The following is a 54,487-nucleotide window of genomic DNA, read 5'->3' on the forward strand; positions in this document are numbered from 1 at the left end:
GGACGCCGCCGAGGGCACGGCGCAGGGTCGCAACGAGTTCTTCGCCGGCTGAGCTCACCGCTCCCGGGCCTTTCGTCCCTGGTGCCGCGACCTGCGGAACGACATCGTGTGGAACCGCTGCGGCCCGGAAGGATCGCGGCCCGCCCCGGACGAGAGAAGGACCGCCCGTGACCCTGGTCGTCCCCCCGTTCCCCGGACCCGCCGCCGACGAGCCGGCCCGGCCCTCGGACGAGCTCGCCCCGGGCGGGCCGCACCGCACCTCGCCGTCCCCGCGCGACGGGGATCCCGGCGACGACGCCGTCACCGCCGCGGTCGGCCGGCTCAGCGGTGAGTTCTCCGGCCGCGTCGGTCCGCGGCGCGTGGTCCGGGTCGTGCGGGACTGCCGGCGTGAGCTGGGCGGGTCGCCCGTCGGCGCGCTGCCGGAGCTGGTCGAGCGGCTGGCGCGCTACCGGCTGGACCGGCAGATCGGCTGACCCGTCGAAAGCCGGTTGCCGGGCACGGGAGGATGACGGCGTGGGCTACGTCGACGTCAGTGCGGTCCGGCACACCCTCTCCGACGGGCGGGTGCTGCTCGACGACGTCTCGTTCCGGATCGGCGAGGGCGCCCGCGCCGCGCTGGTCGGCGAGAACGGCGCGGGGAAGACGACGCTGCTGCGGATCATCGCCGGCGACCTGGTGCCCGAGGCCGGTGCGATCGCGCGCACCGGTGGGCTCGGGGTCATGCGCCAGTTCATCGGTTCCGTGCGCGACGACACCACCGTGCAGCGCATGCTGGTCGACCTGTCGCCGCCGGCGGTGCGGGCCGCCTGGGACGCCGTCGAGTCGGCCGAGCTGGCGCTGATGGAGACCGACGACGAGCGGGCCCAGATGGCCTACGCCGGCGCGCTCGCCGAGTGGGGGGACGCCGGCGGCTATGACGCCGAGGTCACCTGGGACACGGTCACCGTCGCGGCACTCGGCGTGCCCTACGACCGGTGCAAGTACCGCGAGCTCAACACCCTCTCCGGCGGTGAGCAGAAGCGGCTGGCGCTGGAGGCGCTGCTGCGGGGACCCGACGAGGTCCTGCTGCTCGACGAGCCGGACAACTACCTCGACGTGCCGGGCAAGCGCTGGCTGGAGGAGCGGCTGCTCGAGACCCGCAAGACGGTGCTGTTCGTGAGCCACGACCGCGAGCTGCTGGCCCGCGTCGCCGACCGGGTGGTCACCGTGGAGGGCGGCGGCGCCTGGGTGCACGGCGGCGGTTTCGGCAGCTACCACGAGGCGCGGACCGCCCGGCACGAGCGGCTGGCCGAGCTGCGCCGTCGCTGGGACGAGGAGCACCAGCGGCTGATCGACCTGGTGCGCACCCTGCAGCAGCAGGCGGCGAACTCACCCGACATGGCCAACCGCTACCACGCGATGCAGACCCGGCTGGCCAAGTTCGAGGCGGCCGGCCCGCCGCCGGAGCGGCCGCCGGAGCAGAAGGTCGCGATGCGGCTGCGCGGCGGACGGACCGGCGTGCGTGCGGTCACGGCCGAGCAGCTGGAGCTCACCGGGCTGATGAAGCCGTTCGACGTCGAGATCTTCTACGGGGACCGGGTCGGGGTGCTCGGGGCCAACGGCGCGGGCAAGTCGCACTTCCTGCGGCTGCTGGCCGGCCAGTCGGTGGCGCACACCGGCGACTGGCGGCTGGGCGCGCGCGTCGTCCCCGGGTTCTTCGCCCAGACCCACGCGCACCCGGAGTGGCAGGACCGGACGCCGGTCGACCTGCTGTGGCACGGCGAGCCCGGGCGGCCGGGGGTCGACCGTGGCCGGGCGATGGCCGCGCTGCGCCGCTACGGGCTCATCGTCGCCGCCGACCAGCCGTTCCGGACGATGTCGGGTGGCCAGCAGGCGCGGTTCCAGATCCTGCTGCTCGAGCTGTCGGGCGCGACGCTGCTGCTGCTCGACGAGCCCACGGACAACCTCGACGTGCTCTCGGCCGAGGCGCTGGAGGAGGCGCTGGCCGCGTTCGACGGCACGGTCCTCGCCGTGACCCACGACCGCTGGTTCGCCCGGTCCTTCGACCGCTTCGTGGTCTTCGGCGCCGACGGCCGCGTGTACGAGTCCGCCGAGCCGGTGTTCGACGAGACCAGGGTGGTCCGCGCCCGCTGAGGCGCTAGCCGAACGCCCCGCCCTCGCCGCGGTAGGTCGGGAAGCGGCCGGGAACGGCGTCGCCGGCCAGCGCGTGGAGCTCGTCGACGTGCTCGCACACCTCGCCGGCCTTGGCGTGGCGGAACCAGACCCGGTCGCCCACGCGGAGGTCACCCGCGCCGCGCAGCGGGGTCTGCACCTCGCCGGTGCCCTCGGTGGGGAGCCAGCGGAGCCCCGCCGGGAAGGTCGGCGTGGGCAGCCGGTCGGCGCCCGGCGGTCCGGAGGCGATCCAGCCACCACCGGCCACGGTCACCACGCCGGCCGCGGGCGCACGGGTCACCGGGACGGCGTAGTAGGTCGCCGGCCTCGCGGTGAAGGCACGGTACCCGTCGAACAGCACGGGGGAGTAGAGCCCCGATCCGGCCGCGACCTCGGTGACGGCGTCCTCGATCGCGGTCCGCTCCAGGCTCCCGGTGCCGCCGCCGTTCACGAACTCCAGGGGCGCCACCTCCGACACCGCGGCGACGACCGCGGCGCGGCGGGCGGCGAGCTCGCGGGCGGAGACCGCCTGCAGCCCGCGCACGGCGAGTCCCCGCAGACGCCGGCCGGCCGGCGCGTCCTGCACCCCGGCGATCTGGGCCTCGTAGGCCATCAGCCCCACGAGCCGGACGCCGTCGCGCGCGGCCACCCGGCGGGCCAGGGCGACGGCGTCCTCCGGGGTGTGCACCGGCGAACGGCGGACGCCGATGTGCACCCGGCCTCCCGCGGTGCGCAGCGAGGCGTCGACGTCCAGGCAGACGCGCAGCTCCGGACGGCGGCCGGGCGGGACGACGTCGTCGATCAGGTCGAGGTGGTCGGCGGAGTCGACCATGAGCGTGATCCGGGCGGCGGCGGTCTCGTCCGCGGCGAGCGCGCGCAGCGCCGCGCGGTCCACCGAGGGGTAGCCCACGACGACGTCGTCGCTCACGGCATCGTCCCCGGAGGCGAGCCACAGGGCCTCGCGCAGCGAGTAGCCCAGCACGCCGGCGAAGCCCGGCCGGGCCAGCACCCGGCGCAGCACCGCGCGGCAGCGCACCGACTTGCTGGCGACGCGGATCGGCTTGCCGCCGGCCCGGGCGGTCAGATCGGCGGCGTTCGCGTCCAGCGCGTCGAGGTCCAGCACCGCGAACGGCGGGTCCAGGTCGGCGGTCGCGCGCTCCAGGCGCTCGTGCAGCCGGTCCGCGGTCATCCGCCGCAGCGTGCCCGGGCCGGCGCCGGGGGGCAAGGGCGCGCAGCCGGTTGACCGGGGCGGCCGGTGCCCAGCAGAGTGCGCGCTCGACGGAGGGAGACCGGTGATCGAGGTGGCCGAGCTGCCCGCGCCCACGCGCTGGCGGAACTGGGCGGGCAACCAGCGGGCCGACGTCCCGGTGGTGCACCCGGGGTCGGCGGAGGAGGTCGCCGAGCTGCTCGTCTCCGCCGCGGCGGCCGGGCGCCGGGTGCGACCGATCGGCAGCGGGCACTCCTTCAGCGCGGTGGGGCGGCCCGAGGACGTCCAGCTGGTCTGCGACCGGCTGGCCGGCATCCGGGCGGTCACCGAAGCCGGGCTGGTCACCGTCAGCGCCGGGACGACGCTGCACCGGCTCAACCTGGAGCTGCAGCGGCGCGGCTGGTCGCTGACCAACCTGGGCGACGTCGACCGGCAGACCGTCGCCGGAGCGCTGGCGACCGGCACGCACGGCACCGGCGCCCGGTTCGGAGGACTGGCCACGCAGGTGCGCGGGCTGGAGATCGTGCTGCCCTCCGGTGAGGTCGTCGAGTGCGACGCCGTGCGCCGGCCCGAGCTGTTCGCCGCGGCGCGGGTGGGGCTGGGCGCGCTGGGCGTGGTGACGGCGGTGACGCTGCAGGCCGAGCCCGCGTTCGCGCTGCGCGCCGTCGAGGGGCCCGGCACGCTCACCGCGGCGGTGGAGGGCTTCGACGAGCTGATGACCTCCACCGACCACGTCGAGTTCTACTGGTTCCCGCACACCGACGCGACGCTGCTGAAGTGCAACACCCGCGTGCCCGTGGACGGCCTGGCCCCGCTGCCGCGCTGGCGTGCGGTGTGGGACGACGAGCTGCTCGCCAACGCGGCGTTCGCCGGCGTCGTCGCGGCCGGCCGGCGGGTGCCTGCCCTGGTGCCGCCGCTGGCCCGGCTGTCGGCCCGGGCACTGGGGGCGCGGACGTGGACCGACCACTCCCACCGGGTCTTCGTGTCCCGGCGCCGGGTGCGCTTCCTGGAGATGGAGTACGCCGTGCCGCGGGAGACGGCGCCGCACGTGCTGGCCGAGCTCCGGCGGGTGCACGAGGCCAGCGACTGGCGCGCGGCGTTCCCCGTGGAGGTCCGGACGGCCGCCGCCGACGACATCCCGCTGTCGACCGCCTCGGGCCGCGACACCGCCTACATCGCGGCGCACGTGCCCGCGGGCAGCGATCCTGGCTGCTGGTTCGGCGCGCTGGAGCGGCTCGCCGGCGAGGTGGGCGGACGTCCGCACTGGGGCAAGCTGCACGGTCTGGACGCCGCCGTGCTGCGCGAGCGCTATCCGCGGTTCGACGAGGTCGTCGCGCTGCGCGACCGGCTCGACCCGGCCGGGGTGCTGGGCAACGCCTACCTCGACCGGGTGCTGGGCCCGGGAGCGCGCGGCTGACCCGCGCTCCCGGGGCGGGCTCAGCCCGCCGGGTCGGGCTCCCCGGTGCCGCCGATGCGGTCCAGCTCCGCGAGCTCCTCGGGGCCCAGCACGCGAGCGGCCGACTGCAGGTTCTCCTCCAGGTGCGCCACCGACGAGGTGCCCGGGATGAGCAGCAGGTTGGGGGAGCGGGCCAGGAGCCATGCGAGCGCCACCTGCATCGGCGTCGTCTCCAGTCGGCGGGCGACCGTCTCGAGCGCCGCGGACTGCAGCGGGCTGAAGCCGCCGAGCGGGAAGAACGGCGTGTAGGCGACGCCCTCCCGGGCGAGCGCGTCGATGAACGCGTCGTCCGCCCGGTGCACGAGGTTGTAGTGGTTCTGCACGCACACGACCGGCGCGATGGCGCGCGCCTCCGCGAACATCTGCGGCGTCACGTTGCTGATGCCCAGGTGCCGGACCAGCCCCTCCTGCTGCATCGCGGCCAGTGCCTCGAACGGCTCGGCCAGCGAGCGCTGCACGGGCTCGGCGAAGCCGGGCATCCGCAGGTTGACCACGTCCAGGGCCTCGACGCCGAGGTGCTCGATGTTCTCCGGCACGGCCCGGCGCAGGTCCTCGGGGTCGAGGGCCTCGGGCCAGCCGCCGTCGGCGTCCCGGCGGGCACCGACCTTGGTCACGACGACCAGGTCCTCGGGATAGGGGTGCAGCGCCTCGCGGATCAGCTCGTTGACGACGGTCGGGCCGTAGTAGTCGCTGGTGTCGATGTGGTTGACGCCGAGCTCGACCGCGCGACGGAGCACCGCGATCGCGGCGTCCCGGTCGCGCGGCGGGCCCATGACGTGCGGCCCGGCGAGCTGCATGGCGCCGTAGCCGAGGCGGCGGACCTCCCGGTCCCCGAGGAGCTGGCTGCCGGACTTCTCCGCGGTGGTGGTCGTCATGGCTGCGCAGGTACCCAGCCGCGACCGGGCATGCGCGTCCGCTCCGGCAGGCGCTCCCCGCCCTAGGCTGCGGCTCTCGCCGAGGGACAGGAGGCCGGGGTGGCCGGGACGACGCAGACCGGGACGACGGTGGACGAGGTGATGGCCGAGCTGGCCGCGCTCGAGGACCCGCGCTTCCGTGCGGTGAACGAGCAGCACGGCGACGACCACGGGGTGAACCTCGGCGCGCTCCGTGCGCTGGCGAAGCGGCTGAAGACCCAGCAGGACCTCGCCTGCGCGCTCTGGGAGACCGGGGACAGCGCGGCCCGGCTGCTGGCCCTGCTGATCTGCCGCCCCAAGGCGTTCGACCGGGACCAGCTCGACGTCATGCTGCGCGGGGCACGCCGGCCGAAGGTGCACGACTGGCTCGTGAACTACGTCGTGAAGAAGAGCCCGCACGCCGAGGAACTGCGCCTGCTCTGGTCCGCCGACCCCGACCCGGTGGTCGCCAGCGCCGGCTGGGCGCTGACCAGCGAGCGCGTCCGGAAGCGGCCGGAGGGCCTCGACCTGGCCGGGCTGCTCGACGTCGTCGAGGCGGAGATGGCCGGCGCGCCGGACCGCCTTCAGTGGGCGATGAACGAGTGCCTGGCCCACATCGGCATCGAGCACCCGGCGTACCGCGCTCGGGCCGTGGGCATCGGGGAGCGCCTGCGCGTGCTCGAGGACTACCCGACCTCCCCGGGCTGCACGTCGCCGTTCGCACCCACCTGGATCGCCGAGATGGTGCGCCGGCAGGAGGCCTGACCGGCTCCCGACGGCACGAGGCCCCGGCCGGCGGCGTGCCGGTCGGGGCCTCGTCGTCCCGGGATCAGGGCTGGATGAGCACCTTGACGGCGCCGTCCTTCTTCTCGCGGAAGTTCATGTAGGCCTGCGGGGCCTCCTCCAGCGAGACCCGGTGCGTGGCGAACTCGTCCACGCCCAGCGGGTCGCCGTCGAGCAGCAGCGGGAGGATGTCGGGCACCCAGCGCCACACGTTGGCCTGCCCCATGCGCAGCTGGATCTGCTTGTCGAACATGCGCATGAGGGGCAGCGGGTCGGTGGCGCCCCCGTACACACCGGACAGCGAGATGGTGCCGCCGCGGCGGACGGCCTCGATGGCGGTGTTCAGCGCGGCGAGCCGGTCGACACCGGCCACCTGCATGACCTTCTCCATGAGCGCGTCCGGGACGATCGCGGTCGCCTTCTGCAGGGCGGAGGCGACCGGGGACCCGTGCGCCTCCATGCCGACGGCGTCGATGACGGCGTCGGGGCCGCGGCCGTCGGTCAGGTCGCGCACCTGGGAGACCACGTCGGCCTGGGTGGTCGAGTCGATGACGGTGATCCCGTTGCGCCGGGCCCGCGCCAGCCGCTCGGGGACGACGTCGGAGGCGATGACCTGGCCGGCTCCCAGGTGCTTGGCGATGCGGGTGCACATGTCGCCGATGGGACCGAGCCCGAGGACCAGCACGCTGCCGCCGTCGGGGATGCCGGCGTACTGGACCGCCTGCCAGGCGGTGGGGAGCACGTCGGAGAGGTAGACGAAGCGGTCGTCGAGCGGTGCGTCGGGCACCTTGATCGGCAGCGTGTTGCCGAAGGGCACCCGGAGGTACTCGGCCTGGCCGCCCGGCACCTGCCCGTAGAGCTTCGTGTAGCCGAACAGCGAGGCGCCGAAGCCCTGCTCGCGGTTCTGCGTCGTCTCGCACTGGGAGTTCAGCCCCTGGGAGCACATCCAGCAGGTGTTGCACGAGATGTTGAACGGGACGACGACGCGGTCGCCGGGCTTCACGGCGGTCACCTCGCGGCCGACCTCGCGGACGATGCCCATCGGCTCGTGACCCATCACGTCGCCGACGGACATGAACGGCGCCATGACCTCGATGAGGTGCAGATCGGAGCCGCAGATCCCGCTCGAGGTGATCTCGACGATCACGTCCGTCGGGTCCTGGAGAACGGGGTCGGGAACCGTGTCCACCCGGACGTCTCCCCGGCCGTGCCAGGTCACTGCGCGCATGCGGAATCTCCCTCGATCGGACCGCGAATCGGGCCGTGAAAGCTCTTCGTGACCCGGATCGCGCAACTCTCAACCATCCGCGGCGCGCCCCTCACGATCTGTTACGCGAGTTCTACGGACTGTCGAACCACAGACGTGGAGCTTCGTGACCTGGTTCACATAACTCGAGGTCAGTACCCCCGTCTGCAGATCACGAATCCATCACGCCGTGTTTACATGGGCCCCGCTCCTCTCCCCGGGGGCCGCACTGCAATGTCCGCCGACGGAAGTCAGGTGCATGAGTTCGCTCCACCACGACCGCCTCCTCGCAGAGGGCGCGGTGCCGGTCGACCAGACCGTCACAGCCCTCGCTCCGGCCCGCACGACGAGCACCTCGTCCCGCGGATCCCGGAACGGGCAGGCCGGGTCCACGGTCCCCACGCAGCGCCAGGGGAAGGCGCCAGCAGGGACCCGTCGGACCGCCGACTCGACCACTCCTCCCACCCGGGCCGCCCGGGCAGCGGCTGCCGCCGGCACCCTCGCCGCCGGCGCCAAGGCCGCCCGCAGCGCGACGGCGAAGGCCGCCGGCTCCAAGGCCGTGACCGCCACCGCGGCCACCGCGCGGGCCGCCTCGGCGAAGGCCGCCACCGCGACCGCCGCCGCGACCCGCAAGGCCGCTGCCGCCGCACGCACCGCCGCGGCCGCGAAGCGAGCTCAGGCGAAGACCGCACCGGCTCCGGTGGTCACCGCCGGGAAGGCTGCAGCTGCTGAGCCGGCCGCCGTGAAGGCCGCCGCCGCGAAGCCGGCCGCTGCGAAGACTGCAACCGCCAGGGCTGCCGCTGCGAAGCCGGCCGCTGCGAAGACTGCAACCGCCAAGGCTGCCGCTGCGAAGCCCGCCGCCGCTGCGAAGCCTGCCGCCGCTGCGAAGCCGGCAGCAGCCAAGGCGGCCGCCGCCAAGCCGGCCGCTGCCAAGGCTGCAGCAACGCCGGCCGCTGCGAAGACTGCCGCCGCCGCGAAGCCCGCCGCTGCGAAGGCTGCCGCCACCAAGGCGGCGGTCACGCCGGCTGCCGCCAAGGCTGCCGTCACGAAGCCCGCCCCGGCGAAGCCCGCCACGAAGCCCGCCGTCGCGAAGCCCGCCACCAAGGCTGCCGCCGCGAAGCCTGCCGCCACCAAGGCGGCGGCCAGCAAGCCCGCGGCCACGAAGCCGGTCGTGGCCGACGTCGCCACGGTCAAGCCGACCACCGAGAAGGCCAGTGCGACCGGCACCGCTCCGGTGCCGGCCCCCGTCGCGAAGCCGGCGGCCGCGCAGACCGCCGCCGTGGCACGGGCCCGCGGCCGGCACCGCGCCGAGACGGCGAGCTCCGCCCGCATCACCGCGGCCCGCGCGGTCGTCGCGAAGGCCATCGCCGCCAAGGCCGCCGCGTCGGCGGAGACGGGTGCGCAGCGCCCCACTCCGTACAAGCGCACCCCGGTGGCCGTCGTCGAGACCGTGGCCGAGGTCGTGCCGCAGGCGTCTGCTGCCGAGACGGCCGTCGTCGTCGAGGTGGCCCGCGGCCGGCGTGGCCTGCTGACCCGGCGTCCGCCGACGAACCGGCGGCGCGCCTCGATGTACCTCGCCGCGGCCCTCGTGGGCGCGATGAGCATCAGCGGCGCGGCTGCCGGTCAGCCGACCGAGGTCGAGACCACGCCCGTCAGCCACTCGGTCAGCGTCGCCGAGCAGCTGGGCATCGAGGCTGCTGCTCCGGCGTTCGTCGCCAACGCCGAGGCGGCCTCCCGTCTGCAGGGCCTGGTCAGCAGCCGCAACGTCCGCGACGCCGAGCGCACGGCCGCCGCCGACGCCCAGGCCGAGGCCGACCGGCTCGCCGTGGAGGCAGCTGCCGAGGCCGCCCGCCCCAAGGTCGTGCACCCGGCGCCCGGCGCCCGCCTCACCAGCAGCTTCGGTCCCCGCTGGGGCACGCTGCACGCCGGCATCGACCTCGCCGCGCCGATGCGCACCCCTGAGTTCGCGGTCATGGACGGCGTCGTGCTCGAGGCCGGCCCGGCCAGCGGCTTCGGCCTCGCCGTGTACATCCAGCACGAGAACGGCGACGTCACCGTCTACGGCCACATGGACGAGATCCTCGTCGAGGCCGGCCAGGTGGTCCGTGCGGGCGACACCATCGCCCTGCTCGGCAACCGCGGCCAGTCGACCGGCCCGCACCTGCACTTCGAGGTGCACGCCGGCGGCCTCAACGGCACGAAGATCGACCCGCTGCCCTGGCTTCGGGAGCGCGGCGTCGACATCTGACCCGCCGCACCGTCTCGACGCCCCCGACCGGATCGTCCCGGTCGGGGGCGTCGTGCGTGGGGGAGACTGCGGTGCGGGTCCGCGAGCGGGGAGGAGGCAGCAGATGGGGCACGGGCACGCGCACGCGTCGGGCACCGCCGCCGGGCCGCAGCGCCGTCGTCTCGCCGTGGTCCTCGGGCTCACCGTGGGCGTGCTGGTCGCCGAGGTCGTCGGCGCCGTCGTCTCCGGCTCGCTGGCCCTGCTGGCCGACGCCGGCCACATGGCCACCGACGCCGCCGGCATCGCCATCGCGCTCGGCGCGGTCACCCTCGCGCAGCGGCCGGCCCGCGGGCGCCGCACCTTCGGCTGGCAGCGGGCCGAGATCCTCGCCGCCGTCGCCAACGCCCTGCTCCTGCTGGGCGTGGCCGGCTACGTGCTGGTGGAGGCCGTCCGCCGGATCGGGAACCCGCCCGAGGTGGGCGCGGGCCTGATGCTGGTCATCGCCGTCGTCGGCCTGGCGGTGAACCTGGCCGGGCTCGTGGTGCTGCACCGCGGCCGGGAGAAGTCCCTCGCCGTCCGCGGCGCCTACCTCGAGGTGCTCGCCGACGCACTGGGCTCGGTGGCGGTCATCGTCGCCGCCGTCGTCATCACGACCACCGGGTGGACGGCGGCGGACACGGTCGCGTCGCTGGTCATCGGCTTCCTCGTCCTGCCGCGCGCCTGGCACCTGCTCCGCGAGGCGCTCGACGTGCTGCTGGAGGCGGCGCCGCGCGGCGTGGACCTGGACGAGGTGCGGGCGCACATGCTGGGCGTCGACGGCGTCATGGGCGTGCACGACCTGCACGCGTGGACGATCACCTCGGGCCTGCCGGTGCTCTCGGCGCACGTCGTCGTCACCGACGAGGCGCTGGCCGCCGGTCACGGCGGCCGCGTGCTCGACGCGCTCTGCGCCTGCCTGGGCGACCACTTCGACGTCGAGCACTGCACGTTCCAGCTCGAGGCGGAGACGCACGCCGGCCACGAGGCCCCCGTCCACGACTGAGGAAGGACCACCCTTCCCCCCACGGCTCGCTCCGCTCGCCGCGGGTCCCTGAAGGGGGGCCGTTTCCAGGACGTCGCCGCGGTGGGACAGTGGGGGAAGGGCAGGCCGGCCGGCAGGAGGAGATCGCGGTGGAGCACGGGCACCACGGGGGGATGTGGGTCCCGGAGGACCCGCCGACGCTGGCTCGGCTGTTCCTGCCGCACCTCGACGCGTGGTCGGTCCTCGCCGTTCTGAGCGTCGTCGGCGTCGTCGCCTACCTGGCCGCGGTCGTCCGGCTGCGTCGCTCGGGCGTGGCCTGGCCGTGGTGGCGCACGGTCGCCTGGATCGCTGGCTCCGCGTCGCTCTTCGCCGTCACCGGCACCTGGTTCAACGGCTACAGCATGGTGATCTTCAGCGTGCACATGGCGCAGCACATGGTGCTGTCGCTGATCACCCCGCTGCTCCTGCTGCTGGCCGCCCCGGTGACCCTCGCCCTGCGGACGCTGCCCCGGGGGCAGGGTGTCGCCGGTACGCCCCGGGCGCTGCTGCTCAGCGGGCTGCACAGCAGGTTCGCCCAGTTCGTCGCGCACCCGCTGTTCAGCGTGCCGCTGTTCATCGCGAGCCTCTACGGCGTCTACTTCACCCCGCTGTTCGACGCGCTCATGACCAACCCGGTCGGGCACCAGTTCATGCTGGCGCACTTCGTCGTCACCGGGCTGCTCTTCTTCGGGCCGATCGTGGCGCAGGACCCGTGGCCGCGGACGCTGAGCCACCCGGGCCGGATGATCGAGCTCTTCCTGCCGGTGCCGTTCCACGCGTTCTTCGGCGTCGCGATCATGATGGCCGGGACGCTGGTGGTCGACAGCTTCGCCGAGCCGCCGGCCGGGTGGGGCATCGACCCGCTGGGCGACCAGGGCATCGCCGGCGCCATCGTCTGGTCGTTCGGGGAGCTGCCCACGGTGCTCGTGCTCGCCGTCGTCTTCTTCTCCTGGGTCGGTTCCGACGAGCGACGGGCCCGTTCGCTCGACCGCGCCGCCGACCGCAGCGGCGACGTGGAGCTGGCCGCGTACAACGCCCGCCTGCGCGCGCTGGCCGACCGGGGCTGAACGCACCGCGGCCCGCACCCCCGAGGGGGCACGGGCCGCAGTGCGGAGCAGTCATCCGACGTGGACGACGGCCTCGCCCTCGGCCGGCAGGTCGTCCTTGGTCGCCTTGATCAGGAAGGCCGAGACGACCGCACCCGCCACCAGCAGGACCGACGCCCAGGTGAAGGCGGTCGTGTAGCCCTCGACCTGCGCCGCGAGCCCGACGGCCGGGTCCTGCGGGTTCGCCCCGGAGGTGAGGGCGTCAGCGGTGTAGCTGCTGATCGCCGCCACCGACAGGGAGGCCAGGACGGCGGTGCCGATCGACGCGCCGATCTGCTGCGTGGCGTTGAGCATCGCGCTCGCCGCGCCGGCGTCGTGCACGCCCGCCCCGACCAGCGCCAGGTTCGACAGCGGGACGAAGGTGAAGCCCAGGCCCAGGCCCAGCAGGACCTGACCGGGGAAGGGCAGCTGCCAGAACCCGGTGTCGAGGCCGACGAAGGAGAGCGTGAACAGCCCGGCCGCGGCCAGCAGACCGCCCAGCACCATCAGCGGCTTCGGGCCGATCCGCGGCACGAGCGCGCTGGCCGCACCCGCGGAGACGAAGACGCCCAGCGTGACCGGGAGCGACGCGAGGCCGGCCTCGACCGGCTCGTAGCCCAGCACCTGCTGGAAGTACAGGCTCAGGAAGAAGAAGGCCCCGATGAGGCCGGCGCCGACCAGCGTCGAGGTCAGGTACGCTCCGCCGCGGTTGCGGTCGAGCACGATCCGCATCGGCAGCAGCGGGTTCCTGGTGCGCATCTCCACCACGACGAACACCGCGACCAGGACCAGGCCGGCCACGATGAACAGCCAGGCCGGGCCGTCGGTCCAGCTGCTCTCTGGGCTCACCAGCCGGGTCGCCCCCTGCGCGGCCGCCCGCGCGTTGGCCTCGGCGGCCTCGATCGAGTTGGTCTGCGAGGCCTCGGCGACGCGGGTGAAGCCGTAGACGATCGACGCCAGGCCCAGGGTGATCAGGACGGCGCCGGGGATGTCGTACCTCGTGTCACCGGGAGCCTTGCTCTCGGGAACGATCGGGATGGCCAGCACGATCGCGAGCAGGGCCACCGGCAGGTTGACCCAGAAGCACCAGCGCCAGTCGGCGTACTCGGTCAGCACGCCACCGAGCAGCAGGCCGATGGCCGAGCCACCGCCGGCGATGGCGCCGTAGACGCCGAAGGCCTTGGCGCGCTCCTTGGGGTCGGTGAAGAGCACGGTCAGCAGGGCCAGCGAGGCGGGGGCGAGCAGCGCGCCGAACACACCCTGCAGGGCGCGGGCGCCGAAGAGCATGGCCTCGTTCTGGGCGATGCCACCGAGCGCGGAGGCGACGGCGAAACCGGCGGCACCGACCAGGTAGGTCCGCTTCCGGCCCCAGAAGTCCGCGATGCGGCCGCCCAGCAGCAGGAAGCCGCCGAAGGTCAGCGTGTAGGCGGTGACGATCCACTGCTGGCTGGCGCTGCTGATGCCCAGGTCCTCGGTGACGGCGGGCAGCGCGATGTTGACGATGGTGGCGTCGAGGATGACCAGCAGCACGGTCATCGCGATGACGCCGAGCGCGAGCCAGCGGCGCTCGTACGGCTCGTCGGTGCCGGCGCCGCCGGGCGCGGCAGAGGTGGTCTCGGGATGGGTCACGTTCGTAGTCCTCGGGGTCGTGCGGGGATCGGCCGGGTTGCCGGCCGACGGGAGAACGTAGCGGGCTGGGACCATGTCGTCGTGCCCGTTTCGATGGTGGTGACCACCGACACGCACGTTCCGAAGCGGGCCCGTGACCTCCCTCATTCCCTGTGGCACCTGATCGAGGCAGCCGACCTCGTCGTGCACGCCGGCGACTGGGTGGACCTCGCCCTGCTCGACGAGTTCGAGCGCCGGTCCCGACGACTGGTCGCGGTGTACGGGAACAACGACCACGGGGCCTTCCGCGAGCGGCTGCCGGAGGTGGCCCGCTTCGAGGTGGAGGGGCTGCGGTTCGCCGTCGTGCACGAGACCGGTGACGCCAAGGGGCGCGAGGCGCGCTGCGCCGCACGGTTCCCCGACGTCGACGTGCTGGTGTTCGGGCACAGCCACATCCCGTGGGACACGACGGCGCCCTCGGGACTGCGTCTGCTCAACCCCGGCTCGCCCACCGACCGGCGCAGGCAGCCGCACGGCACCTACGTCACCGCCGTCGCCGACGCCGGCCGACTCCGGGACGTGACCTTCCACGCGGTCCCGCCCCGCCGGTGAGCGCCCCTCCGCTGGACCCGCGTGCCGTCGCCGCGCTCGCCTGCCCGGTGTGCGCCACCCCCTTCACCGTCGACGACGGCGGCGCGGGTCTGCGCTGCGCCGAGGGTCACCGGGTGGACCGCGCGCGGCAGGGGCACCTCACGCTGCTGCCGCCGGGCCGCCGACCGCCGACGGGGGACTCGGCCGAGATGGTCGCCGACCGGGTCGCGTTCCTCTCGGCCGGTCACTACGACCCGCTCACCGCGGTGCTCCGGGACGCCGTCCTCGACGGCGGACCGGCCCCGCGGACGCTGGTCGACCTCGGCGGCGGGACCGGGCACCACCTCGCGCACGTCCTCGACGACCTGCCCGACGCAACCGGGCTGGTGCTCGACGCGTCGCGCTACGCCGCCCGGCGCGCGGCGCGGGCCCACCGCCGCGCGATCGCCGTCGTCGCCGACGCGTGGGCGCGGCTGCCCCTGCTCGACGGCGCCGCCGACCGGGTGCTGGTCGTCTTCGCCCCGCGCAACGGCGCCGAGATCGCGCGGGTGCTGCGCCCGGGGGGACGGCTGGTCGTGGTGACCCCGTCACCGGACCACCTCACCGAGATCGTCGGGCCGCTCGGGCTGCTCCGCGTCGACCCCGACAAGGCCGAGCGGCTCGCCGCCACGCTCGAGCCGCACCTGTCGCCGGCCGGCTCCACCGCGCACCGCTGGACGGCCTCGCTGGACCGGTCCGCCGTCGCCACCCTGGTCGGGATGGGGCCGCACGCACGGCACCTGGCGCCGCAGGTCCTCGCCGCGTCGCTGGACCGTCTGGCCCCCTCCGTCCAGGTCACGATCGCGGTCGACCTGGGCATCTGGACGCGGTCGTCGTGACGCCTGCGGCGCGCCCGCACCGCCCGTCCTGAGCGCTCGGCCGGCACGGTCTAAGCTGCGACCCGTGACGATTGCACCGGCGCCAATCGTGAGCAGGCCCAGCCCGGCTCACGTGGTCGAGAAGGGCTCGCGGCTCTCGAACCTGCTGCGGACCACGGACCACAAGACCATCGGTCTGATGTACCTGGCCACCTCGTTCGCGTACTTCATCGCGGGCGGGCTGATGGCCATGCTGATGCGCGGTGAGCTCGGCCGACCCGGCCTCCAGCTGCTCTCTCCCGAGCAGTACAACCAGCTCGTGACCATGCACGGCACGGTCATGCTGCTGATGTTCGCGACGCCGCTGTTCTTCGCGTTCGCGAACCTGATCATGCCGCTGCAGATCGGCGCGCCGGACGTCGCGTTCCCGCGGCTGAACGCCTTCTCCTTCTGGCTGTTCTTCTTCGGCAGCCTGATCGCGGTCTCGGGCTTCCTGACGCCGGGCGGTGCCGCCGACTTCGGCTGGTACGCCTACGCGCCGCTCTCCGACGCGGTGAACAGCCCCGGCGCCGGCGCGAACCTGTGGTTCGCCGGCCTGGCCGTCTCGGGTCTGGGCACGATCCTCGGTGGCGTCAACTTCATCGCCACGATCGTCTGCCTCCGCGCCCCGGGCATGACGCTGTTCCGGATGCCGATCTTCACCTGGAACGCGCTCGTCACCAGCGTCCTGATCCTGCTGGCGTTCCCGATCCTCACCGCCGCGATCATGGCGATGCTGGCCGACCGCAACCTCGGTGCGCTGGTCTACTCGGCCGAGAACGGCGGCCCGATGCTGTGGCAGCACCTGTTCTGGTTCTTCGGCCACCCCGAGGTCTACATCATCGCGCTGCCGTTCTTCGGCATCGTGACCGAGGTGATCCCGGTCTTCGCCCGGAAGCCGCTGTTCGGCTACAAGGGCATGGTCTTCGCGACGCTGTCCATCGCGGCCCTCTCGGTCGCGGTGTGGGCGCACCACATGTTCGCGACCGGCGCGGTCCTGCTGCCCTTCTTCGCCTTCATGACCTACCTGATCGCGGTGCCGACCGGCATCAAGTTCTTCAACTGGCTCGGCACCATGTGGCGCGGTCAGATGACCTTCGAGACGCCGATGCTGTTCTCGATCGGCTTCATGGTGACCTTCCTCCTGGGCGGGCTCACCGGTGTGCTGCTGGCCAGCCCGCCGCTGGACTTCCACGTGAACGACAGCTACTTCGTCGTCGCGCACTTCCACTACGTGGTGTTCGGCACCGTCGTGTTCGCCGCCTACGCCGGCGTCTACTTCTGGTTCCCGAAGATGTGCGGCCGGATGATGGACGAGCGGCTGGGCAAGCTGCAGTTCTGGCTGACCTTCATCGGCTTCCACGGCACGTTCCTCGTGCAGCACTGGCTGGGCGCCGAGGGCATGCCGCGCCGCTACGTGGACTACCTGGAGACCGACGCGTTCACGACGCTGAACATGATCTCCACGGTCTTCTCGTTCGTGCTGGGCGCCTCGGTCATCCCGTTCGTCTACAACGTCGTGAAGTCCTGGAAGTACGGGAAGCTCGCCCTGCGCGACGACCCGTGGGGTCACGGCAACTCCCTGGAGTGGGCGACGTCGTCCCCGCCGCCGCGGCACAACTTCGTCGAGATCCCCAAGATCCGGTCGGAGCGTCCGGCGTTCGAGGCGCACTACCCGCACCTCCTGCAGCGGCTCCAGGACGAGGCGCACGTCGGCAAGCGGCACAAGCCCTACGCCGGGGTCAGCGAGCTGGGCGGCACCGCCGGCCCGCGTCAGGGTCCGAACGACCCCGACCCCACCTGAGGAAGGACCTCGTTCCCCCCACCGCTCGCAGGCTCGCGGCGGGTCCCTGAACGAGGCCACTCCAGCACGTCACCTGATGCCCCGTCGGCCTTCGGCCGACGGGGCGTCGGCGTCCCGGGGGCGGGCGGCGCGGGCCGGTGCGGCACGATGGCGCCGTGCCGCTCGCCCCCAGTCCCCGCCAGCAGCCGGTCGAGCCGGCTCCGGCGCGGGCGCTGCTCACCGTCACCGGAGCGGACCGCCCGGGGGTGACCGCCCGCCTCTTCGGCGGGCTCGCCGGCACCAGGGCGCCGGTGGAGGTCCTCGACGTCGAGCAGGTCGTGGTGCACGGTCACCTGGTGCTCGGCGTCCTCGTGGGTGCCGTGGCCGACGGCGGGGCGCCGCTGGGCGAGCAGGAGCTGCTCGACCAGCTGCGCGAGGTGGGCCGCGAGGTGGCGATCGCCATGGGGGTCCGCGTCGAGGTGGAGTCGGCCAGCGGCCCCGCGTCGTCGGGCGCGTCCGGTCGGCAGCACCACGTGATCGTGCTCGGCCGGCCCGTTCCCCCCGAGGCCGTGGCTGGCGCCGCCCAGGCGGTAGCCGGGATCGGCGGCAACATCGACGCCATCCGCCGGCTCTCGGACTACCCGGTCACCAGCTTCGAGCTGACCGTCTCCGGCGCCGAGGCCACCGCGCTGCGCACGGCGCTGGCCACGGTGGCCGCCACGACCGGCGCCGACATCGCGGTCGAGCAGGTGGGTCTGGCCCGGCGCAGCAAGCGGCTGATCGTGCTCGACGTCGACTCGACGCTGGTGCTCGGGGAGGTCATCGACGAGCTGGCCGCCCGCGCCGGCCGGGCCGCGGAGGTCGCCCGCATCACCGCGGCGGCCATGAACGGGGAGCTGGACTTCGCCGAGTCCCTGCGGGCCCGGGTGGCGGTCCTCGAGGGGCTGCCGGAGGAGGTGCTCGACGAGGTGCGGGAGCACCTGGTGCTGACGCCGGGGGCCCGCACGCTCATCCGCACGCTGCAGCGGCTGGGCTTCCGCTGCGGCATCGTCAGCGGCGGCTTCACCCAGATCACGGACCCGCTCGCCGAGAGCCTGGGGCTGGACTTCGCGGCGGCCAACACCCTGGAGGTCGTCGACGGCCGGCTCACCGGCGGGCTGGTGGGCGAGATCGTCGACCGGCCGGGCAAGGCGCGGGCGCTGATCCGGTTCGCCGAGCAGTACGGGATCCCGCTGGACCAGACGGTCGCGGTGGGCGACGGCGCCAACGACCTCGACATGCTCAACACCGCGGGGCTGGGCATCGCCTTCAACGCCAAGCCGTTCGTGCGGGAGCAGGCGCACACGGCGCTCAACCAGCCCTACCTCGACGCCGTCCTGCAGGTGCTCGGCTTCACGCGGGACGAGGTCCTCGACGCGGTCCCCTGATCCGTCCGCTCAGGGGCGGTGGACCGCGCCCTCCAGCTCGACGCCGGCGGTGCGCAGCTGGTCCAGGGCGGCCTCGACCGTGCCCTCGGCGACGCCCGCGGTGAGCGGCAGCAGCACCCGGGTGGCGAAGCCCGCCGCCACGGCGTCCAGGGCGGTGGCGCGCACGCAGTGGTCGGTGGCGATGCCCACGACGTCGACGGCATCGACCCCGCGGGCCCGCAGCCAGTCGACCAGCCCGGTGCCCTCGGCCGCGCCCTCGAAGCCGGAGTAGGCGGCGGCGTACTCGCCCTTGTCGAACACCGCCTCGATCGGGCCGCGGTCCAGCGCCGGGTGCAGCTCGACGCCGCCGGTGCCGACGACGCAGTGCGCCGGCCAGGTCTCGACGAAGTCGGGGGAGTCGGCGAAGTGGTGCCCCGGGTCGACGTGGTGGTCCCGGGTGGCGACGACGTGGTCGTACCCCGCCGTCCGGACGTGCTCGGTCACCGCGGCGGCGACGGCGGCCCCTCCGGCCACGGCCAGGCTGCCGCCCTCGCAGAAGTCGTTCTGCACGTCGACGACGATCAGTGCTCGGGTCACGGGTGCGGTCCCTTCGTCAGGCGGTGAGTGTCTCGAGGGCGGGCTCGCCGCGGGACAGCGCCCAGCCCTCGGCCGGCAGGGCCGCCCTCACGCGCTCGTGGTGCTCGCGGGCCAGGCGCAGCGCCTCGGCGGGGGAGACGTCGGCGCAGATCCGCCCCGCCCGCACGAGCGGGACCAGCAGGTCGCGGTCGCCGTCCCGGGGCTCGATCGGCGCGCTGCTGACCACCTCGGCGGTGGCGGTGCCGTCGGCGTCGTGGCGGCGGACGGCGTGCTTGCGGCCGCCGACGGAGTTCTTCCCCTCCGAGCGCTTGGCCACCGGCACGCCGTCGCGCTCGACGAGCTTGTAGACCATCCCGGCCGTGGGCGCACCCGACCCGGTGACCAGCGAGGTGCCGACGCCGTAGCCGTCGACCGGGCCGGCCATGAGACCGGCGATCGCGTACTCGTCCAGGTCGCTGGTGACGATCACCCGGGTCGAGGTGGCCCCGAGCTCGTCCAGCAGCTGGCGGGCGCGCGCGGCGAGCGTCGGCAGATCGCCGGAGTCCAGCCGGATGCCGCCGAGCTGCGGCCCGGCCACCTCGACGGCGGTGCGGATGCCCTGCTCGACGTCGTAGGTGTCGACGAGCAGCGTCGTCCCGACCCCCAGGGCATCGACCTGGGCCCGGAACGCCGACCGCTCGTCGTCGTGCAGCAGCGTGAAGGCGTGCGCGCTGGTGCCCGTGGTCGGGACGCCGTAGCGCCGGCCGGCCTCCAGGTTGGAGCTGGCGGTGAAGCCGACCAGGTGGGCCGCGCGGGCGGCCGCGACGGCGGCCTCCTCGTGGGTGCGCCGGGAGCCCATCTCGATGCACGGCCGCTCGCAGGCGGCGGCCACCATGCGCGCCGCGGCCGACGCGATCGCGGAGTCGTGGTTGAGGATCGACAGGGCGAGGGTCTCCAGCAGCACCCCCTCGGCGAAGGACGCCCGCACGGTGAGCACGGGGGAGCCCGGGAAGAAGAGCTCGCCCTCGGCGTAGCCGTCGACGTCGCCGGAGAAGCGGAAGCCGGCCAGCCAGTCCAGCAGCCGCTCGTCGGTCAGCCCCTGCTCCCGCAGGGTGGCCAGCTCGTCGTCGCCGAAGCGGAAGCCCGGGAGCGCCTCCAGCAGCCGCCCGGTGCCGGCCAGGACGCCGTAGCGCCGGCCGTGCGGCAGGCGGCGGGCGAAGACCTCGAAGACGCAGTCGCGGGCCGCGGTGCCGTCGGCGAGCGCCGCGGCCAGCATGGTCAGCTCGTAGCGGTCGGTGAACAGCGCGGTGGCCCTCGGCATGGCATCGGAGCCTAGGCGGCGAGGCGTGCGCGGGCAGCGTCGCGTTCTAAGGTGGACCCGTGGCCGGACCCCTCGCGCCGACATGGACGCCCGACACCTCCGTCGAGGAGGAGAGCGACCTCGACCGTCCCTGGGTGACCATCGTCTGGAACGACCCGGTCAACCTCATGAACTACGTGACCTTCGTGCTGCAGGAGCTCTTCGGCTACGACGAGGCGAAGGCGACCGAGCTCATGCTCCAGGTGCACCACGAGGGGCGCGCGATCGTCAGCTCCGGTCCGCGGGAGCGGATGGAGCACGACACCAGCCGTCTGCACGCCTACGGGCTGTGGGCCAGTTACCAGAAGGACTCGTGAAGCCGTTCCGTGCCCGGAAGGGCGAGATCGTCGCCCGGCTCGACCGTGCCGAGGCCGGCATCGTCGGGCTGCTCCTGGACCAGCTCGAGCAGCTGCTGGGCGCCGACGCCGACGACGTCGCGGGCGATCCCGTGCTCGAGCGGCTGTTCCCGCCGGGGCACCGCTCGGACCGGGAGATGGCCGAGGACTACCGGGAGCTAGCCGAGGAGTCGCTGCGCGGCGGCAAGGCCGACGACCTGGCCACCGTCCGTGCCACCCTGCCGGCCGACGGCGGGGAGGTCCGGCTGGACGCCGACCAGGCCGGCGCGTGGCTGCGCACGAGCAACGACCTGCGGCTGGCGCTGGGGACCCGGCTGGACATCACCGAGGACTCCGAGCCGCCGGAGGAGATCGCCGACGAGAGCGACCACCAGCTGGCGGTCTACTACTGGCTCACCGCCGTGCAGGGCTCGCTCGTCGACGCGCTGGTCGCCGGTCGCGCCGGCCGAAGGTGAGCAGCACGAGCGCCGCCACCAGCAGGTCGAGGGCGAACAGCACGTAGACCATGCCGTGCATCTCCACGTCGACCACCAGCACGCCGATGCTGGACACCAGCACCACCGCGGAGACGACGAACAGCAGCAGCAGGAGCAGGATCCGCAGCACCACGATCACGACGACCGAGGCGCGGTCGCCGGGCTCCGCGGCGCTGTAACCGCGGTGCCGGAACAGTCCCCGGGCGCCCAGGACGAAGGCGGGGATCGCCAGCAGCACGACACCGGCGACGAGCAGCGAGGGGACCAGCACGTCGGCGACCGTATCGGTCCCGCGCCGTCCGCTCCCGGGCGCCTGGCCGGGGGCACGCGGGATGTGGTGATCGTCCCGCCTAGACTGTGGCCGTGCTGCGCATCGCCCGCGCGACCTACGACGCCATCGTGGCCCACGCCCGGACCGACCACCCGGACGAGGCCTGCGGCGTCGTCGCCGGCCCCGAGGGGACCGATCGTCCCGAGCGCGTCGTCCCGATGCTGAACGCGGCGCGGTCGCCGACGTTCTACGAGTTCGACACCGCGGACCTGCTCACGTTGTACCGCGACCTCGACGACCGGGACGAGTGGGCCGTCGTCGTCTACCACTCGCACACCGCCACCGAGGCCTACCCGTCGCGCACCGACATCGGTTACGCCTCGGGCCCCGCGGCGGACCCGCGCACCCACTACGTCCTCGTGTCCACCCGGCACCACGGCCCGCAGACCGGGCTGGCCGACGACGAGGTCGAGTTCCGCAGCTACCGCATCGTCGACGGGGAGGTGTCGGAGGAGGAGGTCGAGATCGTCGAGACCCACCTGTTCGGGCACTCGCCGACGACCGTCGTCTACGACTGAAGCGGCTGAACGCCGCCGCCGTCCGGAATCGACGGCGGTTCCCGGGCGTTGCCCGGTCCAGACGCACGACTGCTGCCTCTCGCAGCGCCCCCTTTGCATCCACGTCCCGAGGAGAACCACGCCATGGCCATCGAGGTCCGGATCCCGACCATCCTGCGCACCCACACCGGCGGCAACAAGACCGTCGACGGCAGCGGGGACACCCTGGCCGCGCTGATCGACGACCTCGACAGCAAGCACTCGGGCCTGAAGAACCGCCTCGTCACCGAGGAGGGCAAGCTGCACCGCTTCGTCAACGTCTACGTCAACGACGAGGACGTGCGCTTCACCGGCGCCCTGGACACCCAGGTCAAGGACGGCGACTCGGTGACGATCCTCCCGGCGGTCGCGGGCGGCTGCTGAGCGGCTCCCCGCTCCCGTCCCCTCGTCCCCGTTCCCGGAAGAGTTCCTGATGGCCCGCTTCGCCTCTCTCGTCGACTCCCTCGGCGGCACCCCGCTGGTGGGGCTGCCGAACCTCTCGCCGACGCCTGACGTGCGTCTGTGGGCCAAGCTCGAGGACCACAACCCCACCGGCTCCATCAAGGACCGTGCCGCGATCACGATGATCGAGGCCGCCGAGAAGGAGGGGCTGCTGCAGCCGGGCTCGACGATCCTCGAGCCCACCAGCGGCAACACCGGCATCTCGCTGGCGATGGTGGCCCGGCAGCGCGGCTACAAGCTGATCTGCGTCATGCCCGAGAACACCTCGGTCGAGCGGCGCCAGCTGCTGGAGATGTACGGCGCGCAGATCATCCCGTCGCCGGCCGCGGGTGGGTCCAACCAGGCCGTGGCGATGGCCAAGGAGCTGGCCGCCGAGCACGACGACTGGGTGATGCTCTACCAGTACGGCAACCCCGGTAACGCGCTGGCGCACTACCAGGGCACGGCGCCGGAGATCCTCGCCGACCTGCCCTCGATCACCCACTTCGTGGCCGGTCTTGGGACGACGGGCACGCTCATGGGCTGCTCCCGCTACTTCCGCGAGCACAAGCCGGGCGTCCAGGTGATCGCCGCCGAGCCGCGCTACGGCGAGCTGGTCTACGGCCTGCGCAACATCGACGAGGGCTTCATCCCGGAGCTCTACGACGCCTCGCTGCTGGACTCGCGCTTCTCCGTGGGTCCGGACGACGCGATCCACCGCACCCGCCAGCTCGTCGAGCGCGAGGGCATCTTCGCCGGCATCTCGACCGGCGCGATCCTGCACGCCGCGCTCGGCATCGCCGACAAGGAGGTGGCGGCCGGACGCTCGGCCGACATCGTCTTCATCGTCTGCGACGGCGGCTGGAAGTACCTCTCCACCGGCGCCTACGCCGGCACGCTCGAGGAGGCGACCTCCGCGCTGGAGGGGCAGCTCTGGGCCTGATGACCGCGACGAACGCCCGCTGGGCGCCCTCTCCCGCTGCGGGAGAGGGCGCTCAGCGCGTTCTGGTCGGCCGTGAACTCGTCGGGTAGGAGCCCCCGGGACCGGGCAGTGCCGGGCAACCGTCGGACGTGCGGGCTAGCCTGACCGGCGACATGGGGACGCAGCCAGGAGCCGACGCGCCGATCGGCATCTTCGACTCGGGGGTCGGTGGGCTCACCGTCGCCCGGGCGGTGCTCGACCAGCTACCCGGCGAGTCGGTCCGCTACATCGGCGACACGGCGAACGGGCCCTACGGCCCGCTGCCGATCGCCGAGGTGCGCCGGCACTCCCTCGCCGTCATGGACGAGCTCGTCGACAGCGGCGTCAAGATGCTCGTGGTGGCCTGCAACTCCGCGAGCGCCGCCTCGCTGCGCGACGCCCGCGAGCGGTACGACGTCCCGGTCGTCGAGGTCGTGCTGCCCGCCGCGCGCCGGGCCATCTCGGCGACCCGCAACGGCCGGATCGGGGTCATCGGCACCCAGGCCACCGTCACCAGCGGCGCCTACGACGACGCGTTCGCCGCCGCTCCCGACGTCACGGTCACCTCCGCCGCCTGCCCCAGCTTCGTCGACTTCGTCGAGCGCGGCGTCACCAGCGGCCGGCAGCTCGTGGGCCTGGCGCAGTCCTACCTGGACCCGCTGCTGGCGGCCGACGTCGACACCGTCGTCCTGGGCTGCACGCACTACCCGCTGCTGACCGGCGTCATCTCGCTGGTCATGGGCGAGGACGTCACGCTGGTCTCCAGCGCGGAGGAGACCGCCAAGGACGTCTACCGGGTGCTCACCCGGGCCGATCTGCTCCGCGACGAGGACGCCGCGCCGCCACGGCACGCCTTCCTCGCCACCGGGGATCCCGAGCCGTTCGCCCGGCTGGGGCGCCGGTTCCTGGGGCCCGAGGTCGGCGCGGTGCTGCGCGCGGGAACGGTGGGTGCGGCGTGAAGCTGACCGTCATCGGCTGCTGCGGCAGCGGGCCGGGTCCGGACTCGCCGGCCTCCAGCTACCTGGTCGAGCACGACGGCTTCCGGCTGGTCCTCGATCTGGGCAGCGGTGCGTTCGGAGCGCTGCAGGGGCTGATCGATCCCGGCACGGTCGATGCGGTCTTCCTCTCGCACCTGCACGCCGACCACTGCCTCGACGTCGCGCCGTTCGTCGTGTGGGGCCGCTACTCGGGCCGGTCCACCGGTTCGCTCGTGCCGCTGTACGCACCGGTCGGCGCCGAGCGACGGCTGGCCCTGGCCTACGACATGGACGGCGAGGCGCTCACCGACGTCTTCGACTTCGTCCCGGTGGGGCCCGGAACCTTCCAGCTCGGTCCGTTCGAGGTCGAGCTGGCGCGCACCGCGCACCCCATCGAGTGCTACGCCATCCGGCTGACCGCCGGCGGACGGTCGCTGGTCTACACCGGTGACACCGGGCCGAGCGAGCAGGTGGTGGAGCTGGCCCGTGGCGCCGACGTGCTGCTCGCCGAGGCCGCGCACCCCGACAACGCCCGCGACCAGCCGCCGGGGCTGCACCTGACCGGGCGGCAGGCGGGCGAGCACGCGGCGGCGGCCGGGGTGCAGCGGTTGCTGCTGACCCACATCCCGCCGTGGGTGGACCACATCGGCCAGCTCTTCGCGGCGAGCTCGGTGTTCCCGGAGACCGAGCTGGTGCGCGCCAAGGCCACGTACGACATCTGAACGGGTGGCCCCGGTTGCCCGGCACAGGGCCGCCCGGCACGGTGGGCCGGGTGGACCCTGAACGCGACGGCGTGGCGCTGAGCAGCCTGGACTCCCCGCTCGGCGACGGGCTCGAGGTCGCCAAGCGTGCGCTGATCGACCACTTCGACGCGGTCGCGGACCGGCTCGTGCCGCTGCTGGCCGGCCGGCCGCTCTCGGTGAAGCGCGTGCGCCCGGGGCAGGCGCCGTTCATGCAGCGCAACGTCAGCAAGGGCGCCCCGGACTGGGTGCGGACGGCACCGGTCTGGTCCGAGGGCTCGCACCGGGAGATCCACCAGGTGCTCTGCGACGACCGGCGCACGCTGCTGTGGCTGGGCAACCAGCGGGCGGTCGAGCTGCACGTCCCGTTCCTGCGCGTCGGCTCGCCCGAGCCCACCGGCCTGGTGCTCGACCTCGACCCGCCCGAGGGCGCCGAGTTCCCGGTCGTCGTGGCCACCGCTCGGCTGGTGCGCCGCGCGCTGGAGGAGGCCGGGCTGGGCGGCGCGGTGAAGACCAGCGGCTCCAAGGGGCTGCACGTCGTCGTCCCGGTGCACGGGTCACCGCTGGAGGACGTCGCCGCCGCCACGCGGGCCCTCGCGGCGCGCACCGCGGCTCTCGACCCGGAGCTGGCCACCACCGCCTACCTGCTGGAGGACCGGGGCGGGCGGGTCTTCGTCGACTCCACGCGCTCGGGGCAGGGCACGATCGTGGCCGCCTACAGCCCGCGCATCCGCCCCGGCCTGCCCGTCTCCTTCCCGGTCGGTTGGGACTCCCTCGACGACGTCCGGCCCGGGGACTTCACGGTGACGACGGCGGCGGGACTGCTGGGCGACCGCGACCCGTGGGCCGAGGCGCTCCCGGAGCCGCAGCGGCTGCCCGCGGACCTGGTCACCGAGGGGCACACCATCCCGGTCGCCCGGGTGCAGGCCATGCACGAGGGCAAGCGCCGCAAGCGTGCTGCGGGATCCGCGGACGCCGGCTGAGCACCTGAGGCATCAGCCCGGGCGCAGCGCCGAGAGGACGAGCATGTCGCGGCGCCGTCCGCCGATCTCCAGATAGCCGCGCAGCAGCCCCTCGCGCTCGTAGCCGGCGTGCGCGGCGGTCCGCAGTGACGCGGTGTTCCAGGCCTCGATGTACAGCTCCACCCGGTGCAGACCCGGGATGGTCCAGGCGAAGCCGGTCAGGGCGGTGAGCGCGTCGGCCGCGCGCCCGTGCCCCCGGTCGCGGGGGGCGATGAAGTACCCCGCCGACGCGCGCCCGTGGTGCAGCTGGTCCAGCCACAGCCCGATCTGCCCGACGCCCCGGCCGCTCCCGGCGTCGGCGATCGCGAAGGAGAAGCCCCGCCCCGTCGCCCACCGCGCCCGGTTCCGCTCGACCCACTGCCGGGCCTGGTCTTCCGTGGCGTGCGGCGGCAGCGTGCTGACGAGCGGGACGTAGGGGTCGGTCGAGAGGTCGAGCCCGACGGCGAGGTCGGCGTCGACGAACTCCCGCAGCACCACGGAACCGTGCGCCGGCGGGATGGCGGGCCAGGGCGGGAGCGGCGACGGCGTCGACGGCTCGCTCACGCGGTCACGCTAGCGTCCCCAGGCCGGTGCCCTGTCCACAGGACCGCCGCTGCCCCGCGATGTGTCGGTGGTGCCCCCGAAGCTGTCCGCATGACGCAGGATCCGCAGACCATCGCCTGGCTCGACCAGGAGGACGCCCGGCTGGCCCAGGTGATCCGGCGGCACCGGGTGGCCGTCCAGCACGTCGCCGCCGGCGAGGGGAGCGGTGAACCGTCCTTCGGGTACACGGTCGGGCTCTTCGGCGTGGGGCATCCCGAGCTCGTCGTGGTCGCCGTGGAGCACGAGACGGCGTGCGGTCTCCTGAACACGGTCGCGGACATGGTGCTCGACGGTCGCGACCTCGTGCCGGGAGAGGTCCTCGCCGACGACGACGGCACCCCGGTGATCGTGGTCGAGGAGCTGCCCAACCCCGGGGAGGTCCTGTTCTCCGCCAACCGCTTCTACGGGCGGCCCGACGAGTTCTCCGTGCCCGCCTACCAGCTCACCTGGGCGCTTCCGGGCGGCCTGTTCCCGTGGGACGCCGGCTACCCGTGCGAGGAGGACTGCCAGCCGCGTCCCGGGACCTGGCGGGCGTAGGAGATGCCGAGCGTGGCTCGGGGGTCCTTCGTCAGTCCAGGCCGAGGTCGCGCCGCAGCTTGGCGACGTGGCCGGTGGCCTTGACGTTGTAGGAGGCCTTCTCGACGCGGCCCTCGGCGTCGATGACGAACGTCGAGCGGATGACGCCGACGACCTCCTTGCCGTACAGCTTCTTGGTGCCGTACGCGCCGTAGGCCTTCATCACCTGCTTGTCCGGGTCCGAGACGAGCGTGATGGCCAGCTGCTCCTTGTCCACGAATCGGAGGAGCTTCTCCACCGGGTCGGGCGAGATGCCGACGATGTCGAGCCCCGCCTCGGCCAGTTCGCCCGCAGCCGCGGTGAAGTCGACCGCCTGGGTGGTGCAGCCGGGGGTGAGGGCGGCGGGGTAGCAGTACACGATCACCCGGCGCCCGCGGTAGTCGCTCAGCGAGACCTGGTTGCCCTGGGCGTCGGGCAGCGTGAACTCCGGCGCGGGGTCGCCGGCGGTGAGGCGGACGGGCGCGGCGTCGGTCTCGGTCATGACCGGAATCCTGCCGTGTCCCCGCCCACCGTCCGCAAGGGGGCGGTGGAGATCAACCTCGGAGGAACGAGAACCGCACGTGCCGGGTGTGGTTGTCCCCGTTGGTGTCGACCAGGCAGATGCGCTGCCAGGTGCCCAGCTGCATCCGCCCCTCGAGCACGGGGACCGAGGCGTGCGGCGGCACGAACGCCGGGAGCACGTGGTCCCGCCCGTGCCCCGGGCTGCCGTGCCGGTGCCGCCAGCGGTCGTCGCGGGGGAGGAGCTCGTCCAGCTGCGCCAGCAGGTCGTCGTCGCTCCCGGACCCGGTCTCCAGGATGGCCAGGCCGGCGGTCGCGTGCGGCACGAACACGTGCAGCAGCCCGTCGGACTCCTGCCGGACGAACTCCGCGCACTCCTCGGTCAGATCCACGACGACGGGAGCCCCGCCGGTGCGGACGGCACGCAGCTCCGATCTCATGGGCCGATCCTCTCCACCGGCTGGGCGTCCCGTCGAGCGGGGGCGCACTACTGTCGGCACCCGTGACCCGCTCCGACGGCCGTTCGGCCGACCAGCTCCGTCCGGTGACCATCACGCGCAACTGGCTCGACCACGCCGAGGGCTCGGTGCTCGTCGAGTTCGGCCGCACCCGGGTGCTGTGCGCGGCGAGCGTGACCGAGGGCGTGCCGCGCTGGCGCAAGGGCTCGGGCCTGGGCTGGGTCACCGCCGAGTACTCGATGCTCCCGCGCGCCACCCACACCCGGAGCGACCGCGAGTCGGTGCGCGGCAAGATCGGTGGCCGCACGCACGAGATCAGCCGGCTCATCGGCCGCTCCCTGCGCGCCTCGATCGACCTGGGCGCGCTCGGGGAGAACAGCATCGCCATCGACTGCGACGTCCTGCAGGCCGACGGTGGCACCCGCACCGCCGCGATCACCGGCGCCTACGTGGCGCTGGCCGACGCCGTCTCCTGGCTGGGGGAGCGCAAGAAGCTGGCGAAGCCGGACCCGATGGTGCAGTCGGTCTCGGCGGTGAGCGTCGGCGTCATCGACGGGGAGCCGCGGCTGGACCTGCACTACGAGGAGGACGTGCGCGCCGGCACCGACATGAACGTGGTGTGCACCGGCGACGGCGGCTTCGTGGAGGTGCAGGGCACCGCCGAGGGCGCGGTGTTCGACCGGCCCACGCTGGACGCGCTGCTCGACCTCGCCGTCGCCGGGTGCGGCGAGCTCACCCGGCTGCAGGCCGAGGCGCTCGCCCGGTGAGCACCCGGCTGCTGCTCGCCACCCGGAACGCGGGCAAGCTCGCCGAGCTGCAGCGGCTGCTGGAGTCGGCCGTGCCGGGTGTCCAGGTGGTCGGGCTGCGCGACGTCGAGGAGTACCCGGAGGCGCCGGAGACCGGTGCGACGTTCGCGGACAACGCGCTGCTCAAGGCGCGCGAGGCGGTGCGCCACACGGGGCTGCCCGCGGTGGCCGACGACTCCGGGCTGGCCGTGGACGCGCTCAACGGCATGCCGGGGGTGCTGTCGGCGCGCTGGTCGGGCCGGCACGGTGACGACGACGCCAACACCGCGCTCCTGCTGGGTCAGCTGGGCGACGTCCCGGAGGAGCGGCGCGGGGCGGCGTTCGTGTGCGCGGCGGCCCTGGTGACGCCCGACGGCACCGAACGGGTGCTGGAGCGGCAGTGGCGCGGGCGCGTCATCGGGGAGAAGCGGGGGAGCAACGGCTTCGGCTACGACCCCGTCTTCGTGCCGGAGGGTTTGGAGCTCACCTCCGCGGAGCTGACGGCGGCCGAGAAGGACGCGCGCAGCCACCGGGGCCAGGCGTTCGCCGCGCTGGTGCCGGTGCTGGTGGAGGTGCTGGGCGCCCGCTGAGCGGACCCGGGGGTCAGCGGAAGCTGAAGCCCAGCCAGGCCAGCGAGTCCTCCTCCTCCGGCTCGGCGTGCCGGCCGGGGCGGACGAGCTCGTCGGCGGTGGCCGGCACGTCGGTGCCGAACTCCGGGGCGCGGTGCCGGCCACGGGCCGGCGCGGCAGCGGGAGAGTGGACGACGGCGGCGCGCACCATGGCAGCCGGGAGCCAGGTGGCGGTCGGGGATGCGCTGGAGGTCATGCCACCTGATCGGTCCGGCCGTGGCGGAACCGGAGGGGCGGCGACCCGAGCCCACCCGGCCGGGTGACCCGTTCCTGTGACGCGGCGCACCGCGACCCCGTCGCTAGCCTGCCGCCATGGAGCTCGTCCGCCTTCTCCTCGTCGTCGTCCACATCCTGGGGCTGGCCCTGATCATCGGGCCGTTCCTCTTCCAGGTGAGCCGCAAGGCCGGGTTCGAGCCGCGGCTCATGCAGATCGGGGCGCTGGTCCAGCTGGCCTCCGGCCTGGCCCTGGTCGGTGTGCGCGAGGCGGGCGACCTGCCCGTCGACCACACGAAGATCGGCGTGAAGCTCGTCGTCACCGTGCTCGCCGTGGTCACCGTGTTCCTCGCGGCGCGCAAGCAGCGCGCGGCGGCCGCCGGTCAGGCGGACCCGAAGTCGCCGCTGCCGTTCGTCCACGCGACCGGTGCTCTGGCGATCCTCAACGTGTTCATCGCCGTCCTCTGGACCTGATCGCACGCTAGCCTCCGGCGGCGTGACCATCCCCGCGCGCGTGCGCCCCGCCGGTGACGCCGACGAACGGACCCAGCTGCTGGGCTGGCTGGACCTGCAGCGCTCGATCGTCCACCAGAAGTGCGAGGGGCTGGACGACGTCGCCGCGCACCGGCCGCTGGTGCCGACCTCGCCGCTGATGACCGTCGCCGGCCTCGTCTCGCACCTGCGCTGGGTGGAGCACTGCTGGTTCCAGGTGCTGTTCCTGGACCGGGACATGGCGGCCAACCCGCAGTTCGGGGACGTCGAGGACGCGGACTTCCAGGTGGACGGCGTCCCGCTCGCGCAGCTGCTCGAGGAGTACGCGCGGGAGTGCGCCGCCTCCGACGCCGTCGTGGCCGACGCCTCCCTGGACGACCGCGGGCGGAACCGGGAGCACCGCGCCGACACGCTCACGCTGCGCTGGATCCTCGGCCACATGGTCGAGGAGGTGGCCCGGCACGTGGGCCACCTGGATCTGCTGCGCGAGATGCTCGACGGCGAGAAGGGCTACTACTGACCGCGTGAGCCGGTCGCGCGGCGGGCACTCCCGCCGCATGCAGGTGCATGTGGACGCGGTGCGGCAGCTCAGGTTCGACGACGGGACGCCGGTGACGGCGGCCTCCGGGGTGGCGCCCCTGCGGGAGGGGTGGCTGGTCGCCCAGGACGACTCGGTGATCGCCGCCTGGCGCCACGACGACCGCGTGCTGCCGGTGCGGGTGCTGCCGCCGGTGGAGGGCCACGACGTCTTCAGCTCCGCTGCCGGCACCAAGCACCTCAAGCCCGATCTCGAGGTGGCCTGCCCGGCCGAGGTCGACGGGGAGCCCGCCGTCCTGCTGCTCGGCTCGGGCTCCTCGCCCCGCCGGATGCGCGGCGTCCTGGTGCGCCTCGTCGACGGCGAGCCGGTGGTGCAGGCCGCCGAGCTGGGACCGGTGTACGCGCGGGTGGCCGACCGGCTCGGCCTGCCGATGCACCACCTGAACCTCGAGGGCGCGAGCCGCCACGGCGGCACGGTCCGCTGGTTCAACCGGGGCAACCTCATGGCCGGCGTCCGCTCGGCGAGCGTGGACGTGCCGCTGGAGGCCCTCGTGGCCGCCGTCCTCGGCCGGGGCGAGGCCGACGCGGTGCCGGTCGAGCGGCCCCTGGAGTACGAGCTCGGTGAGGTCGAGGGGGTGGGGCTGGCCGTCACCGACGCGATCGCCCTGCCCGACGGCCGGGTGCTGCTCAGCGCCGCGGCCGAGGACACCCCCAACGCCGTCGACGACGGGCCGGTGGTGGCCACCGCGATCGCCCTGCTGGACGGCGAGCGGGTGCTGGCGGTGGCGCCGATCCCGGAGGTCGACGGTCACGTGCACAAGGTCGAGGGACTGGCGCTGCGCGGCATCGACGGCAGCACGGTGCGCCTGCTCGCGGTGGTGGACGACGACGACCCGGCGACGCCCGCGGCGGAGCTCGATCTGCGGGTCGAGCTGGACTAGAGGGCCTTCGAGCAGAGCACGTCGGGGTAGGGCAGGTAGCCGCGCCGCTGCCAGAAGGCGAGGCCGGCGGCGTTGTCGGGCAGGACCAGGAGATTGATCCGCGGGGCACCGCGGTCGGCGAGCCGGCGCTCGACCTCGGCGACCAGCGCGGTGGCCAGCCCGGAACGCCGGTGCGCCGGGTCGACGGCGAGCCGGTGGATCCAGCCGCGCCGCCCGTCGAAGGTCCCCAGCACCACCCCGACGACGCCGGCCGGCTGCTCGGCGACGAGCAGCAGCCCGGGTCCGTGCGCGAGCGTCGTGCGCAGCTCGTCCTCGTCCAGCACGCCCTGGCCGGTGGCGCGCCAGATCGCGGCGACGGCGGCGTGGTCGGACCGGTCGAACTCGCGGATCACGCACACGACGCTAGGCCGCCCGATCGGGTGGTCCGGCAGCGGCACGGTCAGGACCCGGGCGTGGGTGGGTACGGTCACGGCCGCCGATCCGAGGAGCTGGAGCAGTGAGCGGTCAGGAGCAGCAGGCGCGGTCATGGGCGCCGCCGTCGACGTCCCGTCGATCGCGCTGGCTGACCATCGGCCTGCCGGTGGGGGTGCTGCTGCTCGCCGGCCTGGTGCTGGTCGGCGTGCTCGTGGTGCGGGGATTCACGCAGGACGTGCGTCCCGCGCAGCAGGCGGTCGACGCCTACGCCACCGCGCTGGTGGAGCAGCGCTGGGACGACGCGCACGGCCAGCTGTGCGAGAGCAGCGCGGCCGAGTTCACCGCCGAGGACCTCGCTGCGAGCTTCGGGCAGCCGCCGCTCGCCCGGTACACGGTGGAGAACGTGAGCGTGCGCTGGTCGAACGGGACGACCGCGGGGGACGCGACCGTCACCTTCGAGGCGGACGGCGGGGTGCGGGAGCGGGTGAGCCTGGCGCTGGTCGAGGAGGGCGACGACTGGCGGCCCTGCCCCTGAGCGCACACTCGGTGCATGCGTGCACCCCGTCCCGACCCGGTGGGCCCCGGCCAGGAATCCGTGTGGGACTACCCCCGGCCGCCGTCGGCCGAGGTGACCAGCCGCCGGGTGGAGGCGGTGCTCGGCGGCCGGGTCATCGCCAGCACCGACCGGGCTGTCCGGGTCTGCGAGACCAGCCACCCGCCGGTGTACTACGTGCCGGTCGATGACGTCGTCCCCGGGGTCCTGGAGCGGGGCGGGGGCACTTCGTGGTGCGAGTGGAAGGGGACGGCGACCTACTGGGACGCCGTGGTCGACGGCGTCCGGCACCCGTCGGTGGCCTGGTCGTACGAGCAGCCGACCGCGGGCTACGAGCACCTGCGCGGGGCGCTCGCCTTCTACCCCAGCCGGCTCGACCGGGCGACGGTCGACGGAGAACCGGTGCGCGCCCAGGCCGGTGACTTCTACGGCGGCTGGATCACCTCCGACGTCGTCGGCCCGTTCAAGGGGGAGGCGGGCACCCGCGGCTGGTGACCGGCGCGCCGGAGTGCGGGAGGCGGGAGTCGAACCCGCACGCCCGAAGGCACCAGATCCTAAGTCTGGCGTGGCTGCCGTTACACCACTCCCGCGTGGTCGCCGAGTCTAGGAGTACCCCGGCCGGGTGCTCCGGGGACGGTCGGCGCGCTGACCACGACGTCGTCTGGCAGGCTGTCGCCGTGCCTCGCGACCCACGACAGATTCAGCTGGAGATCGACTCGGCCCGGGAGTCGCTGGCCGCCACGCTGGACCAGATCGCCTTCCGGACCAGCCCGACCCGCCTCAAGACCAAGGGCAAGGACGCCGTCGCGCGGTTCCTGCAGACCCCGGCCGGTCAGGCGACGGTGGGCGCCGTCGGCCTGCTGGTCACGTTCGTCGTCGTCCAGAAGGTCCGGCACCGCAAGCGTTGACCGCCTGCCCCTGACACGACGAAGGCCGGTCCACCCCGCGGGGTGGACCGGCCTTCGTGCGTCGTGGTGCGCTGCGGTCAGGCGGAGGCCCTGATCAGCGGCAGGATGACGGTGTCGAGGACCTGGTCGGCGTAGTCGTCGTCGACCGTGCGGCCGGTGAGCAGCCAGCGCTGCACGAGCAGGGCGCTGACGCTCTCGGCGGCGACCGAGGCGCGGAAGGCGGGGGAGACCTCGCCCCGGGCCTCGGCTGCGTCGAACACGGCCTCGAACGACTGCTGCCAGACCGCGATCGGGCCGTTGTGGAAGGCCTCCGCCAGCGCCGGCTGGCGCGGCACGGTGGAGAGCAGCGACAGGGTCGCGGCACCGGTCGGGCCGTTCACGACGCCGACGAGCGTGCGCAGCAGCTCCCGGAGGTCGCCCTCGAGCGAGCCGGTGTCGGGGGTGTGGGCCTCGGCGCGGTTGAGGTCGGAGATCGTGTCGACGACGAGGTCCTGCTTCGTCCGCCAGCGCCGGTAGATCGTCGCCTTGCCGACTCCGGCCTCGGCGGCGACGGCGTCCATGGTCAGGGCGCCGTACCCCACGTCGGCGAGCAGCTGCAGGATCGCGGCGCGGATGACGCCGTCCCGGCTGGGGTCGCGCGGTCGGCCGCCGCGACTGGGTCGGGCTTCTTCGGTCGTGGGGAGTGCGGCCATGGTCAAACCATAGACATTCAAGTTGGAGGGATGGTGAAGATCCCCTGCGAGTACGCCCGGAAGTGGATCGGGTAGGGGCAGCGTGTCCGTGCCCGAACGTCCCGCGAGGTGGGTCACTCTCTCACTGTGGGAACCATCTGCGGCGCGGTCTGCCGCTGTCGGCAGAACTGGGCGGTGCCCGGCCTCGCCTCGCGCGCTGTGCTGGCCACGTCCATCGGCCACGTCCTGCCGCACATCGCCCGCATCGCGCAGTCGCTGGGCCTGGCCGTGGGCACGGCGCCGCAGGTGGTCGACCTCCTCGACGAGCGTGGCGGGCGCCTGCTGCACCGGCTCTTCCAGCGGCTGGCCCGGGACCTCACCGATGCCGAGATGGAGGCTGTGCGCGTGGTCACCGATCCGCCCCTGGACGGCGCCGCGATGACCGCTCGGCTGCTCACCGCACCGACGCTCGCCGTCGAGCTGGCCCGCCGCGGGATCACCGTGGAGATCGGGGTGCTCGCCGAGGCGGAGCTCTGGTCGGTCTACCAGCCGGTCGTCTCGCTCGCCGATCGGTCGGTGGTGGCGCACGAGGCGCTGCTGCGCGGCCTGGTGGACGGCCGCGAGGTGGGCGGCGGTGACCTCTTCTTCGTGGCGGAGTCCGCCGGCTGGCTGAACAGGCTGGACCGGATCGGCCGGGAGTCCGCCATCACCGGTGCGGCGCCGTGGCTGGGCAGCCAGGACCTGTTCGTCAACGTCGACCCGAGGTCGATCCACCGCCCCCAGGTCTGCCTGGCCAGCACCGAGCGTGCCGCTGACGAAGCCGGGATCGCTCCCGAGCAGCTGGTGTTCGAGATCGTGGAATCCCAGGTGATCGCCGACCGAGGGCACCTCGTGTCGATCCTCGAGCACTACCGATCGCTGGGCTGGCGCGTCGCTCTCGACGACGTGGGCGCCGGGTGGTCGAGCTTCTCGCTGGTGTCCGCGGTCCGCCCGGACGTGGTCAAGCTCGACAAGCGGCTCGTGCAGGAGCTGCCCGACGACGGTGCACGGGCGGTCGTGAGGGCGGTCACCGATCTGGCCCACCGGCTCGGCGCGGTCGTCGTCGCGGAGGGCGTCGAGAACGAGCAGCTGGCCGAGGAGGTGGCCGCCCTGGGCGCCGACATGGGTCAGGGCTGGCTGTTCGGCCGCCCGGTGAGCCACGAGCCGCCGGTCGAGGAGCCCGAGGGGCGCTGGCAGCCGGTCACCCGCTGACCGGCCCCGGTCAGCCCAGGGCCCAGCCGGTGAGGACCGGGCGGCCGTGCTCGTGGCCGAGGACGCCGTACCTCCCCGCGGGCAGCGCGAACAGCGAACCGGATTCCGGCTCCAGGCCCAGCCAGCGGGCGGTCAGCACCCGGAGCACGTGCCCGTGGGCGACCAGGGCGACGTCGCCGTCGTCCAGCCGCTCGCGGGCCCGCTCGAGCACCCGGTCGACGCGGACGCCGACGTCGGCCAGCGACTCACCGGGCACGTCGGCGTCGACGGTGCCGTCCCGCCAGATCGACCACTCGCGGCCGAGCTCGTCGCTGATCTCGGCCGTCGTCCGGCCCTCGTGACCGCCGTAGTCCAGCTCCACGAGATCGTGGTCGACGTCGGTGGCGACGAGCCCGGCGAGCTCCGCCGTGCGCCGGGCCCGCTGCAGGGGGCTGACCCGCACCTCGACGAACTCCCACCCGGCCATCGCCGCGCGCAGCGAGCGCGCCTGGTCCTCGCCCTCGGGCAGGAGCGGCAGGTCGGTCGTGCCGGTGTGCTGCCCACTCCGGCTCCACTCGGTCTGCCCGTGCCGCAGCACGACGATCTGGCCCATCCCGACATCGAACACGCAGCGGGGAACACACGCGCGCCGTCCCGTGCTGGCTCCTGGCATGACCACCGCACAGATCAGCGACACGTTCAGCATCGGCGGAGACCTCCCCGTCCACCGGCTCGGTTACGGCGCCATGCAGCTCCCCGGCCCGGGCGTCTGGGGCGAGCCGGCCGACCGCGCCGCCGCCGTCCGCGTGGTGAAGGCCGCGATCGAGCAGGGCGTCGACTTCATCGACACCGCCGACTCCTACGGCCCCGAGGTCAGCGAGCAGATCATCGCGGAGGCGCTGCACCCGTACCCGGAGAACCTGGTCATCGCGACCAAGGCCGGGCTGACGCGCCAGGGCCCCGGCATCTGGACGCCGGTCGGCCGCCCCGCCTACCTCAAGCAGCAGGTCGAGCTCTCCCTGCGGCACCTCAAGGTCGATCGCATCGACCTCATCCAGCTGCACCGCATCGACGCCGAGGTGCCCCTCGCCGACCAGCTGGGCGCCTTCGCCGAGCTCAAGGAGGAGGGCAAGGTCCGCCACATCGGCGTCTCGGAGGTCTCGGTCGACGAGCTGGCGGCCGCCCGGAAGATCACCGAGATCGTCAGCGTGCAGAACCTCTACAACCTGACCACCCGGCAGAGCCAGGACGTCCTGGACTACGCCACCGCCGAGGGCATCGCCTTCATCCCGTGGTTCCCGATCGCCACCGGTGACCTGGCCTCGCCCGAGAGCCCCGTGGCCGACATCGCCCGCGAGCTCGACGCGACGCCGTCCCAGGTCGCGCTGGCCTGGCTGCTGCAGAAGTCGCCGGTGATCCTGCCGATCCCGGGCACCAAGTCGGTCGACCACCTCACCGAGAACATGGGCGCGGCGGACCTGACCCTCTCCGACGAGGACATGGCCCGCCTGGACGCCCTCGCCTGAGCGGTCGCCTCCCGCACGAACCTCACGAACTCGTGGCCGTCGATCGCTGATGGCCACGAGTTCGTGTGGTTCGAGGGGAGGTCCCCTCAGTCCAGGCCCAGGGCCGCCCTGATCGTGGCCAGCACCTGTGCAGGGCGGCCGAGCAGGTCCGCGGAGGTGAACCGCAGGACGGTCCAACCGGCCAGCACCAGGCCGTTCTGCCGGCGCAGGTCCTCGACGAAGACGCGGCGGTCGCGATGCACGTTGCCGTCGAACTCCACGATCACCCTGCGCTCGGGCCAGGCCATGTCGACCTGGCCCAGGAAACGGCCGCCGTCCCGGACGACGTGCTGGAGCACGGGCGCAGGCAGCCCGGACTCGAGGATCGACCAGCGGAGCACCGACTCCATCGGGGAGCCGGCCAGCCGGTCCCCGAGTCCGGCGACGCGTCGCGCCGTCGCCACCCCTCGGCGACCCGCTGCCCGTCGCACGACGGCCGCGAACTCGTCCTGCGGATAGCCACGGGCCAGCATCTGGTCGGTCACCGCCAGGAGAGCAGCGGGCGGAACAGCGGCGGCCAGGTCGATCCACGTCCGGCTGAGCGAGGTGGTGACCACTCCGTTCCGGCGCCGGGTCTCCGGCGCGGGGACGTCGACGAAGTGCAACCGCCGGTCGCGGCGGTGACGGCGCCGGGCGTACCGCCCCACCGTCAGGTGCACCGGCCCGCCGTCGGGAACGAGGGGCACCTCGAACCCCCAGAGTCGAGCGGCGGTCAGGTGGCTGACCACTGCGCCGTCGGGAGCTCCCAGCAGGACGGCGCGGATCCGCTGCAGCTCGTCGCCGACGCGAGGGAGGTACGTGTCCCGCGAGGTGCGAAGGACTTCGGCGTGCCGGAGGTGCCAGTCGGTGATGCCCTCGGCGAGGGCACCGCGCCGGTCCAGCGGGCCGTGGACACGCGGGGGGACGGGCGGTGACGGCATGACGGGCAGCGTGCCGAACAGTGCGGTGCGCCGCCGACGCCGTCCACAGGACCGCACGAACTTCACGAACTCGTGGCCATCGATCGCTGATGGCCACGAGTTCGTGTGGTTCGGCCCGTCCCGACCCCGCCGCACCGTCGGTGTGCTGCGCACGTCACCATGTCGGCGTGGACGCCGAGGACTTCCGCCAGATCAAGGACGCCGTTCGCCAGCTGGTCCGCGAATCGGTCATCCCCCTCGAGGAGCAGATCGAGGACGAGGACCGCATCCCCGACGAGCTGCGGGCGCGGATCGCCGAGATGGGCCTGTTCGGCTACGCCCTGCCCGAGGAGTACGGCGGGCTCGGCGTCACCATGAGCGAGGACGTCGAGCTCGCGATGGAGTTCGGCTACACGACGCCGGCCTTCCGCTCGCTGTTCGGTACGAACAACGGCATCTCCGGCCAGGTCATCGCCCGGTTCGGCGACGAGGACCAGAAGAAGAAGTACCTGCCGGGGCTCTCCGCCGGTGAGCTGATCGGCTCCTTCGCGCTCACCGAGGCCGAGGCCGGCTCGGACCCCTCGGCCCTGCGCACCAGCGCCCGCCGCGACGGCGACTCGTGGGTGATCAACGGCAGCAAGCGCTACATCACCAACGCGCCCCTGGCCGACCTGTTCGTCGTCTTCGCCCGCACGAACCCGGAGGAGAAGGGCGGCCGAGGCATCTCCAGCTTCGTCGTCGAGACCTCGACGCCGGGCGTCACGGTCGGCCCCAAGGACAAGAAGATGGGGCAGGCCGGTGCTTGGACCGCCGAGGTGTACTTCGACGACGTCCGGGTGCCCGCCGAGGCGCTGATCGGCGAGGAGGGCCGCGGCTACTCCAAGGCCCTCACGGTGCTCTCCCGCGGCCGGCTGCACATCGCCGCTCTGTGCGTGGGCATGGCGCAACGGGTGCTCGACGAGTCGGTCGCCTACGCCGCCACCGCCAAGCAGGGCGGGGCGCCGATCGGCCGCTTCCAGCTGGTGCAGGCGATGCTCGCCGACATGCACGCCGAGCTGCTCGCAGGCCGCAGCATGGTCCGCGACGTCGCCGCCCGCTACGACTCCGGCGAGGACACCTCGGTCGGGCCCTCCTCGGCCAAGCTGTACTGCACCGAGATGGTCGGCCGCGCCGTCGACAACGCCGTCCAGGTGCACGGGGGCATGGGCTACCTGCGGACGACGCCGGTCGAGCGCTTCTACCGCGACGCGCGCCTCTACCGGCTCTACGAGGGCACCAGCGAGGTGCAGCGCGTGATCATCGGTGGCGCGCTGCTGCGCGAGGCCGGCATGCCGCGTGGCTAGCCGCGAGCTCGACCCGGAGGACCGGGCGGTCCGCCGCGACGCCGTCGGCGAGCTGGGGGAGGCGCTGCGCGACCTGGTCGACGCCGCCGTGCGCACCGAGGTGCCGCCGGCCCGGCTGGCCGAGGCGACGGCGGCGGCGCGCGAGCTCACCGCGCTGCTGTCGGAGGAACTCCGCGAGGTGCACGAGATCGCCTCGGTGGACGACCCCGACAGCGGCCAGCGCTGGTACAGCCCGGTCTACGGGCCGGGCAGCCCGGTCGCGCCGCCGATGGTCGTCGAGGACTTCCCGGACGACGGCCGCTGCGTCGGGCACGTGACCGTCGGCAAGAAGCTGGAGGGGCCGCCCGGGCTGGTGCACGGCGGCGTCGTCGCCACCCTGCTCGACCACGTGCTGGCCCGCTCCGCGCGAGGGGCCGGGCACGGCGGCCTCACCGCCACCCTCACGGTCACCTACCGCCGTCCGGTGCACCTCGGCGTGCCGCTGGTGGTCACCGGCCAGCTGGTCTCGGTCGAGGGACGGCGGGCCACCGCGACCGCTCGGCTCGTGGCCGAGGACGACCCGGACACCACGCTGGCCGAGGGCGAGGCCCTGCTGATCGCGCTCCGGGCCGAGCGGGCGAGCGAGGTCTTCGCGAGGACCGGCCGCGCCGTCGGCGCCTGGACGTCGAAAGGCGCGGACAGCTAGTTCGCGCGCGGGCCCGGTGCGTTCGCCCGGTCGCCGGCGGGGTCCAGGGACGGCCCGCCGGCCGGGCGGAACAGCGGGCCGGGGGCGCCGACACCGTTCCCGAGGGCGGCGACGAACTGCCGGAGCACGTCGTCGCCGCGGTGGAACGGCGCCCAGTCCAGCAGCGTGCGCGCCCGCTTCGTGTCGAGCGCCGGGACCTGCGTGCCGATGTCCAGCCACCCGGGCTCGGTCGGCACGACGTGCGCGGCGTGGGCGGCGGCGAGGCCGGCGCGCAGCACCACCGCCGGCGTGGGAACCCGGAACGTGCCGAGGGCCTTCGCCAGCGCGTCGGCATCCATCAGCGGCTCGGCGGCGAGGTTGAACGGGCCGGGGGCGGCGCGGTCGATCATCCGCTCGATGGCGTCGGCGACGTCGTCGGCGTGCACGAAGGAGATGGCCAGCGCGGGCAGGGGGAGGGGCAGCAGCTTCGCCACCGGCGCCGGCAGCATCCGCGCGGCGCCGAGGAGCAGCGGGCCGAGGAAGTAGCGGCCGATCTCGCTGCTGGCCTCCGGCTGCAGCACCAGCGTCGGGCGCACGACGGTGACCGTGGTGTCCGGGTGGCGGCCGAACACCTGGCGGACGACCCGCTCGGCGGCGGACTTGTCGCGGCTGTACTGGGCGCTCGGGATGCCGGTGGTCGGCCAGTCCTCCTGCACCCGGTGCCCGCGGGCACCGCCGGCGTAGGTGCCGATCGAGCTCATGTGCACGAACTGCCCGACGCCGGCGGCGGCGGCCGCGCGGGCCACCCGCCGGGTGCCCTCGACGTTCACCTCGTGCAGCAGCTCCGGATCGCGCCCCGGCTGCAGCGCCCACGCCAGGTGGACGACGACGTCGGCGCCCCCGACGAACTCCGCCACCTCCCGCTCGCTGGCCGCCTCGCCCAGGTCGGCGAGGTGCCAGTGCACTCCCTCGTAGGGCGCGATCGACGGCGGGCGGCGACGGGACAGCCCGCGCACCTCGGCCACCCCGGAGGAGGCGGCGGTCAGCCGGCGGAGCAGCGCGGTGCCCACGTTGCCGCTGGCTCCGGTGACGGCGACCGTCTTGCCGGCCAGGTGGCCCGGGGAGAGGTTCGGCATGATCTGCCGCTACCCGGTTGGCCCCCCGGCAACCGAGGTCAGGACGACGGGACCGGTCGAGCCCTCCGGCTGAGCACGACCGAGAGCACGGCGGCGACCACGGCGAGGACGAGCCACCCCGAGGTCTCGAAGATGTTGCCGCCGGTGCCCTGCTCGTCGGCGCGGACTCCCCCCTGGTAGCCGGTCACCAGCCATGCCGCGATCAGCAGCCACGCCGCCGCGTAGGCCGCCCGGGCGCCGGCGCGCGGCCCGCCCGCCCGCCACAGGAACGGTGCGAGCACGGTGAGGATCGCGGCCACCGGATGGGCCACTGCCAGCGCGACGAGAGCCACCTCGGTCATGGTGGGGAGTGTGGCACCCCCGCGGACGCCGTCAGAGCTTCCGCGCGGCGGGTGTCACCCCTTCGGGAGCGTCCTCGTCCAGCGACCTGCCGCGGAGCTCGGGCAGCCCGAGCGCGGCCAGCGAGCCCAGCACGAAGAAGGCGGCGAAGGCACCGAAGACCATGCCGGTGCCGCCGGCACCCAGCAGCGGGGGCACGCACAGGGGCGCGGCGATGGATGCCAGCCGGCCGAAGCCCGCCGCCGCGCCGGCGCCGGTCGCCCGGAGCGCGGTCGGGTAGATCTCCGGGGTCACGGCGTAGAGGGCACCCCAGGCGCCGAGGTTGAAGAACGACAGCACCATGCCGGTGAGCAGCACCGCGGTGTCGCCGTCGGCGGCGGAGAACATCGCCGCGCCGGCAGCTGATCCCAGCAGGAAGGTGACCAGCGTCGGGCGCCGTCCCCACTTCTCGATGAGAAAGGCGGCCGCGGCGTACCCGGGCAGCTGGGCGAGGGTGATGTAGAGCGTGTACTCGAACGACTTGACCAGCGAGAAGCCGTCGTTGAACAGCAGCGTGGGCAGCCAGATGAACGCGCCGTAGTAGGCGAAGTTGATGCTGAACCAGACGACCCACAGGGCCACCGTCCGGCTCCGCAGCCCGGCGGCCCACAGCGCCCGCGGTCCCGGGGACGGGACCGGCCGGGCGGGGGGCGAGTCGACCGGCGCCACGCCGGCCGCCGACTCGAAGCGGCGCACCGCGGCCTCGGCCTCCTCGGTCCGGCCACGGGCCTCCAGGAAGCGCACCGACTCCGGCAGCCCCCAGCGGACGACGACGGCGTACAGCGCCGGCGCCGCTCCGAGTGCCAGGGCGTACCGCCAGCCGTCGTCGCTGCCGGGGACGACGAAGTAGCCGATCAGCGCCGAAAGCGTCCAGCCCACGGCCCAGAACGCCTCGAGCAGCACCACGAGCCGACCGCGGATGCGGGCGGGGGCGAACTCGCTGACCAGGGTGGAGGCCACCGGCAGCTCGGCGCCCAGGCCCAGGCCGATGAGGAAGCGGAAGACCAGCAGCGCCCCCACCGACCACGAGAGCGCGGCCGCGCCGGTGGCCAGGCCGAAGACCAGCAGGGTGACGGCGAAGACCTGGCGCCGGCCGAACCGGTCGGCCAGCAGCCCGCCGAGCGTGGCGCCCAGGGCCATGCCCGCGAAGCCGATCGACCCGATCCAGGACAGCTCGGTGGGGGAGAGCCCCCACTGGACCGCGAGGGCCGCCATCACGAACGAGATGAGCCCGACGTCCATGGCGTCCAGGGCCCAGCCCACGCCCGAGCCGACGACCAGCCGGCCGTGCTCGCGCGTGTAGGGCAACCGGTCCAGGCGCTCGGCCCGGGTCAGCGGCGACGTCATGCGCGGCAGTCTCCCAAGCGCGGGGTCAGGCCCGCACGTGGGCGGTGACGAGCTCGGCGGTGCGCTCGGCGGCGAGCTCGGGGATCCAGTGGGTCACGTCGTCGAGCACCTCCAGCCGGTAGAAGGCGTCGACGAAGCGCTCGGTCTCCTCGGTGGCCTTCCGGCCGAGGAAGGCGTCGCCGGTGCTCCAGATGTGCAGGGTCGGCACGGCCACCTTCCCGACCGGGTCGCGGCCGGTCCACGGCAGCGCCCGGTACCAGCCCAGGGCGGACGAGAGGGCGCCCGGCTCGCGCATCCTCCGCACGTAGCGGTCGACGGCGTCGTCGGGCAGCCCGCCGTGCGCCAGCATCCGGCGCAGCACCGCGCCGTCGCCGCTGAGCAGCAGCCGCTCCGGCACGAGCGGCAGCTGGAACAGGCCCATGTAGTACGACCGCAGCCCCTGGTCGCTGGTCACCATCGCGCGGGCCATCGCTCCCGGGTGCGGCACGGAGATCGCGGTGAGGGTGCGCAGCCGGTCGGGGTGCCAGGCGCCGAGTGCCCAGCCCACGATGCCGCCCCAGTCGTGCCCGACCACGTGCGCGGACTCCAGGCCCGCGGCGTCGAGGAGGGCGATCACGTCGTCCGCCGTCTCCCGCAGCCGGTAGGCCGCCCGGCCGCGCGGCCGCGCCATGGGGGAGTAGCCGCGCTGGTCGGGGGCCAGCGTGCGCAGCCCGTGCTGGTGCAGTGCGGGAGCCACCCGGTCCCAGGCGGTCGAGTCCTGCGGGAACCCGTGCAGGAGGACGACGGGCTCGCCGTCGGTCGGCCCGGCGTCGCGGACGTCGAAGGTCATGCCGTCTCGGCGGAAGCTGTCCACCCCGGGACCATGCCCCGCCCCTGCACCGGTCACACGGGGACCCCCCGGGCACGGAGGCGCTCGATCGGGGACGATGGGCCGCGTGACCGCGTCCCCTGTCGAGTTGATCGTGCTGGTCGACGACGAGGGGCGGGCGATCGGCACGATGCCCAAGCCGGAGGTGCACCACGGCGAGACGCCGCTGCACCGGGCTTTCTCCGCCTACCTCTTCGACGACGCCGGTCGCCTCCTGGTCACCCGGCGCGCGAAGGACAAGCAGACCTTCCCCGGCATGTGGACCAACACGGTCTGCGGGCACCCCGGTCCGGACGAGGCCGACGGCGAGGCGATCGCCCGCCGCGCCGGTTTCGAGCTGGGCCTGGGCGTCACCGGGATCCGGCCCGCCCTGCCCGGCTACCGCTACCGGGCGGAGTTCCTGGGCGTCGTGGAGAACGAGATCTGCCCCGTGTACGTCGGACGGTTCACCGGCACCCCGGCGCCCGAGCCCTCCGAGGTCTGGGAGTGGGAGCTGCTCGACTGGGCCGCCTTCCGCCACCGCCAGGAGACCGAGGGCGATGCCTGGTCGCCGTGGTGCCGGGAGCAGGCGCGGCTGATCGAGGACGCCGGCCTGCACACCGCCTGACGGTCAGGCGGTGGTCAGCTCCCCGGCCGAGCCGGTCCAGCGGGCTCCCAGCGGGGAGGTCCACGTGCCGGCCAGGACGGCGCCGACCGCGTCGGCCTCGACGGGCTCGCTGAACAGGAACCCCTGAGCGATGTCGCAGCCGAGGGCCGCCACCGTCTCCGACTGCTGCAGCGTCTCGATGCCCTCGGCGACGGTGAGCAGGCCCAGGGTGCGGGCCAGCTCCACGATCGCGCGGGTGATCACGTCGTCGTGGGCGTCCCGGCCCAGCCCGTCGACGAACTCGCGGGCGACCTTGAGCATGTCGAGCGGGAAACGCCGCAGGTACGCCAGCGACGAGTAGCCGGTGCCGAAGTCGTCGATGGCGATCCGCACGCCCAGGCCCTTGAGCCGCCACAGCGTGGCCGCCGCTGCCTGGCGGTCCTGCATCAGGACCGTCTCGGTGATCTCGAGGACCAGCCGGGAGGGCTCCAGGCCGGAGGTGGTCAGAGCGGTCCGGACCTGGTCGACGATCGCGTCGTCGGCCACCTGGCGGGCCGACAGGTTGACCGTCACCAGCAGGTCCTCCCGCTCGGGGAACCGGCGGACCCAGCCGGCGGCCTCGGTGCACGCGGCGTCGAGCACCAGGGCGCCGATCTGCGTGATCAGGCCGGTGTCCTCGGCCAGGGTGATGAACTGGTCGGGCGAGCGCAGGCCGTCCACCGGGTGCTCCCACCGGACCAGCGCCTCGGCACCGATCGCGACTCCCGTCCGCAGGTCGATCAGCGGCTGGTAGACCGTGCGCAGGTCGCCGTTGCGGATGGCCTGCGCCAGCTCGGCGGAGGCGTCCGTCCGGGAGGGCGTGCTGCTGTCCAGGGTCGCGTCGTGGACGACGAAGTCGTGGCCGCCGGAGCGCTTGGCCGCGTACATCGCCACGTCGGCGTGCCGGACGAGCGTGTCGGCGTCCACGCCCTCGTCGCCGAGCGCGACACCGATGCTGGCGCCCACGGTGGCGACGACGTCCTCGCCCAGCAGGACCGGGACGTCCAGCTGGGTCCGGATCCGGTCGACGACCCGGGCGATGCCGAGCCGGTCGATGGGCCCGCCGAGCAGGATGACGAACTCGTCGCCTCCCATGCGCGCGGCGGTGTCGGACGGGCGCAGGCACCCGCGCAGCCGGTCGGCGACGGTGCGCAGGAGCACGTCGCCGGCCTCGTGGCCGTAGGTGTCGTTGACCGGCTTGAAGCCGTCGAGGTCCAGGTAGAGGACGGCCGGGAAGACCTGGGTGCGCGCCGCTCCGGCGACGGCGTGCCGCACGCGGTCCAGGAAGAGGGTGCGGTTGGGCAGCCCGGTCAGCGGGTCGTGCAGCGCCTGGTGACGCAGCTGCTCCTTGAGGTCGGTCACCTGCCGCAGGTTCTCCTCGAGGCGGCCGCGCTCCAGCGACGTCGCGACGTGCCGGGCGAAGGTGTCCAGCAGGGCCAGGTCGCGGGAGGTGAACGTGGTGACGTCGCCGATGCGCCCGCCGACGAGGAGCAGCCCGTGCACCCGGTCCTCGGTGCGCAGGGCAGCGGCGACGGCGTCCTTGAGCCCGTGCCCGGCGGCGTAGCTCTCCAGGGCCGCGCCGTGCCCGTTGCCGCTCCGGGTGATGAGCGCGCCCGAGGCGGTGGCCAGGCGGAGCAGCCGGTCGTGCTCCTCGGTGTCCTCGAGGGGGGCCATGACGACGGACCCGGCGCCCTCGCGGCTGCGGCTGACCGTGGTGCCGTCGGTGCCGACCAGCACGAGCTCGGCCATCTCGGCCCGGAACGCCGAGCGCACGGAGTCGAGGAAGTCGCCGAGTGCGGCCTGCGTGTCGCCCGCGTGGAGCAGCGAGGTCACCTCGTGGAGCAGGCGCAGGTTGTCCTGCTGCTCACGGGCCCCGGTGTAGGCGCGGTAGGCCACGACGATGCCGATGGTCGGGAGGGCCAGCAGGGCCAGGGCGGCGGCGTCGTGGACGGCGGTGCGGGCGACGAGCAGCCCCACGGCGGCGGCCGCGACCGCCGCAGGGACGGTCAGGGCGCACATCGCGACGAAGGCCTGGGTGTCGGCCCGGCCCTCCGAGATGCTCATGACCGCGAAGATGCCGGCGTTCCCGACCAGGGTGGCGCCGACGACGGCGACGAGGGCCGCCAGCCAGGACCAGGTGGCCGGCAGGGGCGCCGACAGGGCGGAGAAGAGGGTGACCGCCACGGAGGCGGTGAGCGCGAACAGCGCCGTGTTGAAGGCGAGCTTCAACCCCCGCTGGCGACGGTGCAGGGCCAGCGCGGCCGCCACCCCGACCACCTGGGCGGTCACCAGGTCACCGGGGGTGGCGAGCACCATGCCGGCGGCCATGAAGAGGTCGCTGACGGAGAAGGTGTGCGCGTCCCTGTTGACCTGGACGTGCACCGGGAAGATCTCGCTGACGGCGAAGGCCGCCGCCCAGAGCACCCACGGCAGGGTCATGGCCGTGGGGGCCCCGGGCAGCCCGCGGACGACGATGACGAACAGCGCCACCGCGGTCCCGGCCAGCACCAGGGTCAGCAGGATGATCCGCTGGGGAACAGTCAGCCGGTTCGCACCGGACCGGACCCAGGAGACACCGTTCGTCATCGTCGTCACCTCCTCAGGACCAGTCCGCGCCGGACCAGCTGACGCCGGACCAGGAGACGCCGGACCAGCTGACGCCGGACCAGCTGACGCCGGACCAGGAGACGCCGGACCAGCTGACGCCGGACCAGCTGACGCCGGACCAGGACACCCCGGACCAGCTGACGCCGGACCAGGAGACGCCGGACCAGCTGACGCCGGACCAGGAGACGCCGGACCAGCTCACGCCGGACCAGGACACCCCGGACCAGGAGACCCCGGAGAGCTCCGCCTGCTCGGCGACCTGGGTGACCGCGACCTGCTGCTCGGCGGGCAGCTCCTCGATCACCGCGGCCTGCTGGGCGACCGGCAGCGCGGCGATCACCTCGACCTGCTCCTCGGCAGGCAGCGGGGTGATGGCCTCGACCGTCTCCTGCGTGGACTCCGCGACGATCTCCGTGACGCCCTGGGCGAGCGACTCGGCGTCGGACTCCGCGATGGCCTGACCGGTCACGTCGACCTCGCCGGTGACCGCCTGGCCGTCGACCTCCACGATCACCGACCCGCGGGCGGCGTCCATGGAGCCCGCACCCGTCGAGCGCGCGTGCGTCTGCACGGCGTTCTCCGGCGTGGCGGCGGTCATCGCGCCGGCCAGATCGATGAGCCCGGCACCCTGCTGGGTGGCCGACGCACCGGGGATGGCCTTGGCCGTACCCATGAGGAGGGCCTTGACCTCGTCCGGCGTGATCTCCGGGCGCTGGTCGATCAGCAGCGCCGCGGCTCCCGAGACGACGGCTGCCGCCTGCGAGGTGCCGTTGCCCCGGAACAGCTTCTCGCCGATGCGCGCACCCGGAGCCGCCTGGTCCAGGTACGAGTTCGGGCTGCGGAGGCTGACCACGCGCTCGCCAGGGGCGACCACGTCGGGGTTGCGGACGCCGTCGCCGTCGTTCGAGAACGAGGAGACGACGTCGTCGGCGGTGTCCGCCGTGCCGTTCGTGCCGGCGCTGCCGACGGCGATGACGTACGGGTCGGTGGCCGGGTTGTTGACCTTCCCGGTGCCGAACCCGTCGTTGCCGACGGCGACGACGACCACGATGCCCTTGTGCCAGGCCTGCTCGGCCGCGTAGGCCAGCGGGTCGAGCTGGTAGCTCTGCACGCCGTCGGTACCGAACGACATGTTCACCACGCGGACGTTCAGGCCGTTCTGGTTGCCGTGCTCGGTGACCCAGTCGATGGCCGCGATCGCCTGCGACACGTCGGTGTGCCCCAGGGCGTCGGCGACCTTGATGCTGACGATCCGGGCGTCGGGCGCCATGCCGACGAAGGTGCTCGGGTCCCCGGCGTACGTCCCGGTCGCGGCGTCGTCCCGACCGGCGATGATGCCGGCCATGTGGGTGCCGTGGCCGTTGGTGTCCAGGTTCTCCAGCGGGGTCCCGACCTCGAAGGAGAGGTCCGGCCCGTACACGAGCTTGCCCGGCGCGGTGAAGCCGTCGACCGGGACGGTGCCCGAGTCGATGACCGCCACGTCGACGCCTTCGCCGGTGTAGCCGGCCTGCCACATCGCTGCGGCGCCGGTGACCTCGTTGGTGATCGTGTGGAGCGAGCCGGGCTGGTCCGCCTGCAGCGTCACGTCGTTGACCACCGAGGTCGCGGTGTCGACCACCGCGGCCGTGGTGTCGACCGCCGCGGCCGTGGTGCCCGCCGCGACCGTGGTCGTCGTGTCGGTGACGGTCGAGACGGAGGCGGTGACCGAGGTGGTCGCAGCCGTGGTGGCCTCGGTGACCGTCGAGAAGAGGCCACCGAGGGTGCCGCCGGTCAGGCCGTTGAGGGCCAGCGAGGCGTTCTCGGTGACCGAGTGGACGCCGGCGACGCCCCGGAGCGCCTCGATCCGGTCGACCGGGACCTCGGCGGTGAAGCCGCCGATGATCCCGAGCTGGCGCGTGACCGAGCCGCCGAACGACGAGACGGCCCGCTCCGGGGCGTTCCCCGAGCCTGCGGTCTCGCGCACGATGACCGACACGTGGTCGGCCGACGACGCCAGCGTGGCGGCCGCCGCGGCAGCGGGGCCGGTCAGGCCTGCTGCCACGAGGGTCGCCAGCGCGACGGTCATCGCGCGCCCGGCGTGCCGTGGAACTCCGCCCCAGGTGACGCCGAGGCTCGGCGCGACCGGGGGTGATCCCTGCCTGTTGGTGTTCAGATCCGTACACCTCCCTGGTTGATCCGTACTTCCGTGTCGTGCGCACTCCCTTCGGCGCGTTCGGGGTGCTGCTGAACCGTCGGAGCGCCTCGATGTAGTCGATCCACTCCGCAGGGTGAAGCGAAGCGCCGGGCAGGCCCGTCCGACGCCGCCGATCGGCGCTCACGCTGCGCATGCGGACCGAGGCGCAGCGAAGTGCACCGGCGCGTCGTCGAGCGCCCTCCGGGGACGCGGGCACGACCGGAAATAGCGTCCGCGGCATGGACCGACGACGGTTCCTGCTCGCCCTCGCGGCCGGTCTGGCAGGCACAGCAGTGGCACGCGGCGCGACCGGGCTGGGCGACGCCGTGACGCCGCTGCCGGCCCCTGCCGGTCCGGTGGTCCCCGCCAGTGCGCTGGAGGCGGTCGCCCCGCGCGGGGTCCCCGGCCTCGTGCCCGTGCCGCCGCCGGTCGGCGTCGTCGACACGCTGCCGGGGGAGGGCACGTCGCTGGCGCTGAGCATCGACGACGGCACGAGCACCGAGGTCGTCGCCGCCTTCGCCCGCTTCGCCGAGGACAGCGGCGTCCGCATGACGTTCTTCCCCAACGGCCGCTACGCCAGCTGGCAGGACAACGCGCCGGCGCTGCGCTCCCTGATCGAGTCGGGTCAGGTGGCGATGGGCAACCACACCTTCTCCCACCCCGACCTCACGACCCTCGGCGACCGGGAGGTGGCGGAGGAGATCCGGCTCAACCAGGACTTCCTCCGGACGACGTTCGGCGTCCGGGACAGCCCGTTCCTGCGGCCTCCGTTCGGCGCACGGGACGAGCGCACCGACCGGATCGCCGCCGATCTCGGCCATCCGACGATCGCGATGTGGAACGGCACGATGGAGGACTTCCGGGTGCTGACCCCCGAGGAGCTGATGACCGCGGCCCGGCGCTGGTTCCACCCGCAGACGATCGTCGTCGGCCATGCCAACCACCCGGCCGTGACGACGGTCTACGGGGAGCTCCTGGAGCTGATCGCCGAACGCGGGTTGCGCACGGTCACCCTCGCCGACGTGTGGGCGACGCCGGGCCAGCGGGTGCGCGGGGTGACCGCCGGCGGCACCGTCCTGACCGGCTAGCGGTCCTCCCCGGTCCGACCTGCGGGGGCGCCCGGGGTCGGCGAGGCTGTCGGGGACGGCAGACGCACGACGACGGAGGTTCGATGGACACGCCGCTCAAGGGCCGGGTCGCACTCGTGACGGGTGGGGCCAGCGGACTGGGCCGGGCCACCGCCCTGGCGCTCGCCGAGGCCGGCGCGCACGTGGCCATCGGCGACATCGACGCGGCCGGCAGCGAGGAGACCCTGGGGCGGGTGACGTCGGCGGGCGGGTCGGCCGAGGTCGTGGCCCTCGACGTCACCGACGACGGCAGCCGGCGCGCGGTCGTGGCGCAGCTGTTCGACCGGCACGGCGACGCCTTCGACGTCCTGGTGAACGTGGCCGGCATCGACCGGCCCGGCTACATCACCGACATCGACCTCGACGACTACCGGCGGGTCATGGCGGTCAACTGCGAGGGTCCGATCTTCCTCACCAGCGAGTTCACGAAACGGGTGCAGCACCTGCCCGAGGGGCGCACCGCCGACGTCGTCCACGTCGTCTCGCTCTCCGCCATCACCTCCGGCAGCGGCGCGATCGCCTACAACGGCTCCAAGGCCGGGTTCCTGAACGCCACGAAGTGCATCCAGCGCGAGCTGCGGGAGAAGGCGGTCCGCGCCGACGACGGCAGCGAGCGGCCCTTCCCGTGCCGGGTGCAGAGCGTCATCCCCGCGGCGATGGACACCCCGATGATGGAGCAGTGGGGCATCCCCGGGCACCTGATGATGCCGCCGTCGGCGGTCGCCGACGCCATCCGCACCCTGGTCACGCTGCACCCGTCGGCGTTCATCCCGGAGATGCAGATCGTCCCGCGGCTCGAGCCGAACTTCCCCCGCTGACCGACGGTGAGGAACAGCCGCGTGAACGCTTCCGAGGACCCCACCCCGGACACCGCCATGGCCTCGGGGCCCGGCGGGCGTCTGGGCCCCGGTGACCTGGCGCCCGACGAGGAGCGGCTGCTCGCCGCGCTGGAGCGGGACGCCCGGTCCGGCGGACCGACCCTGCAGGGCACGACGGCCGTCGTCCCTGCACCGGACGGCGCCGGGCCACCGGACGACGGGCTGACGCCGACGTTCACCGCACCCGGGGGCGACTGACCGTCCGACGGGTCAGCCCGGCCACCGGGCGGCGACACCGGTGAGCAGCGTGGCCGCCTCCTCGAGCTCGGCCAGCTCCGCGTACTCGTCGACGGCGTGCATGACCGCCGGAGTCCCGGGCCCCCAGACCACGATCGGGGCGCCCCCCACGACCTGACCCAGGACCGACGCGTCGGTGAAGTACGTGGCCGGGGTCGGCAGGACCGGTGCGGGCAGGGCGGTCACCCACGGGTCGTCGGCGGGGGTGCCGACCGGGGGGAGGTCCACGCGGACCTCGACGTCGGTGACCTCGGGCTGGGCGCGCCACCAGGCGAGGAGCTCGGCGCCGTCGGTGACGGTGCGCATGTCGATGACCGCCTCGGCCCGGTCGGGGACCACGTTGGGCACCGTGCCGCCGGAGACGATCCCGCAGTTCCAGGTCTCCGGCCCCAGGAAGGCGTGGTTGCCCAGGGGGAGCGCGCCGGGGGCGCGCGAGAGCACCGCGACGAGGTCGAGGACGGCGTTGTGGCCGCGTTCCGGGGTGCTGCCGTGCGCCGCTCGGCCGGCGGTCCGCACCGCCAGCCACAGCGCGCCCTTGTGCCCGAGGACGACCTGGTTGCCGGTCGCCTCCGGGACGACGACCGCCCCGATGGACTGCTCTGCCACGGCGCCGGCAGCGGCCGCGGCACCCTTCGAGCCGATCTCCTCGTCGCTGGTCAGGAGCAGGGCGACCGGGCTGTCCGGGTCCGTGGCGGCCAGCGCGGCCGCGGCGGCGACGAGCCCCGCCTTCATGTCGCTGGCGCCCCGGCCCCACACCCGGCCGTCCTCGACGTCGGCGCCGAACGGGTCGCGCTGCCAGGCGCCGGGATCGGGGACCGGCACGGTGTCGACGTGGCAGGCCAGCAGCAGCTGCGGGCGACCGGGGTCGGTGGGCGTGCGGAGCAGCGTCCACGGCTGGTCGGGATCACCGCCGACGCGGACGTCGAGGTGCGGTGCCCGCTCGCGGAGCACCTCGGTGACCAGCCCCATGCAGTCCCGCTGGGCCGGAGCGCTGCCCGAGACCGTCGGACGGCCGACGAGCTCGCGCACCAGGGCCGAGACGTCCAGGCCCGCGGTTCCAGCGCTCATGGTCCGATCCTGCACGCGTGCCCGCCCCCGCGCAGGTCCGGCGCCGGCCTAGGTGCGGTCAGCGCTCCCGGGGACGCAGCCGCACCGCGACGAGGGCGACGTCGTCCTCGGCGCCCTCGGGGATGAGCCGGTCGATCAGCTCGTCGCACATCTCCTCGACGGGCAGGTGGCGGAGGTCGGCCAGGGCCTCGCCGAGCAGCTCCACGCCGTCGTCGAACACCTGGTCCCGGCGCTCGACCAGCCCGTCGGTGTAGAGCAGCAGGGTCGAGCCCCGCTCGATCTCCAGCTCGTGCGCGGTGCGCGGCAGCGTCGGGTCGACGCCCAGCAGCAGCCCCGGACGGCCGGAGTCGAGCAGCCGCTGGGCGCCGTCGGGGGCCACCAGGAGCGGGGGCAGGTGCCCGGCGCTGGCCCAGCACAGCCGGGAGACGCCGCGGTCGGCCTCCTCCGCGGTCTGCTCCAGCCGGGCGACGAGCACGGTGGCCATGGCGCTGATGTCCAGTCCCTGGATCGCGGCGTCCAGCCGGGACAGCACGGTCGCCGGGCCCGCCCCGTTGTCGTAGGCGATGCCGCGCAGCAGGCCGCGCAGCTGGGCCATTGTCGCGGCCGCCTCGGTGTCGTGACCGACGACGTCGCCGATGACCAGCATCGTGGAGCCGTCGGGCTGCTGGAAGACGTCGTACCAGTCGCCGCCGACCTGGGCCTCGCGGGTGGCGGGCACGTACCGCACGCCCGTCTCCAGGTCGTCGGGCTGGGGAGGGTCGGACAGCAAGCTGCGCTGCAGGGTCTCGGCGGCCCGCACGATGCTGCGCGAGCGGGCGTAGAGCGCCTCGAGCAGGTGGATGCGCAGCTCGGTGGCCTCGGTGACCTCCTGCGCCGACCACGGCTCCGAGCGCCCGCGGACGGTCTCCCGCCACCGCTCGAAGGACTTGCGGGGGCTCAGCCGGACCTCGTCGCCCTCGCGCTCGGCGATCGCCTTGTTGTGCGGGTCGCCGCCCCAGTCGATGTGCCGCACCGCCTCGCCGCGGAACCAGAGCACGTACTGGCCCTCCGGCAGCGGCAGGACCAGCGCACCGCACGCCAGCTCGGTGGGCGCCCGGAGGTGCGGGGCGTCGACGTCCAGGGAGTCGGTGGCGACGACGTCGTCACCCCGGGACGCGGCCCAGGCCGCGATGCCGTCGGCCAGTCCGGGGGGAAGCTCGACGCCCGCGGTCCCGGAGTGCCCCTGCAGGTTCACGACGGCGCCCTCGGCCTCGAGCACGTCCAGCAGGCTGATCCGGCCCAGCAGGGTGTCGGTCAGCGTGCGGTCCTCGTCGAGGGTGGCCGCGGTCAGCCACGCCAGGTTGGACCGGACCCGCAGGGCCCGCTCGATCTCGTCCTCGGAGGCCCGGTCGATCAGCCGCACCGACATGGTCGAGCCGAGGAACTCCGCCGCCGCGCGCGTGGCGTAGGGCGGTGCGTGCGGGCCGCTGTAGTGGTGGCAGGCGATGAGTCCCCAGAGCTTGTCGTCGCGCAGCAGCGAGATCGACATCGAGGCGCGCACGCCCATGTTGTGCAGGTACTCGACGTGGATGGGGGAGACGCTGCGCAGCGTGGAGTAGGTGAGGTCCAGCGGCCGGGCGGTGACGGGGTGGTCGACCGGGCGGATCGGGACCGGCGTGTAGTCGATGTCGGAGATCAGCCGGATCCAGTTCTTCTCGTAGAGCGCCCGCGCCTGCGCGGGGATGTCCGAGGCCGGGTAGTGCAGGCCGAGGAAGGAGTTGAGGCCCTCCTGCTTGGCCTCGGCGACGACCTCGCCGTTGTAGTCGGCGTCGTAGCGGTAGACCATCACTCGGTCGAAGCCGGTGAGCGAGCGCACCGCCTGCGCGGTGATGTCGTACAGCTGCTGCAGCGACGAGGCGCGGTCGAGCGCGGCCACCG

Annotated in this window: 60 protein-coding genes and 1 tRNA gene (2 of these 61 only partly in view); 37 read left to right on the top strand and 24 right to left on the bottom strand. The window is 73.8% G+C overall.

Annotation, left to right across the window (positions count from 1 at the left end; genetic code table 11):
- The 3 genes from DQ244_RS04420 to DQ244_RS04430 all read left to right on the top strand — a co-directional run.
- Window positions 1–52: the 3' end of a DUF1801 domain-containing protein gene (locus tag DQ244_RS04420; RefSeq protein WP_113810184.1), read on the top strand. Its footprint begins 380 nt before the window's first position; 52 of the gene's 432 nt are visible here — the last part of the coding sequence; its start codon lies beyond the left edge, outside the window; its stop codon occupies window positions 50–52.
- 115 nt (window positions 53–167) lie between these two features.
- Complete coding sequence (locus DQ244_RS04425; RefSeq protein ID WP_113810185.1) at window positions 168–473, top strand: three-helix bundle dimerization domain-containing protein; 306 nt, start codon at window positions 168–170, stop codon at window positions 471–473.
- A 40-nt stretch (window positions 474–513) separates the two neighbouring features.
- Entirely contained in the window at window positions 514–2,133 is a 1,620-nt protein-coding gene (locus DQ244_RS04430) for an ABC-F family ATP-binding cassette domain-containing protein (protein ID WP_113810186.1), read from the top strand.
- Window positions 2,134–2,137: 4 nt separating this feature from the next.
- Here DQ244_RS04430 and DQ244_RS04435 read toward each other — a convergent pair whose 3' ends face one another.
- The gene (locus DQ244_RS04435) at window positions 2,138–3,340 is read right to left on the bottom strand and encodes an alanine racemase (protein WP_113810654.1); all 1,203 of its coding nucleotides are present in this window, start codon (window positions 3,338–3,340) and stop codon (window positions 2,138–2,140) included.
- A gap of 103 nt (window positions 3,341–3,443) precedes the next feature.
- Here DQ244_RS04435 and DQ244_RS04440 point away from each other — a divergent pair, with 103 nt between their 5' ends.
- Window positions 3,444–4,775, top strand: coding sequence for a D-arabinono-1,4-lactone oxidase (locus DQ244_RS04440; protein ID WP_233491163.1), 1,332 nt, complete (start codon window positions 3,444–3,446; stop codon window positions 4,773–4,775).
- A 20-nt stretch (window positions 4,776–4,795) separates the two neighbouring features.
- Here DQ244_RS04440 and DQ244_RS04445 read toward each other — a convergent pair whose 3' ends face one another.
- A complete protein-coding gene (locus DQ244_RS04445; protein WP_113810187.1) occupies window positions 4,796–5,689 on the bottom strand; it encodes an oxidoreductase in 894 nt (297 codons plus the stop codon).
- Between the two features lie 99 nt (window positions 5,690–5,788).
- Here DQ244_RS04445 and DQ244_RS04450 point away from each other — a divergent pair, with 99 nt between their 5' ends.
- Entirely contained in the window at window positions 5,789–6,472 is a 684-nt protein-coding gene (locus DQ244_RS04450) for a DNA alkylation repair protein (RefSeq protein ID WP_233491164.1), read from the top strand.
- Between the two features lie 64 nt (window positions 6,473–6,536).
- Here DQ244_RS04450 and DQ244_RS04455 read toward each other — a convergent pair whose 3' ends face one another.
- Window positions 6,537–7,718, bottom strand: coding sequence for an alcohol dehydrogenase catalytic domain-containing protein (locus tag DQ244_RS04455; RefSeq protein ID WP_113810188.1), 1,182 nt, complete (start codon window positions 7,716–7,718; stop codon window positions 6,537–6,539).
- A gap of 277 nt (window positions 7,719–7,995) precedes the next feature.
- Here DQ244_RS04455 and DQ244_RS19810 point away from each other — a divergent pair, with 277 nt between their 5' ends.
- The 3 genes from DQ244_RS19810 (at window position 7,996) to DQ244_RS04475 (ending at window position 12,090) form a co-directional block, all read left to right on the top strand.
- A complete protein-coding gene (locus DQ244_RS19810) occupies window positions 7,996–9,984 on the top strand; it encodes a M23 family metallopeptidase (protein WP_233491165.1) in 1,989 nt (662 codons plus the stop codon).
- A gap of 103 nt (window positions 9,985–10,087) precedes the next feature.
- Window positions 10,088–11,005 (top strand): cation diffusion facilitator family transporter, encoded by a 918-nt coding sequence (locus DQ244_RS04470; RefSeq protein ID WP_113810189.1) that lies wholly within the window; start codon window positions 10,088–10,090, stop codon window positions 11,003–11,005.
- An 89-nt stretch (window positions 11,006–11,094) separates the two neighbouring features.
- Window positions 11,095–12,090 carry a cytochrome c oxidase assembly protein gene (locus tag DQ244_RS04475; protein WP_233491166.1) on the top strand — a complete coding sequence of 332 codons (996 nt, stop codon included), beginning with the start codon at window positions 11,095–11,097 and terminating at the stop codon, window positions 12,088–12,090.
- A gap of 51 nt (window positions 12,091–12,141) precedes the next feature.
- On the opposite strand, the gene DQ244_RS04480 is transcribed toward DQ244_RS04475, so the two are convergent.
- Window positions 12,142–13,737, bottom strand: coding sequence for an MFS transporter (locus DQ244_RS04480; protein ID WP_233491167.1), 1,596 nt, complete (start codon window positions 13,735–13,737; stop codon window positions 12,142–12,144).
- Window positions 13,738–13,818: 81 nt separating this feature from the next.
- On the opposite strand from DQ244_RS04480, the gene DQ244_RS04485 reads away from it, so the two are divergent.
- The 4 genes from DQ244_RS04485 (at window position 13,819) to serB (ending at window position 18,413) form a co-directional block, all read left to right on the top strand.
- The gene (locus DQ244_RS04485; RefSeq protein WP_199580166.1) at window positions 13,819–14,328 is read left to right on the top strand and encodes a metallophosphoesterase; all 510 of its coding nucleotides are present in this window, start codon (window positions 13,819–13,821) and stop codon (window positions 14,326–14,328) included.
- A gap of 11 nt (window positions 14,329–14,339) precedes the next feature.
- Window positions 14,340–15,185 (top strand): putative RNA methyltransferase, encoded by an 846-nt coding sequence (locus DQ244_RS04490; protein WP_113810658.1) that lies wholly within the window; start codon window positions 14,340–14,342, stop codon window positions 15,183–15,185.
- A 64-nt stretch (window positions 15,186–15,249) separates the two neighbouring features.
- The gene (ctaD, locus tag DQ244_RS04495) at window positions 15,250–17,007 is read left to right on the top strand and encodes a cytochrome c oxidase subunit I (RefSeq protein WP_113810192.1); all 1,758 of its coding nucleotides are present in this window, start codon (window positions 15,250–15,252) and stop codon (window positions 17,005–17,007) included.
- A gap of 155 nt (window positions 17,008–17,162) precedes the next feature.
- The gene (gene serB, locus DQ244_RS04500; protein WP_113810193.1) at window positions 17,163–18,413 is read left to right on the top strand and encodes a phosphoserine phosphatase SerB; all 1,251 of its coding nucleotides are present in this window, start codon (window positions 17,163–17,165) and stop codon (window positions 18,411–18,413) included.
- Window positions 18,414–18,422: 9 nt separating this feature from the next.
- Here serB and DQ244_RS04505 read toward each other — a convergent pair whose 3' ends face one another.
- Together DQ244_RS04505 and DQ244_RS04510 are read right to left on the bottom strand one after the other, a co-directional pair.
- Complete coding sequence (locus tag DQ244_RS04505; RefSeq protein ID WP_113810194.1) at window positions 18,423–18,989, bottom strand: isochorismatase family protein; 567 nt, start codon at window positions 18,987–18,989, stop codon at window positions 18,423–18,425.
- A gap of 16 nt (window positions 18,990–19,005) precedes the next feature.
- A complete protein-coding gene (locus DQ244_RS04510) occupies window positions 19,006–20,289 on the bottom strand; it encodes a nicotinate phosphoribosyltransferase (RefSeq protein ID WP_113810195.1) in 1,284 nt (427 codons plus the stop codon).
- Between the two features lie 59 nt (window positions 20,290–20,348).
- On the opposite strand from DQ244_RS04510, the gene clpS reads away from it, so the two are divergent.
- Together clpS and DQ244_RS04520 are read left to right on the top strand one after the other, a co-directional pair.
- The gene (gene clpS, locus DQ244_RS04515) at window positions 20,349–20,645 is read left to right on the top strand and encodes an ATP-dependent Clp protease adapter ClpS (RefSeq protein ID WP_113810196.1); all 297 of its coding nucleotides are present in this window, start codon (window positions 20,349–20,351) and stop codon (window positions 20,643–20,645) included.
- Entirely contained in the window at window positions 20,642–21,139 is a 498-nt protein-coding gene (locus tag DQ244_RS04520) for a DUF2017 family protein (protein ID WP_113810197.1), read from the top strand. The genes clpS and DQ244_RS04520 overlap by 4 nt, the downstream gene beginning before the upstream one ends.
- Here the strand turns inward: DQ244_RS04520 and DQ244_RS04525 are convergent.
- Window positions 21,078–21,431 carry a hypothetical protein gene (locus DQ244_RS04525; protein WP_113810198.1) on the bottom strand — a complete coding sequence of 118 codons (354 nt, stop codon included), beginning with the start codon at window positions 21,429–21,431 and terminating at the stop codon, window positions 21,078–21,080. The genes DQ244_RS04520 and DQ244_RS04525 overlap by 62 nt on opposite strands.
- Before the next feature lie 92 nt (window positions 21,432–21,523).
- On the opposite strand from DQ244_RS04525, the gene DQ244_RS04530 reads away from it, so the two are divergent.
- The 6 genes from DQ244_RS04530 (at window position 21,524) to DQ244_RS04555 (ending at window position 26,129) form a co-directional block, all read left to right on the top strand.
- Window positions 21,524–22,009 carry a Mov34/MPN/PAD-1 family protein gene (locus DQ244_RS04530; RefSeq protein WP_113810659.1) on the top strand — a complete coding sequence of 162 codons (486 nt, stop codon included), beginning with the start codon at window positions 21,524–21,526 and terminating at the stop codon, window positions 22,007–22,009.
- A gap of 123 nt (window positions 22,010–22,132) precedes the next feature.
- Window positions 22,133–22,411, top strand: a complete 279-nt coding sequence (locus DQ244_RS04535) for a MoaD/ThiS family protein (RefSeq protein WP_104526275.1) — start codon at window positions 22,133–22,135, stop codon at window positions 22,409–22,411.
- A 49-nt stretch (window positions 22,412–22,460) separates the two neighbouring features.
- Window positions 22,461–23,411, top strand: coding sequence for a PLP-dependent cysteine synthase family protein (locus DQ244_RS04540; RefSeq protein WP_113810199.1), 951 nt, complete (start codon window positions 22,461–22,463; stop codon window positions 23,409–23,411).
- 152 nt (window positions 23,412–23,563) lie between these two features.
- On the top strand, window positions 23,564–24,388 hold the full coding sequence (gene murI / locus DQ244_RS04545) for a glutamate racemase (RefSeq protein WP_113810200.1): 825 nt from the start codon (window positions 23,564–23,566) through the stop codon (window positions 24,386–24,388).
- Entirely contained in the window at window positions 24,385–25,128 is a 744-nt protein-coding gene (locus tag DQ244_RS04550; RefSeq protein ID WP_113810201.1) for an MBL fold metallo-hydrolase, read from the top strand. The genes murI and DQ244_RS04550 overlap by 4 nt, the downstream gene beginning before the upstream one ends.
- Before the next feature lie 50 nt (window positions 25,129–25,178).
- Complete coding sequence (locus DQ244_RS04555; protein ID WP_113810202.1) at window positions 25,179–26,129, top strand: DNA polymerase domain-containing protein; 951 nt, start codon at window positions 25,179–25,181, stop codon at window positions 26,127–26,129.
- Between the two features lie 12 nt (window positions 26,130–26,141).
- Here DQ244_RS04555 and DQ244_RS04560 read toward each other — a convergent pair whose 3' ends face one another.
- Window positions 26,142–26,711, bottom strand: coding sequence for a GNAT family N-acetyltransferase (locus DQ244_RS04560; RefSeq protein WP_199580170.1), 570 nt, complete (start codon window positions 26,709–26,711; stop codon window positions 26,142–26,144).
- Window positions 26,712–26,801: 90 nt separating this feature from the next.
- Here DQ244_RS04560 and DQ244_RS04565 point away from each other — a divergent pair, with 90 nt between their 5' ends.
- Entirely contained in the window at window positions 26,802–27,287 is a 486-nt protein-coding gene (locus DQ244_RS04565; RefSeq protein ID WP_113810203.1) for a DUF4262 domain-containing protein, read from the top strand.
- Window positions 27,288–27,318: 31 nt separating this feature from the next.
- On the opposite strand, the gene bcp is transcribed toward DQ244_RS04565, so the two are convergent.
- Both bcp and DQ244_RS04575 read right to left on the bottom strand, forming a co-directional pair.
- Window positions 27,319–27,807 carry a thioredoxin-dependent thiol peroxidase gene (gene bcp, locus DQ244_RS04570; protein WP_113810204.1) on the bottom strand — a complete coding sequence of 163 codons (489 nt, stop codon included), beginning with the start codon at window positions 27,805–27,807 and terminating at the stop codon, window positions 27,319–27,321.
- A gap of 52 nt (window positions 27,808–27,859) precedes the next feature.
- The gene (locus tag DQ244_RS04575) at window positions 27,860–28,264 is read right to left on the bottom strand and encodes a YjbQ family protein (protein WP_113810205.1); all 405 of its coding nucleotides are present in this window, start codon (window positions 28,262–28,264) and stop codon (window positions 27,860–27,862) included.
- Between the two features lie 62 nt (window positions 28,265–28,326).
- On the opposite strand from DQ244_RS04575, the gene rph reads away from it, so the two are divergent.
- Entirely contained in the window at window positions 28,327–29,049 is a 723-nt protein-coding gene (gene rph, locus DQ244_RS04580) for a ribonuclease PH (protein WP_113810206.1), read from the top strand.
- Entirely contained in the window at window positions 29,046–29,657 is a 612-nt protein-coding gene (rdgB, locus tag DQ244_RS04585; RefSeq protein WP_113810207.1) for an RdgB/HAM1 family non-canonical purine NTP pyrophosphatase, read from the top strand. The genes rph and rdgB overlap by 4 nt, the downstream gene beginning before the upstream one ends.
- A 13-nt stretch (window positions 29,658–29,670) precedes the next feature.
- On the opposite strand, the gene DQ244_RS04590 is transcribed toward rdgB, so the two are convergent.
- A complete protein-coding gene (locus DQ244_RS04590; RefSeq protein ID WP_113810208.1) occupies window positions 29,671–29,892 on the bottom strand; it encodes a hypothetical protein in 222 nt (73 codons plus the stop codon).
- Between the two features lie 116 nt (window positions 29,893–30,008).
- Between DQ244_RS04590 and DQ244_RS04595 the strand changes: the two genes are divergently transcribed.
- The 3 genes from DQ244_RS04595 to DQ244_RS04605 are packed head-to-tail and all read left to right on the top strand — an operon-like array spanning window position 30,009 to window position 31,879.
- Complete coding sequence (locus tag DQ244_RS04595) at window positions 30,009–30,383, top strand: hypothetical protein (RefSeq protein WP_113810209.1); 375 nt, start codon at window positions 30,009–30,011, stop codon at window positions 30,381–30,383.
- 22 nt (window positions 30,384–30,405) lie between these two features.
- On the top strand, window positions 30,406–30,921 hold the full coding sequence (locus DQ244_RS04600) for a DinB family protein (protein WP_113810210.1): 516 nt from the start codon (window positions 30,406–30,408) through the stop codon (window positions 30,919–30,921).
- 4 nt (window positions 30,922–30,925) lie between these two features.
- Window positions 30,926–31,879, top strand: coding sequence for a DUF6910 family protein (locus DQ244_RS04605; RefSeq protein ID WP_233491168.1), 954 nt, complete (start codon window positions 30,926–30,928; stop codon window positions 31,877–31,879).
- Here DQ244_RS04605 and DQ244_RS04610 read toward each other — a convergent pair.
- Window positions 31,876–32,349: a GNAT family N-acetyltransferase gene (locus tag DQ244_RS04610; protein ID WP_199580171.1), complete on the bottom strand. Its 474-nt coding sequence runs from the start codon at window positions 32,347–32,349 to the stop codon at window positions 31,876–31,878. The genes DQ244_RS04605 and DQ244_RS04610 overlap by 4 nt on opposite strands.
- A 26-nt stretch (window positions 32,350–32,375) precedes the next feature.
- Between DQ244_RS04610 and DQ244_RS04615 the strand changes: the two genes are divergently transcribed.
- Window positions 32,376–32,828: a hypothetical protein gene (locus DQ244_RS04615; RefSeq protein ID WP_113810212.1), complete on the top strand. Its 453-nt coding sequence runs from the start codon at window positions 32,376–32,378 to the stop codon at window positions 32,826–32,828.
- Window positions 32,829–32,843: 15 nt separating this feature from the next.
- Window positions 32,844–33,341 carry a DUF427 domain-containing protein gene (locus tag DQ244_RS04620; protein ID WP_113810213.1) on the top strand — a complete coding sequence of 166 codons (498 nt, stop codon included), beginning with the start codon at window positions 32,844–32,846 and terminating at the stop codon, window positions 33,339–33,341.
- Window positions 33,342–33,355: 14 nt separating this feature from the next.
- On the opposite strand, the gene DQ244_RS04625 is transcribed toward DQ244_RS04620, so the two are convergent.
- Window positions 33,356–33,436 (bottom strand) — tRNA-Leu (locus DQ244_RS04625).
- A gap of 87 nt (window positions 33,437–33,523) precedes the next feature.
- Here DQ244_RS04625 and DQ244_RS04630 point away from each other — a divergent pair.
- Window positions 33,524–33,754 (top strand): DUF3618 domain-containing protein, encoded by a 231-nt coding sequence (locus DQ244_RS04630; protein ID WP_113810214.1) that lies wholly within the window; start codon window positions 33,524–33,526, stop codon window positions 33,752–33,754.
- 77 nt (window positions 33,755–33,831) lie between these two features.
- Here the strand turns inward: DQ244_RS04630 and DQ244_RS04635 are convergent, their stop codons facing one another.
- Window positions 33,832–34,446, bottom strand: coding sequence for a TetR/AcrR family transcriptional regulator (locus DQ244_RS04635; RefSeq protein WP_113810215.1), 615 nt, complete (start codon window positions 34,444–34,446; stop codon window positions 33,832–33,834).
- Between the two features lie 198 nt (window positions 34,447–34,644).
- Here DQ244_RS04635 and DQ244_RS04640 point away from each other — a divergent pair, with 198 nt between their 5' ends.
- On the top strand, window positions 34,645–35,676 hold the full coding sequence (locus DQ244_RS04640; RefSeq protein WP_233491169.1) for an EAL domain-containing protein: 1,032 nt from the start codon (window positions 34,645–34,647) through the stop codon (window positions 35,674–35,676).
- 10 nt (window positions 35,677–35,686) lie between these two features.
- Here DQ244_RS04640 and DQ244_RS04645 read toward each other — a convergent pair whose 3' ends face one another.
- Window positions 35,687–36,268 carry a histidine phosphatase family protein gene (locus DQ244_RS04645; RefSeq protein ID WP_113810662.1) on the bottom strand — a complete coding sequence of 194 codons (582 nt, stop codon included), beginning with the start codon at window positions 36,266–36,268 and terminating at the stop codon, window positions 35,687–35,689.
- Window positions 36,269–36,326: 58 nt separating this feature from the next.
- Between DQ244_RS04645 and DQ244_RS04650 the strand changes: the two genes are divergently transcribed.
- Entirely contained in the window at window positions 36,327–37,181 is an 855-nt protein-coding gene (locus DQ244_RS04650; RefSeq protein WP_113810217.1) for an aldo/keto reductase, read from the top strand.
- Between the two features lie 86 nt (window positions 37,182–37,267).
- Here DQ244_RS04650 and DQ244_RS04655 read toward each other — a convergent pair whose 3' ends face one another.
- Window positions 37,268–38,140: an endonuclease domain-containing protein gene (locus DQ244_RS04655; protein ID WP_147251466.1), complete on the bottom strand. Its 873-nt coding sequence runs from the start codon at window positions 38,138–38,140 to the stop codon at window positions 37,268–37,270.
- 167 nt (window positions 38,141–38,307) lie between these two features.
- Here DQ244_RS04655 and DQ244_RS04660 point away from each other — a divergent pair, with 167 nt between their 5' ends.
- Entirely contained in the window at window positions 38,308–39,462 is a 1,155-nt protein-coding gene (locus tag DQ244_RS04660) for an acyl-CoA dehydrogenase family protein (protein ID WP_113810219.1), read from the top strand.
- Window positions 39,455–40,147 (top strand): PaaI family thioesterase, encoded by a 693-nt coding sequence (locus DQ244_RS04665; protein ID WP_113810220.1) that lies wholly within the window; start codon window positions 39,455–39,457, stop codon window positions 40,145–40,147. Before DQ244_RS04660 ends, DQ244_RS04665 begins: the two co-directional genes overlap by 8 nt.
- On the opposite strand, the gene DQ244_RS04670 is transcribed toward DQ244_RS04665, so the two are convergent.
- Genes DQ244_RS04670 through DQ244_RS04685 form a run of 4 tightly spaced genes read right to left on the bottom strand, consistent with a single transcriptional unit; the run spans window position 40,144 to window position 43,840 of the window.
- The gene (locus DQ244_RS04670; RefSeq protein ID WP_113810221.1) at window positions 40,144–41,262 is read right to left on the bottom strand and encodes an NAD-dependent epimerase/dehydratase family protein; all 1,119 of its coding nucleotides are present in this window, start codon (window positions 41,260–41,262) and stop codon (window positions 40,144–40,146) included. The two genes, DQ244_RS04665 and DQ244_RS04670, sit on opposite strands and share 4 nt — an antisense overlap.
- A 38-nt stretch (window positions 41,263–41,300) precedes the next feature.
- On the bottom strand, window positions 41,301–41,603 hold the full coding sequence (locus DQ244_RS04675) for a hypothetical protein (RefSeq protein WP_113810222.1): 303 nt from the start codon (window positions 41,601–41,603) through the stop codon (window positions 41,301–41,303).
- Between the two features lie 31 nt (window positions 41,604–41,634).
- Window positions 41,635–42,987 carry an MFS transporter gene (locus DQ244_RS04680; protein ID WP_113810223.1) on the bottom strand — a complete coding sequence of 451 codons (1,353 nt, stop codon included), beginning with the start codon at window positions 42,985–42,987 and terminating at the stop codon, window positions 41,635–41,637.
- Window positions 42,988–43,012: 25 nt separating this feature from the next.
- Window positions 43,013–43,840: an alpha/beta fold hydrolase gene (locus tag DQ244_RS04685; protein ID WP_199580173.1), complete on the bottom strand. Its 828-nt coding sequence runs from the start codon at window positions 43,838–43,840 to the stop codon at window positions 43,013–43,015.
- Between the two features lie 73 nt (window positions 43,841–43,913).
- On the opposite strand from DQ244_RS04685, the gene idi reads away from it, so the two are divergent.
- A complete protein-coding gene (gene idi / locus DQ244_RS04690; RefSeq protein WP_113810225.1) occupies window positions 43,914–44,462 on the top strand; it encodes an isopentenyl-diphosphate Delta-isomerase in 549 nt (182 codons plus the stop codon).
- Between the two features lie 3 nt (window positions 44,463–44,465).
- On the opposite strand, the gene DQ244_RS04695 is transcribed toward idi, so the two are convergent.
- Both DQ244_RS04695 and DQ244_RS04700 read right to left on the bottom strand, forming a co-directional pair.
- Window positions 44,466–47,066: a bifunctional diguanylate cyclase/phosphodiesterase gene (locus DQ244_RS04695; protein WP_113810226.1), complete on the bottom strand. Its 2,601-nt coding sequence runs from the start codon at window positions 47,064–47,066 to the stop codon at window positions 44,466–44,468.
- A 13-nt stretch (window positions 47,067–47,079) separates the two neighbouring features.
- Window positions 47,080–49,152 carry a S8 family serine peptidase gene (locus DQ244_RS04700; RefSeq protein ID WP_113810227.1) on the bottom strand — a complete coding sequence of 691 codons (2,073 nt, stop codon included), beginning with the start codon at window positions 49,150–49,152 and terminating at the stop codon, window positions 47,080–47,082.
- A 347-nt stretch (window positions 49,153–49,499) separates the two neighbouring features.
- Here DQ244_RS04700 and DQ244_RS04705 point away from each other — a divergent pair, with 347 nt between their 5' ends.
- The 3 genes from DQ244_RS04705 (at window position 49,500) to DQ244_RS04715 (ending at window position 51,463) form a co-directional block, all read left to right on the top strand.
- Window positions 49,500–50,348, top strand: coding sequence for a polysaccharide deacetylase family protein (locus DQ244_RS04705; protein WP_199580175.1), 849 nt, complete (start codon window positions 49,500–49,502; stop codon window positions 50,346–50,348).
- Between the two features lie 83 nt (window positions 50,349–50,431).
- Complete coding sequence (locus DQ244_RS04710) at window positions 50,432–51,205, top strand: SDR family NAD(P)-dependent oxidoreductase (RefSeq protein ID WP_113810229.1); 774 nt, start codon at window positions 50,432–50,434, stop codon at window positions 51,203–51,205.
- 21 nt (window positions 51,206–51,226) lie between these two features.
- Complete coding sequence (locus DQ244_RS04715) at window positions 51,227–51,463, top strand: hypothetical protein (protein WP_113810230.1); 237 nt, start codon at window positions 51,227–51,229, stop codon at window positions 51,461–51,463.
- Window positions 51,464–51,475: 12 nt separating this feature from the next.
- Here DQ244_RS04715 and DQ244_RS04720 read toward each other — a convergent pair whose 3' ends face one another.
- Window positions 51,476–52,570, bottom strand: a complete 1,095-nt coding sequence (locus DQ244_RS04720; protein ID WP_199580177.1) for a M20 family metallopeptidase — start codon at window positions 52,568–52,570, stop codon at window positions 51,476–51,478.
- A gap of 58 nt (window positions 52,571–52,628) precedes the next feature.
- On the bottom strand, window positions 52,629–54,487 hold the 3' portion of the coding sequence (locus tag DQ244_RS04725) for a SpoIIE family protein phosphatase (protein WP_113810664.1). The gene runs 505 nt beyond the window's last position; 1,859 of the gene's 2,364 nt are visible here — the last part of the coding sequence; its start codon lies off the right edge, out of view; the stop codon is at window positions 52,629–52,631.

Source organism: Blastococcus sp. TBT05-19, from assembly GCF_003319095.1.
Lineage (GTDB): Bacteria > Actinomycetota > Actinomycetes > Mycobacteriales > Geodermatophilaceae > Blastococcus.

What these genes read in the sequence shown, in the direction of transcription:
- DQ244_RS04710 (WP_113810229.1), top strand. Translation starts at nt 50,432, where the DNA reads ATGGACACGCCGCTCAAGGGCCGGGTCGCACTCGTGACGGGTGGGGCC.
- DQ244_RS04695 (WP_113810226.1), bottom strand. Translation starts at nt 47,066, where the DNA reads ATGACGAACGGTGTCTCCTGGGTCCGGTCCGGTGCGAACCGGCTGACT.
- bcp (WP_113810204.1), bottom strand. Translation starts at nt 27,807, where the DNA reads ATGACCGAGACCGACGCCGCGCCCGTCCGCCTCACCGCCGGCGACCCC.
- DQ244_RS04470 (WP_113810189.1), top strand. Translation starts at nt 10,088, where the DNA reads ATGGGGCACGGGCACGCGCACGCGTCGGGCACCGCCGCCGGGCCGCAG.
- DQ244_RS04620 (WP_113810213.1), top strand. Translation starts at nt 32,844, where the DNA reads ATGCGTGCACCCCGTCCCGACCCGGTGGGCCCCGGCCAGGAATCCGTG.
- DQ244_RS04565 (WP_113810203.1), top strand. Translation starts at nt 26,802, where the DNA reads ATGACGCAGGATCCGCAGACCATCGCCTGGCTCGACCAGGAGGACGCC.
- murI (WP_113810200.1), top strand. Translation starts at nt 23,564, where the DNA reads ATGGGGACGCAGCCAGGAGCCGACGCGCCGATCGGCATCTTCGACTCG.
- DQ244_RS04455 (WP_113810188.1), bottom strand. Translation starts at nt 7,718, where the DNA reads ATGCGCGCAGTGACCTGGCACGGCCGGGGAGACGTCCGGGTGGACACG.
- DQ244_RS04680 (WP_113810223.1), bottom strand. Translation starts at nt 42,987, where the DNA reads ATGACGTCGCCGCTGACCCGGGCCGAGCGCCTGGACCGGTTGCCCTAC.
- DQ244_RS04445 (WP_113810187.1), bottom strand. Translation starts at nt 5,689, where the DNA reads ATGACGACCACCACCGCGGAGAAGTCCGGCAGCCAGCTCCTCGGGGAC.
- DQ244_RS04720 (WP_199580177.1), bottom strand. Translation starts at nt 52,570, where the DNA reads ATGAGCGCTGGAACCGCGGGCCTGGACGTCTCGGCCCTGGTGCGCGAG.
- DQ244_RS04705 (WP_199580175.1), top strand. Translation starts at nt 49,500, where the DNA reads ATGGACCGACGACGGTTCCTGCTCGCCCTCGCGGCCGGTCTGGCAGGC.
- DQ244_RS04635 (WP_113810215.1), bottom strand. Translation starts at nt 34,446, where the DNA reads ATGGCCGCACTCCCCACGACCGAAGAAGCCCGACCCAGTCGCGGCGGC.
- DQ244_RS04650 (WP_113810217.1), top strand. Translation starts at nt 36,327, where the DNA reads ATGACCACCGCACAGATCAGCGACACGTTCAGCATCGGCGGAGACCTC.
- DQ244_RS04655 (WP_147251466.1), bottom strand. Translation starts at nt 38,140, where the DNA reads ATGCCGTCACCGCCCGTCCCCCCGCGTGTCCACGGCCCGCTGGACCGG.
- DQ244_RS04435 (WP_113810654.1), bottom strand. Translation starts at nt 3,340, where the DNA reads ATGACCGCGGACCGGCTGCACGAGCGCCTGGAGCGCGCGACCGCCGAC.
- DQ244_RS04590 (WP_113810208.1), bottom strand. Translation starts at nt 29,892, where the DNA reads ATGACCTCCAGCGCATCCCCGACCGCCACCTGGCTCCCGGCTGCCATG.
- idi (WP_113810225.1), top strand. Translation starts at nt 43,914, where the DNA reads ATGGGCCGCGTGACCGCGTCCCCTGTCGAGTTGATCGTGCTGGTCGAC.
- DQ244_RS04540 (WP_113810199.1), top strand. Translation starts at nt 22,461, where the DNA reads ATGGCCCGCTTCGCCTCTCTCGTCGACTCCCTCGGCGGCACCCCGCTG.
- DQ244_RS04645 (WP_113810662.1), bottom strand. Translation starts at nt 36,268, where the DNA reads ATGGGCCAGATCGTCGTGCTGCGGCACGGGCAGACCGAGTGGAGCCGG.
- DQ244_RS19810 (WP_233491165.1), top strand. Translation starts at nt 7,996, where the DNA reads ATGAGTTCGCTCCACCACGACCGCCTCCTCGCAGAGGGCGCGGTGCCG.
- DQ244_RS04535 (WP_104526275.1), top strand. Translation starts at nt 22,133, where the DNA reads ATGGCCATCGAGGTCCGGATCCCGACCATCCTGCGCACCCACACCGGC.
- DQ244_RS04575 (WP_113810205.1), bottom strand. Translation starts at nt 28,264, where the DNA reads ATGAGATCGGAGCTGCGTGCCGTCCGCACCGGCGGGGCTCCCGTCGTC.
- DQ244_RS04510 (WP_113810195.1), bottom strand. Translation starts at nt 20,289, where the DNA reads ATGCCGAGGGCCACCGCGCTGTTCACCGACCGCTACGAGCTGACCATG.
- DQ244_RS04700 (WP_113810227.1), bottom strand. Translation starts at nt 49,152, where the DNA reads ATGACCGTCGCGCTGGCGACCCTCGTGGCAGCAGGCCTGACCGGCCCC.
- DQ244_RS04675 (WP_113810222.1), bottom strand. Translation starts at nt 41,603, where the DNA reads ATGACCGAGGTGGCTCTCGTCGCGCTGGCAGTGGCCCATCCGGTGGCC.
- DQ244_RS04670 (WP_113810221.1), bottom strand. Translation starts at nt 41,262, where the DNA reads ATGCCGAACCTCTCCCCGGGCCACCTGGCCGGCAAGACGGTCGCCGTC.
- DQ244_RS04595 (WP_113810209.1), top strand. Translation starts at nt 30,009, where the DNA reads ATGGAGCTCGTCCGCCTTCTCCTCGTCGTCGTCCACATCCTGGGGCTG.